The sequence below is a fragment of the Shewanella kaireitica genome (assembly GCF_023284045.1).
In the GTDB taxonomy this organism is placed as follows: domain Bacteria; phylum Pseudomonadota; class Gammaproteobacteria; order Enterobacterales; family Shewanellaceae; genus Shewanella; species Shewanella kaireitica.
The window spans coordinates 115344-163877 of the sequence record NZ_JAKIKQ010000009.1 but is presented as its reverse complement, the minus strand read 5'-3'; the positions used below and the strand labels follow the sequence as shown (position 1 = coordinate 163877).

43 protein-coding genes (1 of these 43 cut by a window edge) are annotated in these 48534 nt (G+C 43.8%); 30 read left to right on the top strand and 13 right to left on the bottom strand.

Annotated features, from left to right (window positions below; all coding sequences use genetic code 11):
* Positions 1–532: 532 nt before the first annotated feature.
* The 8 genes from L2730_RS13075 to L2730_RS13040 all read left to right on the top strand — a co-directional run bounded on the left by L2730_RS13075 (position 533) and on the right by L2730_RS13040 (position 5847).
* Positions 533–1558, top strand: a complete 1026-nt coding sequence (locus L2730_RS13075; protein ID WP_248974990.1) for a hypothetical protein — start codon at positions 533–535, stop codon at positions 1556–1558.
* A gap of 101 nt (positions 1559–1659) precedes the next feature.
* Positions 1660–2250 (top strand): hypothetical protein, encoded by a 591-nt coding sequence (locus L2730_RS13070; RefSeq protein WP_248974989.1) that lies wholly within the window; start codon positions 1660–1662, stop codon positions 2248–2250.
* A gap of 623 nt (positions 2251–2873) precedes the next feature.
* The gene (locus L2730_RS13065; RefSeq protein WP_248974988.1) at positions 2874–3530 is read left to right on the top strand and encodes a Bax inhibitor-1 family protein; all 657 of its coding nucleotides are present in this window, start codon (positions 2874–2876) and stop codon (positions 3528–3530) included.
* Positions 3531–3561: 31 nt separating this feature from the next.
* Positions 3562–4017: a GNAT family N-acetyltransferase gene (locus L2730_RS13060; RefSeq protein WP_248974996.1), complete on the top strand. Its 456-nt coding sequence runs from the start codon at positions 3562–3564 to the stop codon at positions 4015–4017.
* A 235-nt stretch (positions 4018–4252) separates the two neighbouring features.
* Entirely contained in the window at positions 4253–4714 is a 462-nt protein-coding gene (locus tag L2730_RS13055) for a DUF2753 family protein (protein WP_248974987.1), read from the top strand.
* Between the two features lie 108 nt (positions 4715–4822).
* A complete protein-coding gene (locus tag L2730_RS13050; RefSeq protein WP_248974986.1) occupies positions 4823–5035 on the top strand; it encodes a hypothetical protein in 213 nt (70 codons plus the stop codon).
* A gap of 8 nt (positions 5036–5043) precedes the next feature.
* A complete protein-coding gene (gene sodN, locus L2730_RS13045; protein WP_248974985.1) occupies positions 5044–5547 on the top strand; it encodes a superoxide dismutase, Ni in 504 nt (167 codons plus the stop codon).
* A 48-nt stretch (positions 5548–5595) separates the two neighbouring features.
* Positions 5596–5847: a S24/S26 family peptidase gene (locus L2730_RS13040; RefSeq protein WP_248974984.1), complete on the top strand. Its 252-nt coding sequence runs from the start codon at positions 5596–5598 to the stop codon at positions 5845–5847.
* A gap of 54 nt (positions 5848–5901) precedes the next feature.
* Here the strand turns inward: L2730_RS13040 and L2730_RS13035 are convergent, their stop codons facing one another.
* The 6 genes from L2730_RS13035 to betI form a co-directional block, all read right to left on the bottom strand.
* Positions 5902–6390, bottom strand: a complete 489-nt coding sequence (locus L2730_RS13035) for a MarR family winged helix-turn-helix transcriptional regulator (RefSeq protein WP_220739102.1) — start codon at positions 6388–6390, stop codon at positions 5902–5904.
* Positions 6391–6510: 120 nt separating this feature from the next.
* Positions 6511–7215 carry a TorF family putative porin gene (locus L2730_RS13030; RefSeq protein WP_044556495.1) on the bottom strand — a complete coding sequence of 235 codons (705 nt, stop codon included), beginning with the start codon at positions 7213–7215 and terminating at the stop codon, positions 6511–6513.
* A gap of 19 nt (positions 7216–7234) precedes the next feature.
* Complete coding sequence (locus L2730_RS13025) at positions 7235–8452, bottom strand: BCCT family transporter (RefSeq protein WP_248974983.1); 1218 nt, start codon at positions 8450–8452, stop codon at positions 7235–7237.
* A gap of 317 nt (positions 8453–8769) precedes the next feature.
* Complete coding sequence (betA, locus tag L2730_RS13020) at positions 8770–10470, bottom strand: choline dehydrogenase (protein ID WP_248974982.1); 1701 nt, start codon at positions 10468–10470, stop codon at positions 8770–8772.
* Positions 10471–10479: 9 nt separating this feature from the next.
* Positions 10480–11943, bottom strand: a complete 1464-nt coding sequence (gene betB / locus L2730_RS13015) for a betaine-aldehyde dehydrogenase (protein ID WP_248974981.1) — start codon at positions 11941–11943, stop codon at positions 10480–10482.
* Complete coding sequence (gene betI, locus L2730_RS13010) at positions 11934–12539, bottom strand: transcriptional regulator BetI (protein ID WP_020913831.1); 606 nt, start codon at positions 12537–12539, stop codon at positions 11934–11936. Before betI ends, betB begins: the two co-directional genes overlap by 10 nt.
* Positions 12540–13188: 649 nt before the next feature.
* On the opposite strand from betI, the gene L2730_RS13005 reads away from it, so the two are divergent.
* Positions 13189–14163 carry a nucleoside hydrolase gene (locus L2730_RS13005; protein ID WP_248974980.1) on the top strand — a complete coding sequence of 325 codons (975 nt, stop codon included), beginning with the start codon at positions 13189–13191 and terminating at the stop codon, positions 14161–14163.
* A gap of 129 nt (positions 14164–14292) precedes the next feature.
* Here the strand turns inward: L2730_RS13005 and rbsK are convergent, their stop codons facing one another.
* On the bottom strand, positions 14293–15471 hold the full coding sequence (gene rbsK / locus L2730_RS13000; RefSeq protein WP_248974979.1) for a ribokinase: 1179 nt from the start codon (positions 15469–15471) through the stop codon (positions 14293–14295).
* 1135 nt (positions 15472–16606) lie between these two features.
* Between rbsK and L2730_RS12995 the strand changes: the two genes are divergently transcribed.
* A complete protein-coding gene (locus L2730_RS12995; RefSeq protein WP_248974978.1) occupies positions 16607–17575 on the top strand; it encodes a hypothetical protein in 969 nt (322 codons plus the stop codon).
* 769 nt (positions 17576–18344) lie between these two features.
* On the opposite strand, the gene L2730_RS12990 is transcribed toward L2730_RS12995, so the two are convergent.
* The gene (locus L2730_RS12990) at positions 18345–19535 is read right to left on the bottom strand and encodes an AAA family ATPase (protein WP_248974977.1); all 1191 of its coding nucleotides are present in this window, start codon (positions 19533–19535) and stop codon (positions 18345–18347) included.
* Positions 19536–19943: 408 nt separating this feature from the next.
* Here L2730_RS12990 and L2730_RS12985 point away from each other — a divergent pair, with 408 nt between their 5' ends.
* A complete protein-coding gene (locus L2730_RS12985) occupies positions 19944–20657 on the top strand; it encodes an HAD family hydrolase (protein WP_248974976.1) in 714 nt (237 codons plus the stop codon).
* A gap of 172 nt (positions 20658–20829) precedes the next feature.
* On the opposite strand, the gene L2730_RS12980 is transcribed toward L2730_RS12985, so the two are convergent.
* The gene (locus tag L2730_RS12980; RefSeq protein WP_248974975.1) at positions 20830–22242 is read right to left on the bottom strand and encodes an FAD-dependent oxidoreductase; all 1413 of its coding nucleotides are present in this window, start codon (positions 22240–22242) and stop codon (positions 20830–20832) included.
* 6 nt (positions 22243–22248) lie between these two features.
* Entirely contained in the window at positions 22249–26697 is a 4449-nt protein-coding gene (gene gltB, locus L2730_RS12975) for a glutamate synthase large subunit (protein ID WP_248974974.1), read from the bottom strand.
* Positions 26698–27184: 487 nt separating this feature from the next.
* Here gltB and mnmL point away from each other — a divergent pair, with 487 nt between their 5' ends.
* From mnmL to oxyR, 3 genes are all read left to right on the top strand, one after another.
* The gene (mnmL, locus tag L2730_RS12970; protein WP_248974973.1) at positions 27185–28105 is read left to right on the top strand and encodes a tRNA modification radical SAM protein MnmL/YtqA; all 921 of its coding nucleotides are present in this window, start codon (positions 27185–27187) and stop codon (positions 28103–28105) included.
* Positions 28106–28753: 648 nt separating this feature from the next.
* On the top strand, positions 28754–29119 hold the full coding sequence (locus L2730_RS12965; protein ID WP_020913823.1) for an Hpt domain-containing protein: 366 nt from the start codon (positions 28754–28756) through the stop codon (positions 29117–29119).
* Positions 29120–29450: 331 nt separating this feature from the next.
* Complete coding sequence (gene oxyR, locus L2730_RS12960) at positions 29451–30359, top strand: hydrogen peroxide-inducible genes transcriptional activator OxyR (protein WP_248974972.1); 909 nt, start codon at positions 29451–29453, stop codon at positions 30357–30359.
* A 73-nt stretch (positions 30360–30432) separates the two neighbouring features.
* On the opposite strand, the gene L2730_RS12955 is transcribed toward oxyR, so the two are convergent.
* Positions 30433–31509 carry an adenylate/guanylate cyclase domain-containing protein gene (locus L2730_RS12955; RefSeq protein ID WP_020913821.1) on the bottom strand — a complete coding sequence of 359 codons (1077 nt, stop codon included), beginning with the start codon at positions 31507–31509 and terminating at the stop codon, positions 30433–30435.
* A gap of 123 nt (positions 31510–31632) precedes the next feature.
* Positions 31633–32304 carry a DNA mismatch repair endonuclease MutH gene (gene mutH / locus L2730_RS12950; RefSeq protein WP_248974971.1) on the bottom strand — a complete coding sequence of 224 codons (672 nt, stop codon included), beginning with the start codon at positions 32302–32304 and terminating at the stop codon, positions 31633–31635.
* A gap of 691 nt (positions 32305–32995) precedes the next feature.
* Here mutH and rppH point away from each other — a divergent pair.
* The 9 genes from rppH to L2730_RS12905 all read left to right on the top strand — a co-directional run bounded on the left by rppH (position 32996) and on the right by L2730_RS12905 (position 41201).
* Positions 32996–33517, top strand: coding sequence for an RNA pyrophosphohydrolase (gene rppH / locus L2730_RS12945; RefSeq protein WP_248974970.1), 522 nt, complete (start codon positions 32996–32998; stop codon positions 33515–33517).
* A gap of 19 nt (positions 33518–33536) precedes the next feature.
* Positions 33537–35774 carry a phosphoenolpyruvate--protein phosphotransferase gene (gene ptsP, locus L2730_RS12940; protein ID WP_248974969.1) on the top strand — a complete coding sequence of 746 codons (2238 nt, stop codon included), beginning with the start codon at positions 33537–33539 and terminating at the stop codon, positions 35772–35774.
* 100 nt (positions 35775–35874) lie between these two features.
* Positions 35875–36675 (top strand): sulfite exporter TauE/SafE family protein, encoded by an 801-nt coding sequence (locus L2730_RS12935; RefSeq protein WP_248974968.1) that lies wholly within the window; start codon positions 35875–35877, stop codon positions 36673–36675.
* 81 nt (positions 36676–36756) lie between these two features.
* Entirely contained in the window at positions 36757–37608 is an 852-nt protein-coding gene (locus L2730_RS12930; protein WP_248974967.1) for a thymidylate synthase, read from the top strand.
* Positions 37609–37932: 324 nt separating this feature from the next.
* Complete coding sequence (gene nhaA / locus L2730_RS12925; protein ID WP_248974966.1) at positions 37933–39108, top strand: Na+/H+ antiporter NhaA; 1176 nt, start codon at positions 37933–37935, stop codon at positions 39106–39108.
* Positions 39105–39488 carry a hypothetical protein gene (locus L2730_RS12920; RefSeq protein WP_248974965.1) on the top strand — a complete coding sequence of 128 codons (384 nt, stop codon included), beginning with the start codon at positions 39105–39107 and terminating at the stop codon, positions 39486–39488. The genes nhaA and L2730_RS12920 overlap by 4 nt, the downstream gene beginning before the upstream one ends.
* Before the next feature lie 58 nt (positions 39489–39546).
* Positions 39547–40455 (top strand): transcriptional activator NhaR, encoded by a 909-nt coding sequence (nhaR, locus tag L2730_RS12915; protein ID WP_248974964.1) that lies wholly within the window; start codon positions 39547–39549, stop codon positions 40453–40455.
* A gap of 82 nt (positions 40456–40537) precedes the next feature.
* Positions 40538–40789 (top strand): FAD assembly factor SdhE, encoded by a 252-nt coding sequence (locus L2730_RS12910; protein ID WP_428848456.1) that lies wholly within the window; start codon positions 40538–40540, stop codon positions 40787–40789.
* Positions 40770–41201, top strand: a complete 432-nt coding sequence (locus L2730_RS12905) for a protein YgfX (protein WP_248974963.1) — start codon at positions 40770–40772, stop codon at positions 41199–41201. Before L2730_RS12910 ends, L2730_RS12905 begins: the two co-directional genes overlap by 20 nt.
* Before the next feature lie 6 nt (positions 41202–41207).
* Here the strand turns inward: L2730_RS12905 and nadB are convergent, their stop codons facing one another.
* Positions 41208–42818 carry an L-aspartate oxidase gene (gene nadB / locus L2730_RS12900; protein WP_248974962.1) on the bottom strand — a complete coding sequence of 537 codons (1611 nt, stop codon included), beginning with the start codon at positions 42816–42818 and terminating at the stop codon, positions 41208–41210.
* Positions 42819–42851: 33 nt separating this feature from the next.
* Here nadB and L2730_RS12895 point away from each other — a divergent pair, with 33 nt between their 5' ends.
* From L2730_RS12895 to lepB, 7 genes are all read left to right on the top strand, one after another.
* Entirely contained in the window at positions 42852–43100 is a 249-nt protein-coding gene (locus L2730_RS12895) for a hypothetical protein (protein WP_248974961.1), read from the top strand.
* A 150-nt stretch (positions 43101–43250) separates the two neighbouring features.
* A complete protein-coding gene (gene rpoE, locus L2730_RS12890; RefSeq protein WP_012154289.1) occupies positions 43251–43829 on the top strand; it encodes an RNA polymerase sigma factor RpoE in 579 nt (192 codons plus the stop codon).
* 26 nt (positions 43830–43855) lie between these two features.
* The gene (locus L2730_RS12885; protein WP_248974960.1) at positions 43856–44458 is read left to right on the top strand and encodes a sigma-E factor negative regulatory protein; all 603 of its coding nucleotides are present in this window, start codon (positions 43856–43858) and stop codon (positions 44456–44458) included.
* Positions 44459–44470: 12 nt separating this feature from the next.
* Positions 44471–45403, top strand: a complete 933-nt coding sequence (locus tag L2730_RS12880; RefSeq protein WP_248974959.1) for a MucB/RseB C-terminal domain-containing protein — start codon at positions 44471–44473, stop codon at positions 45401–45403.
* Positions 45404–45416: 13 nt separating this feature from the next.
* The gene (locus tag L2730_RS12875; protein WP_248974958.1) at positions 45417–45881 is read left to right on the top strand and encodes a SoxR reducing system RseC family protein; all 465 of its coding nucleotides are present in this window, start codon (positions 45417–45419) and stop codon (positions 45879–45881) included.
* Between the two features lie 132 nt (positions 45882–46013).
* Positions 46014–47804, top strand: coding sequence for a translation elongation factor 4 (gene lepA, locus L2730_RS12870; protein WP_248974957.1), 1791 nt, complete (start codon positions 46014–46016; stop codon positions 47802–47804).
* 137 nt (positions 47805–47941) lie between these two features.
* Positions 47942–48534 carry the 5' portion of a signal peptidase I gene (gene lepB, locus L2730_RS12865; RefSeq protein ID WP_248974956.1) on the top strand. It continues 325 nt past the right edge of the window, so 593 of the gene's 918 nt are visible here — the first part of the coding sequence; its start codon is at positions 47942–47944; the stop codon falls past the right edge of the window.

The window sequence follows — 48534 nt, the reverse complement described above, 5'->3', positions numbered from 1 at the left end:
TGGGACATCCTGTCCCGCGAAAGCTATGCCCACATCCGTGTGGGCATTACGGCTATTTCTTCAACGTATTTCGGCAACTCCGATGGGGAGTTGGTGTGCTCTGCGAGTTTTGTAACTTGGTTTTGCCCCAAAGTTAGCTAACTTTAGGTTAAACGTGGATTACGTATTCTCATGTAGGTTGAAATGAAGCTGGATATTTACACAGGTATAACTAAAAGTGACTAAAAAGATCCATTATCGCGCAAATAAAGATGCCAAAAACTGTCCTGCTAGGCATCGATAATTTTTTAACATTTCACAAAATCTATAAAAATCAGACTCATGGGAAATATAAAAAAGTGATACACGGACCCATTGAACACCCTAGGCTCTCTTTCTCCGCACTCAACAAGGCCGTTTATGTCGCCTGAACTTAGAAATTATCTATTTACAGCAATGCCTTAGCAGTGATAGCTTGTTAAAAATTTAGCGAGTTGCTAAGAACGTTATCGAGCGACTAATGAATAAGCTGTTATGCATAAAGGATTAAGCAATGGAGTCAATTCCACCATACGAAGGAAAGCCTACTGTTTATCTTGATCAAAATGTTTTAGATTTTTTCACTAAACAAGGATTAGGTGAGTTTGGGCAATTACTTATAAAAGATTATCAAGTAGTTTATTCAGATGAAACGCTTAAAGAAATCCGTCGTTCTAAAGGGTTTGAAGAAAGCTTCCTTAAGGTACTTAAAGACCTTAATGCTAACTATTTAAAATTAGTTGTTGAGCAACCTCACTTTACAATTACTGATAAAGCGACAATAAGCGTGCGTGACCCTTTTGATGTTTATAAAGAGTATTGTGAAAATAGTGATGATGGTGTTGACATAGAACATGCAATGCAACAATGGTTGTTCAAATTTTCTGGTGGAAGAAAAGGTGATAGTTTAAATGATATTCATAAAGAACAAATTGCTGCATTCTCAGAGCTAATGGATTCAATAATGGAAAACTCTGACGAGTTACCCGAAGATGCTCAAAGACAATTAAAAATCTACACTAAGGAAATGACTTCTCAGTACAAAGCAACATTAGAAAAAACTGAAAGCATGATGCTTGAGAATATTGACGATGATAAAAATTGGGATGGTATTAAAGATTTCCGTTCACAGGTAGGAATTGGTCCTAAGCAACTTAATAATATCGAACCGCCAAATGTACTTGTCAAAATCTGGGATAAACTAAGAGCACTTCCAACTTATAGTCAAGCAAATATGGATATAGATGACTTGTTTCAGCTAAAGCAGAATCCCATTTACCCAGAGCAGCCATATTTTAAACACCAAAAAGTGACGGGAATTTATAATATGTTAAACACTTTAGGGTATTATCCCGATTCAAAAGTACACAAAGAAAGACGGTTCATTGCAGCAACAAGTGATAATAGTCACGCATCAATAGCATCTTTTTGTAATTTCCTCTTATCCAACGACGAGCATTTTATTAAAAAGGTAAATGCCGCATATGAGTACCTTGAAATACCCACACTAGCGAAACATGTGGAGTTCAATTATGCATAACAAGTCGTTCAAAAAGTACAAAAAACAGTTGGCTTTTGCTCCTTCATCGCTAATTTTAGCCAACTATTTGATTGCCTCTTAACGAGGCGTTAAATTACTCTGTGGATATTTCAATGTTTGTACTCAGGTTCAGTTTAATTACAATTATTATTTTCTTACAAGGCTGTGTTTCCTATCATAATAAAGTGGTAGGTTTAGAAAAATTTTCTAAAGACTCATCGTATATATATGGTGCTTTGTACATAAGAGGGTCTGGAAACAGTAAGCCTTTAGGTGCCGGTATTGAAGTAAAAGATATTAACACTGGAAATGTATTTAATTTTGAGTTTGAGAGTAAATACAACATAATACTTTCTAAGATACCTCCCGGTAATTACTCTATTACGAGAGTTATTTACACAAACAGTTTAGGGAATGAAAAAAAAGAACTTAAATTGAGTAATATGAACTTTACTATGGTTCAAGGACAAATGGCATATTTAGGGGATTTGCTTGTGACCACAGGTAATATTGCAGAAAATCAAAACACATATTTTAGATATGCTTGGCGGTTTGATGGGGTTATCAATAATTACAAAGACGTCACTTCCTACTTAATAAATGAACACCCTAGTTTTACGTCGGCATTAAAAGCTAATTATTTTACTTTATGGCACGAACGACATCACTACCGTAATTTAACAAGCAAATAAATCAGGACAAAAAAACAGTTGGTTTTTGCTCGTGCCTCGCTTATTTTAACCAACTATTTTATTGCCTCTTAATGAGGCGTTATCGTATATCCGCTTGCCATACTTTCCCTAATGAGAGTTATCACTTTAAGAGCTTTAGCACTAACTCCCTTTTGTCCAATAATGAGCTTGGTCGTTGGGCAGATATCTAGTGACTAACAGCCATTACAGGCTCACCCAATACACCCACTCCCCATCGAATAAGCATGAGGAAGAGAACTTCGTTTGGGGCGATGAGGGGTGACTCTTATGAAATCAAGAGTTGGGCGTAAGCGCTTTGCCCTTTAGCTCGACTCTTTGTTGCAAGACTGGGCGAAGCGCCACGACCTTGGCCAAGCGAAGCTTGATATGTGGCATAGCTACGACTTTAGTTGCTAGCAGCAGTCTAACTCTGGATAAAAGGGGAAACGTTGGTCCCACTTTTAGATATTGGTTTGTATTTCGCTAACGAAAAACAATGATTACTCATTTACAACAATTACTTAGTGATGATAGATTTGCGCCCTAAGTAATTGTTAGCAGTGTTTAGCTCTGCTACTCATTACCGTCAAAAACGGTAAAGATTAAATTTATAGGGACATAAAATGGAAGTGAAAGTATTTAACCGGACTGAAACCAACGATAAGATCATCAGTGGTTCTATTTATAACCTTGTTATCGGCCTAACGCTAATTTGGGGCTTTGCCGTAAATTGGTTGATGGTTGTCAATATCCCGGTTGAATCGATAAGTAGCGTTAACCCGATAATTTTCTTTATTGGTTATTTTGCATCATGTTTTTTTGGTATCTATCTTTTCAGTAAATCCGATAGCCCGATTGTGAGTTTCATCGGCTACAACTTTGTGGTGGTACCTTTTGGGTTAATCATTAACTTGGTGGTAAGCCAATATGATCCCAATATTGTAGTAGAAGCCATCAGAGTCACCGGCATGGTAACGTTTGTGATGATGCTTCTAGGGTCTATGTATCCAGCCTTTTTCAACAAAATCGCGGGTGGCCTTACCGTTGCATTGCTGTGTGTTATTGTGGTGGAACTCATTGAAATATTTATTTTTAACACTCATCACGGTATCTTAGATTGGATCGTTGCGATTATCTTTTGTGGCTATATTGGCTACGATTGGGCGCGAGCGAACGCAATTCCAAAAACCTTTGATAATGCAATTGATAGTGCGGCGGCCTTATATATGGATATTATTAACTTGTTCTTACGCATACTGAGAATATTAGGTCGTAAATAGTCTTTAAACGAGAAGGTTACCTATGGTTAATATGCAGATCCGAGTTGGAGAGTTAGATAACAAACAGGTGTTAGCGCTGTTAAGTGAGCACCATCAAGACATGTTGTCGCACTCACCTGTAGAGAGTGTGCATGCTCTTGATATATCGGGTCTAAAAGCCATTGATGTTACCTTTTGGAGCTTGTGGTGCGCTGATCAATTAGTCGGTATTGGTGCACTAAAACAGCTTGATAAATATCATGGCGAAATTAAATCAATGCGCACTAGCGTTCAATTTCTTCGCCAAGGCGTTGCACATAAAATATTGGCGCATCTGATTGCTGAGGCGAGAACTCGAGGTTATCAGCGCTTAAGTCTTGAGACTGGCTCTATGGATGCTTTTAAGCCTGCACAAAAATTATATCAGCAGTTTGGTTTTCAAGAGTGCTTACCTTTTGGCGATTATAAAGTTGATCCCTATAGCTCTTTTATGACCTTAACCTTGTAATCATCTGGCATTGTTCACATCAATGCCTTTCACTTGCTGCTTGTATCCTCTTTTTTAACCACGATTGCGCCCATTTTAATTCCTGCCTACTGCCAGCCTTTACATAAGTAAATTATCAAAGTGCCATTTGAGCATCGCTTTTAATTGTGTTAGATTTTAATGAGAATCATTCGTATTTAAGTTGTGTTGAATGTAACGATGGTAATTTTGCTATCGCTCGGCGGCACTATATCGGATGAATAACCTCGCGCAACTAAATGGTGGTGAAATGGAAAATTGGCAGCAACTCATGAACTCTGGTAATCAGCATTTTAAAGAAGCAGCTTGGCTGGATGCTCAATATTGCTATCAGCAAGCAGTTTCTTTGATTGAGAGTGAATGGTCACATCAGTTAAGTGACCGAGAGTTATTGTTTGCTTGGATAGCAGGTATGCACAATTTGGCTCATCTGTATGAGTCTCAGCAGCAAAGCGAAATGGCATTACACTATTTGAAGCACGCTCATAAACAGGTGCAAACATTATCAGCAGATGAATCTGTCATTGCAGAGGTGCGAAGCTCTGCATTTAATAGCCTTAGTTTAACCATACCGCCACTCCTTGATTTTGCTAAGCGACACCCAATTTGCGATGACTGTGTGTCGGCGCTAGAGCATACCGCTCAGCAACTTGCTGGGCAAAGTAGTGCATTGCATTAGTCATCAAGAACACATCTATTAGGGCATCAACGTGCAAAGACCGTTTGCTAAATAGCTCAATTTGGGTGTCTGAACGTTTCGCGTCAATTTATATATAAAGGATTATCGATGAATAAAAATAACCTAATAGCAGCTATGACAAGCTTGCTGGTCATATTTTCAACCTCTGCTTTGGCCCATCCAGGTCATGATCATAGTGCCGAGTCCTCAAATCTCATTCATTTGCTTTGGGCGGCTCCTGTCGTTGTTGCTGCCGTATTGGCTTACAAATTACTTAGATCGGCTTTGGTAAAAAGATCATCGCTTGATGGCAATAAATAGGAGCTCAAATGTTAGCGAAGTTACTCGACAGAATTGATAGCAAGCTCCCTTTTGAAGCAGTCTCTGCCCACTGTGATATTCCGTGTAAAATCTATGACCCAATCACAGCGCAACTTGCTGTGTTGACGATGATCCGCATGGTCGATCTGCTTAATGAGCTACCTAAAGCAAGCGAAATGTCGGCTGCTCAACTGGCACAGTTTAACCGTTTGGTGGGGGAGAAAGAGCTGCATGGGAAAAAAGTGAAAGCTGAAATTCAAGTTATCTGGGGCGATTATATAAAACAACCGCAACTGGATGCTTTTCCTGAGTTGCATTCGCTCACACATAACATCATGTTGGCAGCGTCTAAAAGCAAACAACACATTGATCGGGCTGCAACGGTGGAACTGCTTACACTGGTTAATCGCTTCGCAGAGATATTCTGGCTTAGCAAAGGGGTAGAGGTTTATTCAGCAAACTGTCCGTATCCACCTGCTGAACGAGTCATTTACCCAAAACTAGCGTCGTAATAGACAGCTATGTTTGGTTTTAGCCTTAATAAAGTCGCTGGAAACAGCATGTTTCCTCGGCTTAAAAGTGGCAATTTTGTACTGCTATCAGAACACTTTGATAAACAGGCATTAAAAGTGGGTGACATTATCAAACTTCTTCACCCTCGATATGGTTACATCGTTAAAACGTTAGTGGGTATTGACCATACAGGTAGGTATTGGTTTAAAGGCGAGAATAAGGATAGCGTAGGCATTAACGAGATTGGGCCGATTAAAGCCTCTCAAATAAAGAGCAAAGTGATACTGGTAGTGGGTTAATAGCTTGCAAGGGCGCTATCAAGCCTTGAAGCATTATGGAAATATGCTGACTGATTAGCCCTTAGCGGCATCATCCGCTTGGATCTGTCCAACCAAAAGTACTGGTGCAGCATCTAGCTCGTTGGCATCCATCATTGAAGCGATACGTTCAACTGACGATAATAGCTGGCTTTGTTCCCACTGCTCTAGATTTTGGTAGCGAGTAATAAAGTGCTCCTGTAACGGCTTTGGCGAATTGCTCAATAGCGCTTTACCTGAGTCACTCAGTGATAAATGTACCTTACGTTTATCAGTCTCACTGCGAGTTCTAACCACCAACTGACGGCTTTCTAATTTATCGACAATCGTGGTTACTGTGGCTGGACTTAAAGACACCTCTTTGGCGATCTCTTTGGCCAATGGCGCATCAAGTTGCTCGATATTTTGCATTACCATTAGCTGCGGCCCGGTGAGGCCAGACTGCTTATTCAACTGCCGAGAATGGATATCAATGGCACGGATCACTCGACGCAATGAGATCAATAATTCTTCGTACTTTTCCATAACTTTCCCATGCTGGTGATACTGACTTAACGGCTATTTAATGCCAAAAATAAAAATACGGCATAACGACAGAGCGTTATACCGTATTTTAGACTGCATGTGCAACTTAGCTAAGCGATCTTAGAAGTTAAAGGTTCTTGCAACAGACAGTACGGCGCGAGTATCGGCAGTGTCGATATCCATGCTGGTGTCTTCAACGGCTAGATTAAAGTCGAAACCTTTCCAGCTCGTCATGTATTCAGCGCGGTAATGGTTATACGCCTTATCGCCATCCCAAGACCATTTAGCTTCATCGGTAGAGGTAGAACGATCAAAGCTAATACGGATATCGTGACCTTCAGCAACAGTAAATGTGTGCGCGGCCATCATGATGTAGTGGCCTGCATCAACACCAAAGTAATCCCAGGTATACCAGAAGTTCAGCTCAGTTTGACCAGCTGATGAAGCGTAACCAAATTTGGTGTAAACCTCTGGGTATTTGTAATCGCTAGAAGCGTCATCACCATGGTAAGTGTAGTAAGCAATACCAGCATCTAGTGAAACACGTTCGCTTAGCTGGTAAAACATACCGCCGTAAAAGTCTAGTTCTAACCAAGTGTCATCGCCAGAGCCGTAATCAACGTTCGATGCCCAAGTTCCAACATACCAGCCAGCATCGGCTGCATAGTCGAGGCTTGCCTGCAGGGCTGGACCGTTGTCTGTTTGGCTCACACCGTTAAAGGTGTAATCAGAAGTTGCGTTAACGGTTGAGCTCACACCTGCAAAGGCAGAGGTAGGTAAAGCCATTAGGCCTACTAGCGCAAGACTTTTAATTGTTGTTTTCATCATTTCCCTTTCTTTCTTATTAGTTAGCTAATTCAATTTTGCTAAAATCAATTTTGTTTTCTTTTGGTGAATGCTCAATCGCAGCCACTTTGTTAAATTTGGTGGCTAAGATATAACCAAAGCACGCCAAAATAAGTGCAATAGCTAATGCGCCAACCCACTGGATCTCAAGGAAGTTAAGCTGGAACAGTAGTGTCAGACCACTCATTAGCACGATATTGCCGACGATATATTTGGTCTTGCCGAAACGTTCGACCGTAAGGTTTAGGTTGTCGGTATATAGGCGGATCAGTGAGTCGAGTGAGTTGACTACAAAGGTAATGCCCACTAACACCATGGCGATGTTGTAGAAGCCAGTGGTGGCTATCTCATTGGCACTGTAGTAGTACAGCACCGTAAACCAAACGGCGATAGGCAGTGATGGGAATACCATCATCGCAATCAATACCTGATAGGTTTTCATGCCGCCGACAAAGCGAGAAGTAAACTGACCAATCATGATGCTCCAAGCAAACCACCAGAAAAGGTAGAACTCGTGGTAATCATTTAATGGCAACACAAATTGGTGGATATTACCGAAGTAGTCCCCGAGCATGGCAAAGGTAGTGACAAACTCGCCCACACCTGAGTCTTTTGATAAGAATGCGCCGGCCCACATCAAGACAATTAAGCCCATGAACAACCAAGTGCTGGCTAAACTCAACTTACGTACGTAGCGAATACTCGTGCTTGAGTAAACTGCAGCGGCAATAATCACAAATACGATGAGATAGAAGCTGCTAACAACCGTTTCGCCATCGCCCATCTCTGGTAGATACCAAGGTAAGTTGGTCAGTAGTAGGTAAGCGGTAAACGCACAAGTACCAATAATCACCACGTTATTGATGAACTTAATCAGTGGGATTTCGAAGAACTTGACTCTTGGCTCTATGACACAGAAATAGAAACAGGTCAGAAAGTAAAACGCCCAGATTAGAAATGCCCAGAAGCCAAACTCAATGGCGAGTGGATTGGTAAAGCCGTATTCAGGGCTCGCCGCGACGTCAGCGTAACCGCCAAACTCCGTCAGTGGGAACATAATCAGTCCCACGTCCAAACCTGAGGTAAACAAAATGGCGATAAAGGTGAAAGTACGCACGGGTGTGACTCCGACACACTTAACATTGCCCCAGCGATAAATCACAAAAGCGATGGCTGCGAACGTAAATAATATCCCTATAGTAAGCCAAGTAGTCATTACAGAACTCCCGACTTATTGTTGTTATAAAACATGGGTTTAAATCCTTGTGTTTATTATTGTTATGCTAACTTGCGCCAAATTTTGGCCGCAAAAATCCCTCAAGCCTTAATTATCGATTTAACGAAAGTTAAGGTTTGATAAATTACAGTTGGCGATTATGGCCATTTAGCCCTACTTAGCTTAGGCTGACCGAGGCCTATACCCAGCTATTTTGAAATGCGCAAATTGATTGCGGATCATCTCCAGTTCGCTGGGGACATCGACTGGCTTAGCGCTTAAATGCTGCGCTAAACCAAGCGACCTATCTTGTGGCGCTATCTCTTTGGTAATTGGTTGCGCTGTTGTTGCTGCCAATTGTTGGCAGTAATCACTGGCGCTGTGCTCGGCGCTAATGGCGTATGACCTAAAATCAAGTCTGCCGCTCGCTCTGCGACCATAATGGTCGGCGAATTCAAATTGCCATTTGGAATGGTTGGGAAAATAGAGGAATCAACCACTCTAAGGCCTTCCATGCCGCGTACTCGGGTCTGTGAATCAACCACTGCCATCGCGTCTTCGCCCATTTTGCATGAGCAAGATGGATGGTAAGCACTCTCAACTGAGCTTCGTACGAAGCTGTCTATCTGCTCATCGGTTTGCACGCTAATACCTGGCTGGATCTCTTCGCCGCGATATTCATCGAGTGCGTTCTGATTGATGATCTCGCGAGTAAGGCGAACACAGGCGCGAAAGCCTTCAATATCATCTTGATGCGACAGGTAATTAAACTGAATACTTGGCGCAACATGCGCATCACTAGAAACCACTTTAATACTGCCGCGGCTTTTAGGTTTGTTATGGCCAATGTGCACCTGAAATCCATGGCCAGCAAAAGCTTCTTTGCCGTCATAACGCATTGCTGCTGGCAGGAAGTGATATTGTAAGTCTGGCCACTCAAGCCCAGCTTTTGAGCGAATAAATCCACAAGACTCAAAGTGATTAGTGGCGCCCAGTCCAGATTTATTCAAGATCCAACGGGTACCGATAAATAACTTATTCAACGGGTCGAGTTTGCCATTAAGCGATATTGGCTTAAGGCACTTAAATTGGAAATAGAACTCTAGGTGATCTTGTAGATTCTCACCCACTCCAGGCAGTTCATGCACTTGCTCAATGCCAGCTTGTTTTAGAGTATCGGCTGCACCAATACCTGATAGCTGTAGAATGTGCGGCGAACCGACAGAGCCTGCCGAGAGGATGACCTCTTTATTGGCGTTGACCTCGATGTGCTTACCTTTGCGCTCAAAGTGTACCCCGACCGCTTTTTTGCTTTCGCCTGCTTTAGTCGAAAATAATACTTTATGCACCAATGCATGGGTGATAACGGTGAGGTTGCTGCGCTTCATCGCAGGGCGCAGATAAGCATTAGAGGTTGACCAGCGTACACCATTTTTAATGGTCATGTGCATGGCGCCAAAACCTTCTTGCTGTGCGCCGTTGTAGTCATCAGTGGCTAAGTAACCAGCGTCAACGCCAGCATCTACAAAGGCTTTATAGAGCGGGTTTTTCATCTCATTGCCGTTATTAACCGCAAGAGGTCCGGCTACGCCGCGGTAATCGTCTTCACCAAATGCCCAGCTTTCTGCTTTTTTGAAGTAGGGCAGGCAATGGGCATAATCCCAACCTTTAGCACCCTCTTGCTGCCACTCATCAAAATCACGCGCATGGCCACGCACATAGACCATGCCGTTAATTGATGAGGAACCGCCCAGTACCTTGCCTCGAGGGCAGTGCATACGGCGGTTATCAAGATGCGGCTCAGCTTCGGTTTCAAACTGCCAGGCATACTTAGCGGTATTCATTGGAATAGACAGTGCCGTTGGCATCTGAATAAAGATGCTCTTGTCGCTACCACCGGTTTCTAGTAGCAGCACTTTGTTGTTGGCATCGGCAGATAAACGGTTGGCGAGTACACAGCCTGCACTACCTGCACCAACAATAATATAGTCGTACTTTTCGTTTGATTTAGAGGTCATGTCAGCGCCTTAAAATGGACTTTCAAGAGGCTGCATACCCACGTATACGGCTTTGATTTGAGTGTAAGCTTTTAGGGTTTCGCTGCCGTTTTCACGGCCAATACCCGACATCTTATAGCCGCCGACAGGCATCTCTGCTGGTGAGGCGCCATAGGCATTTATCCAGCAAATACCTGCTTGCATCTGATGTATCACGCGGTGAGCGCGGGTAATGTCTTGAGTAAACACGCCTGCGGCCAAGCCTAAGCGAGTGTCATTAGCGCGGCGAATGACTTCATCTTCATCATTAAACGGCAGTACCGACATCACTGGGCCGAAGATCTCCTGTTGGCTTAAGGTCATTTCATCATTGCACTGACCAAAAATAGTCGGCGCAACAAAATAGCCGTTAGGGCAGTTATCAGGGCTTAAAGTGTGGCCGCCTGCAAGTAGCTCAGCGCCTTCTTGCTTGCCAATCTCAATGTAACTCATCACCTTATCCAGGTGCGGTTTAGAGATGAGCGCGCCAAAGTTCGTTGCAGGATCCATAGGATCGCCGCAGACAATATTCTCTTTAGTGCGTTTAAGGAGTTTTTCAATAAATTGAGGGTAGATATCTTGCTGCACAAACACTCGTGTGCCATTGGTGCAAATTTCGCCCTGGGTATAGAAGTTACCTAACATCGCCGCTGATACAGCATTGTCGAGATCAGCGTCGTTGAAGACGATTAGCGGTGACTTACCGCCAAGCTCCATAGTGACTTCTTTTAGTGAGCTGGCAGCTGCTGCCATGACTTTTTTGCCTGTGCCGACTTCACCGGTGAACGACACTTTTGCAATCTCTTCATTATGCGTTAGCCAAGCGCCCACGCGGCCATCACCTTGCACTACGTTGAATACACCATCGGGTACGCCAGCTTCGGTAAATATCTCTGCAAGCTTTAATGCACCAAGGGGCGTTTCTTCCGACGGCTTAAAGATCATCACATTACCGCATGCGAGTGCGGGGGCTGATTTCCAGCAGGCGATCTGTAGCGGATAGTTCCAGGCGCCAATCCCGGCACAAATGCCTAAAGGTTCGCGGCGGGTGTAATAAAAATCATCGCCAACCGATTGTTGGTTGCCTTCGATACTCGGCGCAAGCCCAGCAAAGAACTCAATTGAATCGGCACCGGTCACCACATCAACTACTGAGGCTTCTTGCCATGGCTTACCGGTATCTTGTACTTCTATTGCTGCTAGCTCGTCGTTGCGCTCGCGAAGCAGTGCAACCGCTTTAAGTAAAATACGACTGCGCTCAAAGGTGGTCATTGCCGACCATACGGCTAAGCCTGCTTTGGCACTTTCTATTGCTGCTTGTTGGATCTTTTCATCGGCAACTTCAACTAAATAGTTGACCTTGCCTGTTGCTGGGTTAATCACTTCAAAGGTTTCGCCGCTACTGTTTTTGAGCGCTTGTCCATGGATATAGTTTGGATATACAACTAGTGACATCGGGTTTCTCCGTACTGCATGATCACTGCCTCGATAAAGGCCTTACATAAAATTTGTGCCTGTTCGAACTCTTTCTCTGGTGCAGCGCTCAAGGCACTACGCAACCAAAATCCATCAATCATGGCGGCAGTTTGTTTAGCTGCAGTGATGGCGCTGGTATCGGGAAGTAGTTTTTTGAAAGAGAACAGAAGATTGCTATATAGGCGTTGGCTGTTGATATGTTGCAGCCTTGCAAGCCCTGGCTCGTGCATGGCTTGTGACCAAAAGCTTAACCAGGTTTTGGTTGCCGGTCTTGAGCGTTGCAACTCGGTAAAGTTGGCCTCAACAATGGCGTGTAACCTCGCAAGTGGCAGTAACTCTTTATCTGCCGTGCGGCTCAGTAGCGCTTGTTTAAGCTGATCGAGTAGGTATTTTTGTGTTGCTTCAATTAACCCTTGCTTGCCACCAAAGTAATGGCTAATTAACCCTGATGATAACCCTGCCAAACCACTAATCGTATTGATGGTGGTGTTGTGTAACCCATGTTGTTCAACCGAGACTAAAGTGGCGTCGATGAGCTGTTGTTGGCGGACAGTTTTCATTGGCGGGCGCGGCATAAAAGGCAAGATCCTGAATGGCTATTATTGTTAGTATTTTTGTAGTGTAAATTGTTAATTGAACGTTCAATTAATAACAACTCTAATGGTTAGAGCTGTAACTATCAACCTTTATTAAAATTTGCGACTTGAATCACAGATTCGTTTTGTGGATTTATGCTTGGGAGTGTTTGGCTGTAAGTGGCTGATTAACATAGGACTAAATCAGCGAATGATAAGTGTTCAATCCTAGCTGTTTTGCAAAAAATAAAATTTGAACAAAAATTAGTTTCAACCGTAATCTTTAGTATTCGATAGCTCTTGGGGGTTGTTATTTGAATGACGATGCTTTTGTTTTCAGGGGAGGCGATTAGCCCATAATCAGCTCATTGACGCTAAGGGGATTGCTGCATTATGCCTACTAAGTAAAAGTAGTTTTAAAGCACAAGTTTGATATACGAACCGAGTTGTTCTCTTTTTTGTAGAAGTTATTGGTTTTATCACACTCCTTGTTTAACACTGTCCGTATATTAGGGGGTTGTTAAGCTGCTAAGCTTTTTACGTATTCACTTTTAACTCATTTGATATTGATGTTTATGTCACAGGGCGCTTAATGTGCAACAGCGCAACCGCTGGGTATCGATATCACAAAAACAGGATGATAGATTCAATGGCTAAAAAAATAATATTAGACACAGATCCAGGGATTGATGATGTCATGGCGATCCTGTTCGCTGAGGCGCACCCTGAGATAGAGCTCAAAGCGATAACCACTATTTACGGTAACGTGACCATTGCGGGCGCGACGCATAACGCTCTGTACCTAAAACAAAAGTACGGCCTTGAGGCCGATGTAGCAGAAGGCGCTAGCAAACCCATTGTTAGACCGCCGGTTGGGCCAACAGTAGCGGTACATGGCGAAAGTGGTTTTGGTAATGTGCAGGTACCTGCTGATGTCGCGGGCAAGGCCGATAGTCGCCCAGCTTACCAATATATCATTGACGCGGTAACAGCCGAACCAAACGAGATCACGTTAGTGGCTATTGGACCTTTGACGAATTTAGCGTTGGCGCTGCAAGCTGAGCCTAATATTGTGAATTTGGTTAAGGAAGTGGTGATTATGGGCGGCGCATTTGGGGTTAATGATCACCGCGGTAATGTGACCCCATATGCAGAGGCTAATATCCATGACGATCCTCATGCTGCTGATATTGTATTTGGCGCAGCTTGGCCTGTAGTGATTATTGGGCTTGATGTTACTGAGCAAAGCTTCTTTACGGCAGACTATTTAGACAAGCTGCGTGATGATGCCGCTGAAGTCGGTCAGTTTATTTGGGACGTTAGTCGCTTCTATCTTAAGTTTTACAAAGAGAAAGTGGGCTTAAATGCTTGTCATGTACACGACCCATCAGCGATTGCTTATGTGATTAAGCCAGAGCTGTTCACCCTCAGAGAGGGGCCGGTACGCGTGGTGACTGAAGGACCTGCTGAAGGGATGACCATTCAGAAATTCGATGGCCGTCAATACATGCATGATGAGTGGCAAACTCAAACACCACAGCGTATTGGCGTTGCAGTGAATGATACCGAGCTGCTGGAAATTTACCGCCAAACCATTATTGATTACGGCCAAAAGCAGCAGTGATTATCGGGCTTGAAAGCTGAGGACGGTTTTTAGGCTGAGCGCATAGCTAAAAAAGCCTAGTGTTTAACACTAGGCTTTTTTGTGACTTACAGACTTATGCTAGCAGGAAAACGGTTAAACCTCGGGCTATTAAAGTCTTGCAGCGACTAAGCTCGCATCTGGCATATTCGCTGCGCCTTCACGCTCTACAGCCAATGAGGCATAGGCGTTGGCAAATCTTGCCGCATCCAATAGGCTGTCGCCTTTTACTATTTGCGCAACCAGCGCGCCGTTAAAGGCATCCCCCGCACCCGTGGTATCAGTCACCACGCATTTTATGGCGGCAACTTCGCTGAAACGGCCGTTTTCATACAAAAGTACACCTTGAGCGCCGCGGGTAATAACCACTTTGTTTCCCCCCATTTCACTGATTTTTATCGCGGCTTGTTTAGCGCTATTAAGATCGGTCACTTCGATGCCTGTCATCAAAGACGCTTCAGTTTCATTTGGGGTCACCATATCCACATACTCCAATAAACTTGGAGTCTCGCTATGGTAGGGCGCTGGGTTAAGCACCACATTTACGCCATGGGCGTGCGCTATCTGCATCGCCTGTTTAACCGCATCGATATTGTTCTCAAGTTGAGTCAGCAGCAGATCAGCCCCCACAATGTGTTGCTCCGCTTGTATGATCTCTTGCTGGCTAATTTCAGTATTGGCACCAGAGTGCACTGCAATCATGTTTTCACCGGTTTGCTGACAGACATAGATGAGGGCATTGCCAGTCGGGCTGCTGTCTGATTCGGCGATAATAGTGTTATTGATCCCCGTTGTTGCCAGATGCTCTTTTGCGAAGTGGCTAAATTGGTCTTTACCGATTTTGGTCATAAAGGTGACATTGGCGCCAGCCTTTGCTGCTGCATAAGCTTGGTTTGCCCCTTTACCGCCAGCACCAATATTATTGCTCAGCGCATGTAACGTTTCACCGGGCTGGGGAAAACGCTCCAATGTAGAGACGATATCGACATTAAAAGAGCCGAGTATAAACACCTTGTTATTCATTTCATTACCTCTACGTTTACTAGGAGTCTGCGCGGATGGACTCGATAAACTGGCATTGCTGGTTAACTGTGATAATAGGTTATCCAGACAATATTTATCGGCATCGAACTCCGCTGAGATCTGTACACCACCATGAGTCCTTATCACCTGTCGCTCGTTTTGCAGTAACACCAGATCGCAACGAATGGTCTTGGGCGTGACTTGCAGTAACTTGGCAAGTTGGGCATTGGATAAGGTTTTGTGTTCACTGAGCAGTTTTAAGATCACTGTCAGTCTTTCATTTCGGCTGAGTTTGTTCATAGGGTTGAATATACGCGTAGCGGTTTAAAGAGGTTGTGATTAAGCTAAAAGCTTAGCATGGGAAGTGAACCAAATGGTTTGTTTTTTGGTAAGGGGGGAGTTTTTCTATGGTGTGGATGCGGCCTTGCGGCCGAAAAGTCGTGGCGCTTCGCCCACACCAGAGTCAAGGGGGAAAGCGCTTGTCCCCCTTGACAATCCCTCAGCGCCCCAGACGAAGTTTTCTTCCTCGCACTTATTCAAAATAGCCTAACGCTTCCGATGGGACATCTGATGTAAATGGATTTGCGAATGCCGTGATGGCATGGATGCCAAAGAACGGCCTGTCCTGCGAAAACTATGCCCACATCCGTGTGGGCATTACGGCTATTTCTTCAACGTATTTCGGCAACTCCGATGGGGAGTTGGTGTGCTCTGCGAGTTTTGTAACTTGGTTTGCCCAAATCCAAGTTACGTTCATGAAGCTTTGCTTCCATTTTAAGTAAAAGAAAAGTCGTGGCGCTTCGCCCACACCCGAGCCAAGGGGCAAAGCGCTTGCGCCCCTTGACAATCCCTCAGCGCCCCAGACGAAGTTGTCTCCCTCACACTTATTCAAAATAGCCTAACGCTTCCGATGGGACATCCTGTCCCGCGAAAGCTATGCCCACATCCGTGTGGGCATTACGGCTATTTCTTCAACGTATTTCGGCAACTCCGATGGGGAGTTGGTGTGCTCTGCGAGTTTTTGAAACTAATTTTTGCCCCATAATCATTTTTACTGATAAAAATGGTAAGTAGCACAATTAGAGCTTTGGACTTACAAAAGCTAATGTGGGACGCAAGATACAAGACCTGCCCCCGAGTTATCATATAGGCCGGAGCCTAGAGACTTTTCTTCCTGCGTGAACATTGCACTTTATGCAATGATAGAGGTTCTTTGTTTCACTCAGGCAAAGAAACAGAGAATCAGTTCTTTCTATGTTATAACTCATTGTTGATACACTAGTTTACTGTTAGTCTTGAGTGATTAAAGTACTGGCGACCTGATCTTATTAAGACCGTTCTTATTCGGAATTCAGCCTAATATACTGTTATACATTTTTGAGGCATAATACTTGGAGGTAATATGAGTAAAGCTGGTGATGATTTAGAAAAAATTGTGGCAATAATCGAAAGCTCATTATCTCCTGACTCAGAAATTGAACAAAATGTGTTTCTGCCAGTTTTGAACTCTCCTTCTGCTCGAACTAGGCAATGTGACGTGGTCATTAGGAGCGGACTTAAAGCAAGGCAAACTGTTACATTAGTTGAAGTTCAAGATCGGACATCAAAGGTTAGTATTGGAACGTTTTGCGACTGGTTAGAAAAATTAAAAGAGGTGGGAGCTAACCACCTGATCTGTATTTCTCGGTTAGATTTCCCTGAAAGTGTTAAAGAAAAGGCGTCATTTGAAGGTAATAGAGTGCTTTTGATTAATATCAATAAGCTTTTACCAGAATCAATTCCCCTTGATTTAGTTACATTTCAGTTTTCATATACAAATGTATCAGTAAAAAATGTTGGCAATATTCAGTGTTGCGTTCGACCTGGTAGCTTTATCGGTAAGGCTTCTCCACCGAATTTAGGTCAGCTAGGTGATAAAGTATGGTCTAAAAACAAAGAAGATCGAGTCTCAATATTAGATGTTATTGAGCCAATTCTGAAGGAATTTCATAAAGAGAGCTTTGGTGTTATTCGAAACTCGACAACACTGTCGTTTGAAAAGGATAATCGATTAAAGTTGTACTTCCCAATCGATGGTGATTTTATTGAAGTTGGGTTGGCTATGGAATTAGATTATATCTATGATTCATTTTTTAGCCCATTATCCGTCTCTAGTTATGAACAAGTGGACTCAGGGGCACTTGCTTGGGTATTCGAAATAGAGAAAGATACTAGCCAAGGTATTGTCAAACTTAAAATCCCAGTAGTACCGACATCTTGTGGAAGTTATCGTTTATTGGACTTTATATATGATTCAGAGTTTGATTCAAAGCTTGAACTTGTTGAGTTAAGTAATATCAATACAAAATGTATAACAAACAATTTAAGCTGACAGCCAACGCGTGGCATTTTCAGTTCCAAATGGTTGAGTGTAATCGGCACGTTACTTTGAGTTCAGTTTTGCGTTGGTCTGCAACTTAATTGGGCGTTAAGGATATGTGGGGGCAGGGTAAACTTTAATTGGCTATCCATACATTTACTTATCCCATTCCGGTTTTTAGACCCTTTGCACTAACGCATTTCTGTCCAAAAATAAGCTATCGACTACTTCCTAGCGACTCGTCCGACTTGGGCTGTGCAAGCTTCTAAATCATGGATGATTTAGTAGAGCCTATAGGGATATATTCACGACTTGTAGAAGCTCAATGCAGCTGAATTACATTGGGCTTAACTTAAGGCTCAAATGCTAAATGGTTGCGCTTTTCTAACCGAGTGTAGATACGGCTGAGGCCTTCGAAAACAGGACGTTTTCGTTGAGCCCACAAGGATGTGTTCACGGCGAGCCTCTGCAGTATCTGCACATGCGCCGACCGCAGGTCATTGGAACCACCTTTGTCAGAAGATAACTCACTTTCATCCAAAAGCGAGTTAACGACTACCATGGGCTTGCTAGGTATTCATCTGGGTTGAGCTATGCAACCTGCTAAATCATGGATGATTTAGTAGAGCCTATAGGGATATATTTACGGCGACTTGCAAAAGCTCAAGGCAGCTGAATTGCGCTTGGTTTGCTATATATCCCCTTAACCTCGGTACTGTATCTGCACATACGCCGACCAAAGCTCATTGGAACCACTGATGTCCTATCTTATCAAAGCTGATCAGCCTAATAGGCCTAGAGGCTTACAGCACACACCATATCTTAAGCTGGCTCTACGATGCAGTTCATACACTTCACAACCTAACATTGGCTCAGTTCTGTTGAGCACTGCGCCAAAACGCTCCTGGTAGTCTTCATTGATTTGTTTGGCACTTATTAGCGGAACTTCAATACTGACATCTACACGGCCTTTACGGATCAAAGCAGGATCGAGACTCTCAAGATGGTTAGTGGTCATGACAACAAGACAGTCTTCAAGAGGAATGACGCCGTCTAGTGCGTTAAGTACGCCAGCTAAGGTTAGCGGTGGGTTATCTACGTTACTTTCTGCAGCGCGTGATACCGTAGCCTTTACACAATCACAGTCTTCGATTAATAACATAGCTCCAGGCGGTATCTTTCTAATCGCCTTATGAACAGTGACATCGTTTACAGTAGAAAGATTAAGTATGTATAGATCGCGATCATACTCAACGGCTAAGGCTCTCGCTATACCCGTCTTACCTGTACCTGTTTGCCCATGTAACAGCAGGGTTAGCTTACTGATAACCGATTTACCTCTACTGGCAAAGTCACCAACTTCACGTTGTAACTCCTGCTTAAAGCCGCCATCTAGCACGAGTTCTTTAAAACCCGATGACCTTAATGTGCCATAGCGACACCACTCAGCTTCCTCGAAAATATTAACTTTCGGCGCAGTAGATATGTCTCCACGAGCACCTTCTAAAAAGCTATATAGTTTATCTTTCGACCACCAAGGTACAGCTACCGTAATAGTATCGTACGCCTTAGTGCTGGCTACCTTAGACCGAGTAGCCAGCATGAAGCAACCGTCGTATTTAAACACATGCATGCCGTAACCAATGGACTTAACACTGATAAGACCGTCGTAGCTCGCACTATAGTCAAAATAGACAGCTTCAGAGATAGATCGTGAAAACAGCGGAACGGTAGTGTTACTTATCAGAAAGGACAGCTTATTAAATATCTCTGTGCGCGCTTGCTGGCTGTCGTCGATAGTCAGCCGAATGAACAGCAGGCTGCTGACCCAGCCTAATATTTTCGAGGGGATATCTTTTAATATATAGGCCACAAGTCCTGTTAACGTTAATGTCAGTACTCCGACAATTACAGCTGTCAACAAAGGATCACCGTTGGTGAGTGTCGTTATTTGCAGTAATAACTCGTTCATTTGGTTACTTCTCTTATAAATGCCTAATGGACGTCTTAGAGAGTACTACCAACATAATTGAGGATACTAGCAAGGTATCCTCAGTATGTGCGCTATAGCACGTGGTTAAAACGTGAACTGTGTGGCGCAGAGAGATTTGTGAGCTCAGAGGTACTGATAGCGAGCTTCTGCAGCATCTGCGCATGGATGGTTCATTCAAATCCATATGATCACTATATTCGAACATCCAACCTGGTTGAAGTTACTGAAATATAAAGAAATCAGACTTTAAGTCATCGCTATCGATAACTCATATTGCTAACGGTATTGCATGCTCAATGTTAACTAGGCTAAAAAGTAGCGGTTTATCTGTATGCAAAATACCTTGCGAACGGTATGATTTGCGCTGTTTTCTTTAGCTGTGGGGTAATGATGAAGCTTGATGCGATACTTTGGGATTATGACGGCACCTTGGTGAATTCAGTGCCTAAGAATATTGATATTACTAAAGCTATTTTATCGGTTGTTGCACCGCATTTAACTGGCGACAATCTCCCTCCTTACTTACGTGATGAAGATGCCTATCATGTAGCCAACCACGGCGCGAAAAACTGGCAAGAGTTGTATGTTGATTACTACGGACTCACCCATGATGAAATGATTGTGGCTGGTGGCATGTGGGCTGAGCATCAAGAAAAAAACCAAACAGAAGTGATGCTGTTTGATGGTATCAAGTCTGTAGTGCAGCAGTTTTCTAAGCTACCTCATGGGATCTGTTCGCAAAATTCACAAAACAATATTCGCCGGGTGCTGCAGAACCATGAGATAGACAACCCATTTAAGGCTATTGTCGGTTATGACGATGTGTCAAATGGCAACCAGAAACCTCATCCTTTTGGTGGCATAAAGTGTGTCGAGTCAATGCTCGATAGTGCTGATGGACAACTATTGATGTATATCGGCGATCACGAAGCTGACACCCAATTTGCTCGTAACCTGCAAGCTGCCTTGGGTGAAGACACTCAGGTAATAGCAGTTGCTGCGGGTTACAGTCGCTCTGAGCCAAGCCGTTGGCAGACACAACCCGACTACATTGCGCACCAAGTAGAAGACTTAATGGATATTATTGGTAAGTACGCATAGCTGTATCCTAGATTTTAAAAGGCATAACTGCAGCTAAGCTAATCTGTTATTTGCTTGGGCTTTTAACAAAAAAAAGCGCTCCATTCGGAGCGCCAATCACAAACAACTTTTTAGTTGATTAAGGGCGTATTGACTCTGCCATTAACCACTTGTTAGTTATTACCAATGGCTATCATTCGTCCTCTAGGTAATTAAGGATCCCCATGGCGGCGTCACGGCCTTCGGCAATGGCGGTGACCACAAGATCTGATCCGCGAACCATATCGCCGCCGGCAAACACTTTAGGGTTGCTGGTCTGAAATGGGTTGTCAGCCACTTTTGGCGCTTTGACTAATCCCCAATCATTGAGCTCAATGTTGTAATCGCCTAGCCATTTTGCTGGGCTTGGCTGGAAACCAAAGGCGATAATAATCGCGTCGGCGTCCAATACTTGCTCGCTACCAGCAATAGGCTGTGGACGGCGACGACCGCTATCATCGGCGTCACCTAACTCGGTTTCGATGCACTCGATACCAACGACTTTGCCGTCAACCGTTTTGATCTCACTGGGTTGGCGGTTAAAGAGAAACTCAACCCCCTCTTCACGGGCATTTTGCACTTCGCGGCGTGAACCGGGCATGTTCTCTTCGTCACGGCGATATGCACAAGTGACTTGAGTGGCACCTTGACGTACGGCGGTGCGAACACAATCCATGGCGGTATCACCACCACCGAGAACCACGACACGCTTTCCTTCAAGGCTTAGGTATGGATTATCAACACATTCGGTGCCCATCACATTGTGGGTATTACCGATAAGGTAGGGCAGCGCTTGATGTACACCGGTCGCATCTTCGCCGACGAGGTTGGCTTTCATCGCGGTGTAGGTGCCCATGCCTAAAAAGACTGCGTCGTAGTTTTCTATTAGTTCTTTAAAGTCGACATCTTTGCCAACGGTAACCCCAAGCTTAAACTCTATCCCCATGCCCTCAAGCACGTTGCGGCGAATTTGCATCACCTCTTTGTCGAGCTTAAATGACGGAATACCGTAAGTAAGTAGGCCACCAATCTGCACGTTCTTGTCATATACAACGGCTTGTACTCCGTTGCGAGCCAAGATATCGGCGCAGCCAAGACCTGCAGGTCCTGCGCCAATAATTGCCACTCGCTCTTTACGGGCGGTGACTTTTGACATATCCGGTCGCCAGCCTTGTGAAATAGCGGTATCGGTGATGTACTTTTCGACGTTACCAATAGTCACCGCACCAAACTCTTCGTTAAGGGTACAAGCCCCTTCACAGAGTCTGTCTTGTGGGCAAACTCGGCCACAGATCTCAGGCAGAGTATTGGTCTCGTGGACAAGGTCCGCCGCTTCCATAATACGTCCCTGTTTGGCCAGTTGCAGCCAGTTAGGGATGTAGTTATGCAGTGGGCACTTCCACTCACAATATGGGTTACCGCAGTCTAAACAGCGGTCTGCTTGCTCTTTTACCTGTGGTTGGGCAAAGGGCTGGTAAATTTCTATAAACTGCGTTGCACGCTGTTTGGCTGCGTGTTTAGTTGGGTCTTTGCGCCCAACTTCAATAAACTGGAAATCATTGCTCATTATTCATTACCCCGCTCTGACTGCTAGTGCAGGTTCTGGTTGCGCTAACTTTAATAGGTCGTCAACTGCAACATTCTTAGGCTTCACCAAAATGAAGCAATCTAGCCAGTTTTCGAAATCATTTAAGATCATCTTGGCATGTTCGCTGTTGGTCTCTTTAACATGCTGCTCAATCAATTCACGCAGGTGTTGCTGTTGAATTGGCGATTGTACTTTGTGAGTGTCGACCATCTCGGTGTTAACGCGGCGGTTAAAGTGACCAAATTGGTCGAAGATATAGGCAAATCCGCCCGTCATACCTGCGCCGAAGTTAACCCCTGTTTGGCCAAGTACCACTACGATGCCGCCTGTCATGTATTCACAGCCGTTATCACCTAGGCCTTCTACGACAGCAATTGCGCCGGAGTTACGCACAGCGAAACGCTCGCCTGCTTGACCTGATGCAAACAACTTACCGCCAGATGCACCGTACAAACAGGTGTTACCCAAAATGGTTGAACGTTCGGTTTTGAAGGGGCTGCCCAGTGGCGGATAAACTGAAATCTTACCGCCTGACATGCCTTTACCGACGTAATCATTGGCATCACCGCAGAGCATCAGCTCAAGACCAGGAGCGTTCCACACGCCGAAGCTTTGACCTGCACTGCCATTAAACTTAAGCGTAATTGGCGCTTTGGCACCGTCTCGTCCCACATGAGTGGCAATAAATCCTGAAAGGCTGGCACCTACAGAGCGGTCGGTATTGTTAATATTGAAGATTTCACAAATGGGCACGCCTGCTAATACCGCTTCTTTACAGTCTTCAACTAGGCGTTGATTAAGTTGGCCTTGATCTGATGGCGGATTAGTCTCGCGCCAAGTGACTGCTGAGGTAGCAGGTACTTCAGGTTTATACAAAATTGGCGCTAAATCGAGTGCTTGCTGTTTAGCGGTTTCGCCATCAATGGCGCTTAACCAGTCGCTGCGGCCAACAAGTTGCTCAAATTCGGTAACACCGAGATCTGCCATGTACTCGCGGATCTCTTGTGCGACAAACTCGAAGTAAGTCATTACTCGCTCTGGTAGACCGTGGTAGTGCTCATTACGCAGCTGTTTATTCTGGGTCGCGACACCTGTAGCACAGTTGTTTAGATGACAGATACGCAGGTATTTACAGCCAAGTGCAATCATCGGCACGGTACCAAAACCAAAGCTCTCTGCACCAAGTAGCGCAGCTTTAATCACATCTTTACCGGTTTTTAAACCGCCATCGACTTGCAGGCGGATTTTATGGCGCAGACCATTGGCAACCAGAGATTGGTGTACTTCAGCTAAACCTAACTCCCAAGGGCTACCGGCATATTTAACCGAGGTGATTGGGCTTGCACCTGTACCGCCGTCATAGCCTGAAATGGTGATCATATCGGCGTAAGCCTTAGCAACACCTGTAGCAATGGTACCGACGCCAGGCTCTGATACCAGCTTGACTGAAACTAGCGCCTTCGGGTTAATCTGTTTTAAGTCGAAAATTAGCTGTGCTAAATCTTCGATAGAGTAGATATCATGGTGCGGCGGCGGTGAAATAAGCGTGACACCTGGGCGAGCGTTACGCAGCGCGGCTATCTCAACGCTAACTTTATCGCCTGGAAGTTGTCCACCTTCACCGGGTTTCGCACCTTGCGCCACTTTAATTTGCAGCACTTCGGCATTGACCAAGTAGTGCGCGGTGACGCCAAAGCGACCAGAGGCTATCTGCTTAATCGCTGAGTTACCTTCGCTGTTAAAGCGGCGTGGATCTTCTCCGCCTTCACCTGAGTTTGAACGGCCGCCTAGACGGTTCATGGCAACAGCGAGTGCTTCGTGCGCTTCAGGGCTTAATGCACCAATACTCATGGCGGCACTATCAAAGCGAGTGTAAAGGGTTTTAGCAGCTTCAACGTCTTTAACGTCGATTGCAGATAAGTCACCTTCGACCTTAATTAAATCACGCAGGGTCGCAATAGGGCGGTCATCAACCAACTCGGTAAAGCGTTTGTAGTTTACATAGTCTTGGTCGCGCAGGCTGGCTTGCAAGGTGTTAACCACATCAGGGTTAAAGCAATGGTATTCGCCGCCTTCAACATACTTAAGTAGCCCGCCTTGTGAAAGCTGTTGATGCGCTCTAAAGGCATTCTTATGTAACAACTGTTGGTCTTTCTCAATAAGCTCAAAATTAGCCCCCTGAATGCGACTAATCACGCCGTTAAAGCAAAGGTCAACCACTTCATCAGCTAAACCTACAGCTTCAAACTGCTGGCTACAACGGTAAGATGCCACGGTACTAATACCCATCTTAGACATGATCTTACGCAGACCTTTGTCGATACCTTGACGGAAGTTAAGCATCAAGTCTCGAGTGTTCTCTACGCCGTTGCGTTGGGCAAGATCTGAAATGCACTCATACACCAAGTAGGGGTAGATGGCGGTCGCGCCAAAGCCGAGTAGTACCGCAAAATGGTGCGGATCTCTGGCTGATGCCGTTTCTACAATAATGTTGGTGTCGCAGCGCAGGCTTTTAGTGACCAAAATCTGTTGTACTGCGCCTACTGCCATTGCCGCTGGGATAACCTGTTTAGATTTGGCGGTAGCTCGGTCTGACAGGATCAGCAGCGTTGTACCTGTTCGAGCTAGACGCTCTGCTTCGTCACAAATACGCTTAATAGCGGCTTCAAGCCCCTCTGCTAAGTCGTAGTTTAGATCGACAGTATTAGCGCGATAGTAGGTGCTATCCAATGCCATTAGCTGATTAAAATCGCTAAAGAGTAGCACTGGTGAGTTGAACATTACGCGGTAGGCATGACCGGTTGTTTCGTTAAATAGGTTTTGCTCGCGACCGGCACAAGTCGTTAATGACATCACGTGTTTTTCACGCAATGGGTCAATAGGCGGGTTGGTGACTTGAGCAAACTTTTGGCGGAAGTAGTCATAGATGGTGCGTGACTTTTTAGACAGCACAGCCATTGGTGTATCGTCGCCCATGGAGCCAGTTGCTTCTTCCCCTTTTTGCGCCAGTACCCAAATGACCTGTTCTAACTCTTCACGTGAATAGCCAAAATGCTTCTGGTACTGCAGCAGTTGATCATCGTTAAACTCACGTTTGCCTTGATCGTTAGGACCGAAGTCTTCCGCTGGTTTTAATATCTTGCTGTTTTTAGCCATCCACTCTTTGTATGGGTGGCGGCGTTTTAGATCGTTATCGATTTCAAACGATGAGTATAGCTGACCGTTTAAGGTATCAAGTACCAGTAGTTCACCGGGGCCGACGCGACCTTTTTCTATCACTTCATCGGGAGCGTAGTCCCAAATGCCGACTTCAGAGGCGAGGGTTAAAATGCGATCTTTAGTGATCACATATCGCGATGGGCGCAGACCGTTACGGTCAACGGCACAAGCAGCGTGACGACCATTGGTCATTACGATGCCTGCAGGGCCATCCCAAGGTTCCATGTGCATCGAGTTGAAGTCGTAAAACGCTTTAAGCTCTGGATCCATCTCTGGATTACTTTGCCATGCTGGTGGAATAAGCAAACGCATGGCTCGGTAAAGATCCATACCGCCAGCGAGCAGCATCTCTAACATATTGTCGAGTGATGATGAGTCAGAGCCTGTTTCATTAACGAACGGCGCCGCTTGTTGCAAGTCAGGTAACAGCGGTGCATGAAACTTATAAGCACGGGCTTTAGCCCATTGGCGGTTACCAGTAATGGTGTTGATCTCACCATTATGGGCTAAATATCTAAACGGTTGTGCCAGTGGCCACTTAGGCGAAGTGTTAGTTGAGAAGCGCTGATGGAATAAGCAGATAGCACTTTGCAAACGAATATCTGCCAAGTCGCTATAAAAAGCGGGCAGGTCAGCAGGCATCATTAAGCCTTTATAGACGATAACTTGGCCTGAGAGGCTAGCAATATAGAAATCTTTATCGTGGTGAAGTTGCTGCTCTACTCGGCGTCTTGCCATATATAGGCGGCGTTCAAGGTCTTTTTCGCGCCAGCCAATAGGCGCATTAATCAATACTTGCACTATTTGAGGTTGGCTCGCTTTGCCAATAGGACCGAGTACGTCGGTATTGACGGGCACATCACGCCAGCCAGCGACACTTAAGGTCTCTTTTTGTAACTCTTGCTCTAGCAGGTGCTTAGTCTGTGCCGCTAGCTCTTCATCTTGGCTAAGAAAAAGCATGCCTACAGCAAAGCGACGGCTTAGGTGCCAGTCATTTTCAGCTGCAATCGCTTTAAAAAATTCAGTAGGTAGTTGCATTAATAATCCGCAACCATCACCTGTGCGTCCATCTGCGGCAATACCACCACGGTGCTTCATGCGGTCCAATCCGTGAATCGCGGTACGTACTATACGGTGACTCGCTTCACCGTCCATTTGAGCAATAAGCCCAAACCCACAATTGTCCCGTTCAAAACTTGGATGATATAAGCTCATTGGTATACTCCTAACCTCAACTGACTACAACACGGGAGATAACGCAAAAATATTCTATAGATATTCACCCGAATCAATCAAATTAACCTTAAGTTTGCTAAAGGTCAAACCAATTTATTGCATAACATTTAAGCATTGTTAGTTAATTCATACGCTTGTATGACTGGGTTTACCTTTACGTAAACTGTAAAATGTTGCCTATAACCTTATGAATAAAAAGAATTTTAAATTTACCTCTTGAAGCTGTTTACTAATTTGTAACAACTGGGGCGATTATTGTCGATTTGAAGAAAGTGATTTTTATTGCAAATACAGTGAAATGATAGTCACTTTCATTCTTGACTATTTATGCAGAAGCGACTGTTACTTATGAAATAATGTTTACCAGATAAAGATAACAGCGAAATTACCGTTATTTGAGCTAGCGCTAATAAATGATTTAAAGAAATGAATAGAATGGCGCAAATTCTTTGGTGGGTGATTAGCTTTGGGCTTGGATAGTTACGTTAAGACGTTTGGCAGTGTGTGTAAGCAGCAGTATGGGGAGCGGATCCGCAAGCTGACGATAGATGCAAAGTTTACCTGCCCAAACCGAGATGGCACCTTGGGCAAAGGTGGCTGCACTTATTGTAACGTTGCGTCTTTTAGCCACGAGCACAAAACTGAGCTGTCCATTCAAGCGCAGTTAAGCCAAGGCCGTGAGCGATTATCAACTAAACCGTCTAAATACATTGCTTATTTTCAGGCATACACCAGTACTTATGATGAGTACTTAGTATTAAAACAGAAGTATGATGAAGCGATTCAAGATACCGATATCGTTGGTTTGTGTGTTGGGACTCGGCCTGATTGTGTTCCTGATGAAGTGATTGAACTGTTGGCACAATATCAACAGCAGGGGCTGGATGTATGGCTTGAGCTTGGATTGCAGACAGCTAATAATAAGACGTTAAAGAAAATCAATCGTGGCCATGATTTTGAAGTCTACGCTGATACTGTAAAGCGTGCTCGCGATCGTGGCATTAAGGTCTGTACCCATCTGATATTGGGGTTACCGGGTGAGGGACACGCTGATTACTTAGTAACACTTAATAAAGTACTTGATGCTGGTGTTGACGGGTTGAAGCTACACCCTTTACATATTGTAGAGGGTAGCACTATGGCAAAAGCATGGCGTAACAACAAGATGGACTTATTAGCGATAGAAGATTACGCCTTTAGTGTTGGTGAGCTAATACGTCACACCCCTGAGGATATTATTTTTCATCGGGTCACCGCCTATGCGAAAAAGCCGATGTTATTGGCACCTGATTGGTGTGCTTTTCGTTGGGATGGTTTAGTCGCTATTGTTGATGATTTAGCTGCAAAAGGCGGTCAAGGCCACTATTTGAAAACGAACCTTACTTAATAGCAATGCCATTAAGGATATGCTCAGTTAGAGCATTCTGAGGGCTTTCAATTCAAAGCGCATTGTGGAAGAAATGATTATTCCCTTTTGAGACAATGCAATGTAGTAGTGAAAGTTGTGAGACGTTCACAACGTGCGGCTGATATTTAAGGCATAGGGAAATCACTAATACAGCGGATGTGGCATTCGATATACGGCTAAATGGTCTATTTTGTTCCATACAAAATAAGACATTCCGGCTCTCCTTGGCAGTCAGATTTAGGAGGAACGAGGCCAAGGATGGTCGAAGGTAGAATAATGCAAGAGCAATTATCGAGAGCGGAGCAGGATGCCAGAGCCGAGAATAACTACTAGCGATAAGACACTGACTTGTCTAAAGTGATTTTAACTTTGGCTGAATTGTGCATCTTCAAGTGGAGCGGGTATAAGTGGCGTAAGCAACTTGTGATGCAGTTGGAACTGCACTAGCAAAAATCTCGACATATCGCACAGAGTGATGTTTTTTGATTAATAAAAAGTTAATATAAGGTTAAATTGGCAATGAATTTAACTACATATGACACTAGTTGTTGCACCTAGTATTTTAGCGGGTATTATGTGGTAAAATCGTCTTTTTATTACACGGCAATCATTTTGAGAGGTGCCTAAATGGCAACAGCTGAATTAGAATCAATTTTGGATCTTAATACACTGGAGCAGTACTGCAGTGCAATTGGCGCAGGTACGCTACTTAAAAGTGTCGTATTGTTTGAACAGTTAATGCCTGAATATGTTGGTAACTTAGTCAATGCATATGAAGCAAACGATAAGGATACTCTTTGCAGTGAAGCTCATAAGTTTAAGGGTGCTGCAGGATCAGTAGGTCTAAAGCGCATCCAACAGTTTGCGCAACTCCTTCAACATGGCGAAGAAGCTGCTTGGGCTGATGAGCATTCTACTTGGTTAAATGAAATTGTTAACTATGGCTCTAGCGATCTGCAAGAGTTAAAGCAGTATCTTGAATCAAAAGCATAAGCTCTGATTTAAATTGAGAATTTAAATATTGGAATGGCGTTGTTTAGTTCACTAAACAGCGCCATTTTTTTACTTATCTACTTATCTACTTATCTACTTATCTACTTATCTACTTATCTACTTATCTACTTATCTACTTATCTACTTATCTACTTAGCTACTTAGCTACTTAGCTATATATCGATGTTCCCAATAAATAGGTAGCCAATACTTTATTGCGACTGTTTGCGGCGGCTCACACTCTGCTAGATATTTTCAAGGATGCTTTAAGGAATCTATGGTAAGGTTAAATTGAACTATTCGATAAATAATGTCATTGGTAATCTGCTTTATGAAACATCTCCCTAGTTTAAAAAACCTGTTTTATTTGGTTAATTTACATCAAGAACAAAATTTTAATCGCGCTGCAAAAATTTGCCATGTAAGCCAATCAACGCTGTCTAGTGGTATTCAAAACCTCGAAGAACAATTAGGCCATCAGTTGATCGAACGCGACCACAAATCCTTTATCTTTACCGCTATTGGTGAAGAAGTGGTGTTACGTTCACGCAAGTTACTTACTGATGTGGATGATTTGGTGGAGCTTGTGAAGCACCAAGGTGAGCCAATGACTGGCGAAATCCGTTTGGGGTGTATTCCAACTATCGCGCCTTTTCTTCTCAGTCGAGTGGTTCAGCATTGCAAAGAGGTTTATCCAAATCTCACCCTGTTCTTGAAAGAGGACACCACCGATAGGTTGGTGGATGCGCTTGGTAAGGGTGAGTTAGATCTGTTGTTACTTGCCTTGCCTGTAGATACTAGCGGTTACCACAGTATGAAAGTGGGCATCGACCCATTCAAAATGGTTGTGCATGAAGATCTCAGTGATGCGATTCATGAACCGATTGATTATCAAGATCTGCCTGATGAAAGTATCTTTTTACTGCAGGCTGAGCACTGTATTACTGGTCATGCTATCAGTGCTTGTCAGTTAGGGGAAAGTACCAAGATTAATCCGTTTGCAGCAACAAGTTTACATACCTTAGTACAGATGGTGAATTGCAAATTGGGAACCACATTCTTGCCACAAATGGCGATAGATGCCGGGATCTTAAACAATACAGAACTAACGACTATGGCGCCTCCAGGCGATACGCCGTATAGAGACATCGGCCTTGTTTGGCGTCAGACCTCGAGCCGTATTCTGACATTTAGAACACTAGGCTTAGAGATCCAAAAGCTGCTTGAGCAGGAAGAGTAACAGATTAAAATGTTAGTTAATAAAGAGGCCGATACAAAGTATCGGCCTCTTTATTTGTAAGTATTTAAAAGCTTTATGAAGGCGCTTTAGGGGTAACGCCAAACACTTCGATTGAGTGCTGCTTACCTTTTAGTTTGATAGGTCCAAGGTTATTGAGGTTATAGCGCGTATCGGCAAAATCGAGTCGAGACTTTAAAGAGCCTGAGATCAGCATCCTTTGCCCGAGTGGATTACATTGATCTTGCAGCCTTGCTAAGGTATTGAGTACATCGCTAAAGAAGCTGATCTCTTGCTTTTGAACGCCTACAACCGCTGCGACGACTTGACCACAATGAGCTGCCGCCTTAAATTTAGGCACAAAACCATACTGCTCTTCAAAATACAGTCGTTGCCAACTTAGCTGCTGTGAGAATTCGTGATAGATATTAAAACAGCGATCTTGTTTGATGCCATCTTTTAATGGCCAATGTATGAGTACTGCATCACCCATATAGCGATAGATCTCAGCTTCGTTGTTGGTCACGGTATCAGCTAATAAACTAAAACTATCTTGGATCAATCGGCTGAACCGATAATCACCTAAAGACTCTGCGTGAGTGGTGGAGGCTACCATATCAAGGTAGAGAAATAAGCGCTGCTCATAGCGTGGTTTATGATACTTACCAAGACCAATATTAAATAGAACCCTTGGGCCGACGAGTAGAGCCATTTGTTCAATAAACGCCAAGCCTACCCTAACAACAACAAGATACGCGATTAAGGCTTGGAATGCAGGGCTGTACAAAATATGCGCAGTCAGCATTTGCCTTAGGGTTGTCATGTGGTTTTCAATGGCCCACATATTTAGGTATTGCGTGATATACGCGAGCGTCGTTGCACCAAGTAAAAGAAATAGCCCTTTAAATATGACTGAAAATACATAGGGCAGGCGGTTAATCGCACTGAAGTCGGCAATGAGGTTAGACATCCAATGCAGGCTGCCAAAAATAATCCCCATATAAATTGAAAGCGTCGCTAAATCAGCGGAACCAATGGCCCACTGTGGAAGTTCTGGAGTCTGCGCGTATCTGAAAAATACGAATGCCGCCATGGCTACAGTCCAAGCGAAAATAGCGAAGGCTAACTTCTTCGCTTGTATACGTGCTCTCACGGTTTTAGGGGTATCCAACTACTACTTTTTTACGATGGGCTAGTTTATAGAAAATCACCTTACTATATCCAGTAGTATTTGTGATCTAAGTCAAATGAATGCGAGTTTTGGAGCGAAATTTACTCAAAGTAGCCCAGAAAGGATCTTTTGGGTAAATTGAGTCTTCAAATAAAAACCGCGTGGGTTAGTTTGAGACTGTACGCCATTGTGATCAATACTCTGGGTGAGCACTTGACTGTTGGCCGCTTTAGGTCGTAACTGCAACACTTCACCATGACGAGCAGTAATGCTTTCGACTTTGCCGATAGCAATTAGCTCCATGATCTCTTCCCAGTCTTGCTTCAATAATGCAGTCTCTTCAAGAGAAGGGCTCCATAAAACGGGAGAGCCAATTTGGCGCTCACTCAATGGGATCTCTCTAGCACCCTGTACGGGGATCCAAAGTACTTGCTGCAATTTGTGGCAAACAACACTATTTTCCCAGGTTAAACCGAGAATGTTAGTGAGTGGAGCGACGGTTACATAGGTCGTTTCGAGCACTTTTCCGACTTGGTTGACTGGTATTGTTTTTAACTCTACGCCTAAATGAATAAAGTCAGGTTCAGGTTTTGAACCCGCAAGGGCGCCAAGTTCGAGTTCTATTAATTGTCCAACCCAACCTTTATGACGTTTTAGATCCTTTGGGGTCTCTACTTGATGGTAATTTGCCAATTGTCCGAGTGTTAGCCCTGCCATGGCTTCAGCACGAGACATGAGCTCTTCGAGAGTATCTGGAGGTAGTGTTGATTTTTTCATGGTGCAGATTTTACTTAAGTTTTACCGCTTGGTAAATGCGGTTAAAATTTAACCGTCAATTTCAGTTTGATAGTTATAGCGCTTAGGGTTGCTGTAACGCAATGAAAATAAAAGGTAAAATCTTTTTACCTTTTACAGCTTCATGCAAGTTGTTCAACTTACACCTGTAGTTTCCCTATTTTTCCAACATAGTTATCCACAGATTTACTGGATAACTTCTATTTTTCTCACGACTACTGTAATGAATGTGATCTGTCAATGCTATTTGATGGCGATTATTTGCTTTTTTTTGGCTCTATATACTTGCACTTGTGAATAACATCATTATCAAACCTTGTAAGTTTTACAATTTAAATCGGCTGGTCAAATTGTGTGCGATCGTAATTGCTGGCTAATTTTTTACTAACTAAGAGGTTTTTATCTTATTGTATTTTATGGCTTATTTGTTCAGTTTTAATCTGTAGTTTGAATTTATTATTGAGACTCATATTGGCGATTTAGAGAGTTTTATTGAGTTTCCAACAGAGATATCCACAGATTCTGTGGATATGATCGCGTTTATAATTATGTGCCTGTTGATAAAGTTTGGTTTTTCTTTGATTTATCCAACGCATATGCGAAACAGAGATTTGCTGCGGCGCAAGCTTTATGAAACAATCAATTCATTAATATTTAATAGTTTGGAGTCCATGTGATTGATAGTGACGGCTTTCGCGCAAATGTGGGCATCATTATCTGTAATCGCTCTGGGCAGGTTATGTGGGCTAGAAGATTTGGCCAACATTCCTGGCAATTTCCTCAAGGTGGCGTTGACGAAGGTGAGTCAGCGGAAGAAGCCATGTATCGTGAGTTATACGAAGAAGTAGGATTAAGGCCAGAACACGTGCAAATCCTCGCATCAACACGGTCTTGGCTACGATATAGGTTACCAAAGCGATTGATCAGACAAGATAGTAAACCCGTTTGTATTGGGCAAAAACAGAAATGGTTTTTGTTGCAGCTAAAAAGTAGTGAGAACGCCATTGATCTCAACGCGTGTGGTCATCCTGAGTTTGATGATTGGCGTTGGGTCAGCTATTGGTATCCAGTGAGACAGGTGGTTTCATTTAAACGAGATGTCTACCGTAAAGTAATGAAAGAGTTTGCGCCGACAACGTTGCCTTTACAGGTAAAAGAGTCACACCATAAGAGAAGAGGAATGCGCAGAAATTAGTTAAGAGAGGTTTGCGTTAGTGCTAAAAACACTCAGGGACATCACACAAGTTGTTGCTTCAGCGAGCGATCTTGAATACGCATTGGAGCAACTGGTCACGCAAACAAAACAAGCTATGTCGACAGAGTGTTGCTCTGTCTACGTTTTAGAAGAGCAGCAACTTATCCTATCGGCGACTGATGGATTAGAGCCTAGCGCTGTTAATCGAGTTAAATTACCACTGACTCAAGGGTTGGTAGGCTTAGTTGCCCAGCGCGAAGAAGCCGTCAACCTTGCTGATGCATCATCTCACCCCCGCTTTAAGTTAATCCCTGAAGTGTCTGAAGAAGCCTATAATGCGTTTCTCGCCGTACCTATTGTTTATCAAAAGACAGTGATTGGTGTCATCGTTGTACAGCAAACCCGCGCTCGACAATTCAGTGAAGGCGAGGAAGCTTTTTTAATGACCTTGGCTGCACAGCTCGCCATGGCAATTAAAGGCCTTAAGCGTCGGGGACTTGTTAATCACGGTGCGCTACAGCCTCTTTATTACGAAGGTAAATCTGCCTCTAAAGGCATCGCAATCGCCGAAGCATTATTGCTTGGTGGGCAGCTTTCTTTCGAGTTGGAAGAGTGCAAGGGCGTTAATCTTGCTCAGGAAGAGGTTCGTCTTAAGTTAGCTATGAACCGTTGTAAGGATGCCCTTGGCAGTTTATCTCAGCGCTTTGATAGAGAGAAAGATGAAGAGGCGGCCTCTATCTTTACCGCGCTATTACTGTTGCTTGAAAAAGCCAGCTTAGCTGGCGAATATATTAAGGAAGTGCGTTTAGGTTGGAGTGCTGAAACCGCAGTATGTAGAGTATCTAAACGTTATATCGCTCATTTTAATGATATGGAAGATCTCTATTTAAAAGAGCGTGCGAGTGATATAAAAGATGTTGGTTTGCGTGTCCTTAGGCAGCTCATTGAGCCTGAAAAGATCTTCTTAGAGCCTGAAACGCCTGTTATTTTGATTGTACGAGAAGCCAGCACCGCCTTACTTGCTGAGTTTCCGAGGCAAAAGCTTGCTGGAATTGTGACTGAGCTTGGTGGGGTAAACTCCCATGCTGCTATTTTGGCGCGGGCATTAGGTGTTCCTGCAATTATTGGGGTTAACGGTATTCTTAATGCCAACCTTGATAAGCGTCAGGTGGTTATTAACGCTAATCGAGGCCAGCTATTAGTCGAACCTTCATCGACTATTTTATCTGAATATAGAAGCCTAATCGCCGCAGAAAAAGCCTTGCAACGCCGTTATGCTGCCGAGTTATCGTTGTCTACGGTGACTCTCGATAGTCATCGAGTCTATCTGTATATCAATAGTGGCTTAATCAGTAGTATCGACTCTGATACTGGTTGCGACTCAGATGGTATTGGATTGTACCGCACAGAGATCCTGTTTATGCTAAAACAGTGTTTTCCTGGAGAGGCTGAGCAATTAGAGGTTTATCGCAAGGTATTGAATGCAGCGAAAGGTAAACCAGTGGTCATGCGAACATTAGATGTTGGCGGTGACAAACCCCTCGATTATTTTCCTATTGTCGAAGATAACCCTTTTCTTGGTTGGCGCGGAATACGATTGAGTCTAGATCACCCTGAGCTTTTTTTAGTGCAGTTAAGGGCGATGCTACAAGCGGCTAGTGATAGCGACCAGTTGCATGTTTTATTACCTATGGTCAGTAATCTAGAAGAGATTGATCTTGCGCTGGTATACTTTGAACAAGCTCACCAAGAGCTCACTGCCGAACTTGGAAGATCAATTCTAATGCCTAAAGTGGGCATCATGTTAGAAGTTCCTGTACTGCTATATCAATTAGATGAAGTTGCTAAGCGGGTCGACTTTGTCTCAGTGGGGTCAAATGACCTTACTCAGTATCTGCTGGCTGTTGATCGCAATAATCCGAGTGTGAATGCCCTTTTTGATAGCTTTCACCCTGGAGTGCTAAGGGCGCTTAAGTTCGCTGTTGAGCGTTGTGATGCGAATCAGTTACCTATCAGTGTGTGTGGTGAATTCGCTGGTGAACCTGCGGGGGCGTTGTTACTCGTGGCCATGGGCTATAACCAGCTCAGTATGAACCAAGCGAGTCTATCGCGAATTAACTATCTGCTAAGGCGAGTGTCTAAGAAAGAGCTAAGTGTGTTGTTAGACGATGTACTTAAGTTGACGTCTGGTGAAGAGGTAAAAGCTTTTGTGGCCGAATATTGCCAAGAGCGTGGCCTAATGGCGCTGCTTAACTAATTTGTTAGTTGCTAATTTGCGATAAGCCAATTAGCTGTTTTCTAACGTTGTCGATTGCTTTAAGCTTTGGGCATTAACAGACAAAATTAAGGGTGTTGGCGTGGAAACTTGGCTGGTAGTATTTAGCATATGTTTGGCGCTCGGTGCTGTTATTGGCTTTATGGCAGGGTTATTAGGCATTGGCGGTGGACTCATTGCGGTGCCCGCGCTATTACATATCTTGCCTAGTGTTGGTATTCCGGCAGAGCATCTACCTCATGTAGCCATTGCAACGTCACTCGCCGCGATTATTCTTACCTCTTTATCTTCTGCACGTGCTCATAACAAACGTGAAAACATTCCGTGGGAGCTTTTTAGATCCATGTTGCCGGGTTTTGTTCTAGGGGCTATCTGTTCCGGATTTATCTCTGAGCTAATTGAAGCCAGCTTTTTACAACAGATTTTTGCAATATTTGTTATCTTAATGGCCATTCAAATGGCTTTCCCATTTCGTCCTAACAGCAATCGCTCAATGCCTAGCACCGTGAGTCTATTTTTTGCGGCTGTCATCATTGCTATTGTTGCGGGCTTGATGGGTATTGGCGGTGGTGTGTTGCTTATCCCATTTCTGACTTGGTGTGGATTACAGATGCGCTATGCGATTGGTTTCTCATCAGCGACAGGTTTGCTGATCGCGTTATTTGGTAGTATTGGATATACGTTAGCTGGTTGGAATGTTGCCACGTTACCTGAAGGAACCATCGGCTTTATTTACTTACCTGCATTGGTGGGAATAGCTACCACATCGATACTTATTGCGCCGTTAGGTGCCAAGGCCGCGACGAATTGGCCTACGGTTAAGTTGAAAAAAATATTTGCAGTGTTCCTCGCCTTTGTTGGTTTGAAGCTGGTATTAACTTAAGGCTGCAACAATAGAGTCATTTTTATCATCCTTAAACTGACATTTATACGGTTTAAGATTTAATTTTTATAGGTAATAGTAATGAAACAGTATTTAGAGCTTTGTCAAAGGATCATTGATGAAGGCACATGGGTTGAGAATAGTCGTACCGGTAAACGCTGCTTGACTGTGATTAATGCTGACTTGGTTTACCACGTAGATAAAAATGAGTTCCCGCTGATCACGACCCGGAAAAGCTTCTGGAAAGCGGCGATTGCTGAGATGCTTGGCTATATTCGCGGTTACGATAATGCTGCCGATTTTCGTAAAATCGGTGCCAAGACATGGGATGCTAATGCTAATGATAACCAAGCTTGGCTCAATAACCCGCATCGTAAGGGGGCTGATGATATGGGGCGGGTTTATGGTGTACAGGGCCGTGGTTGGAGTAAGCCTGACGGTGGGTCGGTTGACCAATTACGTAAAATTGTTGATAACCTTTCTAAAGGGATTGATGACAGAGGTGAGATCTTAAGCTTTTATAATCCAGGTGAGTTTCATATGGGGTGCCTAAGACCTTGTATGCATACTCATAATTTTTCGTTGTTGGGCGATACTTTACATCTGACAAGTTTCCAGCGCTCTTGTGATGTGCCATTAGGTCTTAATTTTAATCAAGTGCAGGTTTTTACCTTGCTAGCATTAATCGCGCAGATAACTGGGCACAAAGCAGGAACTGCTTATCATAAAATCGTAAATGCCCATATTTACGAAGATCAGCTAGAGCTGATGCAAAGCGTGCAATTAAAACGCAGCCCATTTCCATCGCCTCAGTTGTCTATTAATCCAGACATCAAGTCATTAGAAGACTTAGAAACTTGGGTGACAATGGATGACTTTGAAGTGACAGGATATGAACACCATGAAGGGATCCGCTACCCGTTCTCTGTCTAGTTAATTCCGTTAGTGACTCGCTTTGGTCGAGATATTCGAAGCGAGTCAGCTTTAAAAATTGAATAATTACTCATCTATTTTAATTGCTCTTTTAGCGAGTATAGTCAGCCAGTTCAAATGCTGACCAAAAAACAGACATTAACCAACGATTAAACCAAGATTTTGTCCTCATTTTTATTTATGCACTTTTTCGATTGATATTTAGTCATCTCAAGCCCATACTGGAAACCTCGGATATTCCGATGTTTAACACTGATGCAAACGATTATTCAGGTTGAGAGTAATCGGCTACACTCGTTACATTGAGATTTTATGGAGCGTAATATGGAACGGGCAATTAGGAATTTTCTAAGCCAAGAATCTGCAGGCGGCATTCTATTGATGATTGCTGTTGTGCTAGCAATGATTTTAGCAAACTCACCTTTATCAGGAATGTATCAAGGTTTTCTTGAGACAGAGATGCAGGTGCGTGTTGGTAGTTTAGATATAGATAAAACATTGATCCATTGGATTAATGATGGACTGATGGCGCTGTTCTTCATGCTTATTGGTCTAGAGGTTAAACGAGAGCTTTTAGAAGGAGCATTATCGAGCAGAGCTCAAGCCTCTTTACCAACTTTTGCTGCGATTGGCGGTATGGTGTTCCCAGCTGCAGTCTACTTGTTGTTTAACTATTCCGATCCGATAACCCAAGTGGGCTGGGCTATTCCTGCTGCTACTGATATTGCATTTGCTTTAGGGATTATGGCATTACTGGGTAGCCGTGTGCCGGTTGCGCTAAAAGTCTTCTTATTAGCGCTAGCTATTATTGATGATTTGGGTGTCGTGGTTATTATCGCGCTATTTTATAGTACTGATTTATCTACGGTTAGCTTGGTGGTTGCCGCTGCGGCTATTGTCGGTTTGATAGGGCTGAACCGCAAAGGTGTTACTGCGCTCGGGCCTTATGGCGTGCTAGGTCTAATCTTATGGATTGCCGTACTTAAGTCTGGTGTTCATGCAACGTTAGCAGGTGTGATTATTGCCTTCTGTATACCGCTACGTGCTAAAGATGGTTCATCGCCCTCTGAGAGCTTAGAGCATAGCTTGCATCCTTGGAGCACATTTATCATCTTACCTATTTTTGCCTTTGCAAACGCAGGTGTTGATTTGAGCGGTATGAGTCTAAGTTCATTGTTATCGCCAGTGCCGTTAGGGATCGCTTTAGGACTATTAGTAGGTAAGCCTTTAGGTATTATGTTGTTTAGCTTTCTTGCGGTAAAGCTTAAGCTTGCTGTATTACCTGATGGTGTGGGTTGGAAGCAGATTATTCCTGTCTCTGTGATGTGTGGTATTGGTTTCACCATGTCTATGTTTATTTCATCACTTGCGTTTCTTGGCGAAGGCGCAATGTATGGTGACTATGCCCGACTCGGGATCTTATTGGGCTCGATAGCATCAGCGGTCATTGGTTACTTCTGGTTGTCTAAAGTATTGCCTGAAAAAGGAGAGAAAGCATGAGAATTGCACTAATAGCATTGGTACTTGGATTAGGTTTCTCTACAAGCGCTTCGGCTTCACAGATTGAAGCATGTAACTTAGATACGAATGATGCACACTGTCAGAACTATCTAGAAGGTGTTGTTGATGGAGCTCTTATGTATAAAGGTGCTGCCGTTGGCGAGCGTTTAGAGTCGAATGATTATGAGTCTCGAGCGTTGAAATATCGAGGTGGCAAGCGCTTCCAAGAAGCCAATCGTACCTTCTGTCAGAACCGAATCCCTAACCGTGATGCACTGGTATCTGGCTTGGCGGAGGCGTTTAAAGTCGGCAAAATCGAAACCACTGATGACCTTACTACCGCGATGTTCAGTCTAATGGATTGTCAGCGTCTGAAGTAATTTTCTTAAGGGCTAGCACTGATGCTAGCCCTTTTAATATCAACAACGGCACTTTTAGATGGCAAACCTTAATTATAATCATCTCTATTACTTTTGGATGATCCAAAAAAAAGGCTCAGTGGCTAAAGCGGCTGAAGCGTTATGCTTAACGCCACAAACCGTGACCGGCCAAATTCGAGTGCTGGAAGGTAGTTTAAAGGGAAGTTTATTCAAGCGTGTCGGCCGTTCTCTTGAGCCTACAGAGCTGGGCGAATTAGTATTTCGTTATGCAGACAAGATGTTTAGTCTAAGCTATGAAATGCTTGATCTGCTTAACTACCAAAAAGATGAAAATATTCTGTTTGAGGTGGGGATTGCTGCAGCACTTTCAAAGGCACTCACCAGCCGTGTGTTATTGTCCGTAGTACCGAGTGATGGTTCGATGCATTTGGCATGTTATGAGGCAACTCATGAAAGCTTAATGGAGCGCCTTCGTGGGCATAAGTTAGACATGATTTTGTCTGACTGTGCTGGTGAAAGCCTGAAGTATCCCGAGATCTTGTCTAAACAATTGGGAGAGAGTGGTATTGCTTTCTTCTCGTCAGAAACTTACTCAAAGCCGTTTCCTGATTGCTTAGAGCAAGGAAAGTTATTGATCCCCAGTCGAGGGACGTCATTGGGGCAACAGTTGGTGCGTTGGTTTGACGAGAAAAACCTTAATATCAGTATTCTTGGTGAGTTTGATGATGCGGCAATGATGAAGTCATTTGGTTTTTTTAAGCAGGGGATATTTGTTGCACCGTCTATTTATAAGCAAGATATCTTAGATCGTGGAATGATGTTGCTTGGAGAAACGACCGAGGTAAAAGAGGTTTATCATGTGATGTTTGCTGAACGAATGATCCAACACCCGGCGGTGAAGCGTTTATTGAATACCGACTTTTCTGAGCTTTTCGCGGGTAATGACGTAAAAGTTAAGCAGCTATAATCACATGTTTTGGAAGTAAAGCTCATTTGGGTATACACTAGCGCCACTGTAAAAGATTGGAGTAATAAACTTGTCGGAATCAATGCCAGAACCCATGAAAATAGCAAGAGTACGATGGGCTTGTCGCCGAGGCATGTTGGAGCTTGATGTATTGTTTCAGCCTTTTGTTGAAAAACATTATGAAGCGATGTCGAATGAGGACAAAAGCGTTTTTGTTAAGCTGCTTGAATGTGAAGATCCGGAATTGTTTGCTTGGTTTATGGGGCATGAAGTCTGTAAAAATCCTGAGTTTGCAGAGATGATAATAAGAGTTCGTGGCCGCCCAGCCGCATAGCTTTAGCCTTTATAGCTCTTTCGGTCAACGGCTTTCGTTGACCGTTGTTGCTGCAATCTGTTTAACTTCCTTTTTGATTTGGCCTTACTCCGAATCGTTAGTTTACCTCGTTAGCAAAGCAGTCACATTTTCCTTATGTTGTTGTTTTTTCATTTGGCAGTTTTGGCTGCTTCGATACTGGTCTTGTCAGTTCATACTCTTTGCAGATGGTAGTGTACGGTTAAATCAGCAGCGCTTTGTGATCAAAGGAAAACCGATAGTGACACCTTTTGCGGTGGTTTTTGATATTCACTGTGGCCGTGAGAGAAAAAGACTGGTGGTTTGGGCAGATATGTTAAACGACACAAATTATCGGCATCTGTGTCGTCTATTGTTGTTAGCTTATCGAAATAGGCTTAACTCAAACAGCTAAAACCAATTATTGAGGTTGTAATATTGTTGGCTTCGGTGATGCTTCTTTCTCTGGGTGATCAATGTTGTAATGCAGCCCGCGACTCTCTTTACGCTCCATAGCACAACGAATAATGAGCTCTGCGACTTGCACCAGGTTACGTAGCTCTAGCAGGTTATTACTGACTCTAAAGTTACTGTAATACTCTTGGATCTCTTGCTGTAACATCACGCAGCGCCTTAGCGCACGCTCTAAACGTTTATCAGAACGAACAATACCCACATAATCCCACATAAACAGGCGTAATTCGTGCCAGTTATGGGCGATTACCACCTCTTCATCTGAGTTTGAAACTTGGCTTTCATCCCACGCAGGCAATGTTCCTGGCATTGGGATTTTACCTAGCTGGCTTTCAATATCTTCTGCCGCAGCTCTGGCAAATACTAAACACTCCAGTAGTGAGTTACTGGCCAAACGGTTAGCACCGTGAAGTCCGGTGTATGCGACCTCACCAATAGCGTACAAACCATTGAGGTCGGTCTGTCCATGCAGGTCCGTCATGACTCCGCCACAGGTATAGTGAGCAGCAGGCACGACTGGGATTGGATCGGTGGTGATATCAATACCGAACTCTAAACAGCGTTTATGAATGGTAGGAAAATGCTTAATGATAAAATCTGCAGGTTTGTGAGTGATATCTAAATAGACACAGTCAGAACCTAAGCGTTTCATCTCATAATCAATTGCTCGAGCGACGATATCTCGAGGTGCCAGTTCTGCTCTGTCATCAAACTCTGGCATAAAACGACTGCCATCAGGGCGACGTAAAAATGCGCCTTCGCCTCTGAGTGCTTCGGTCAGCAAAAAATTACGCGCATCAGCATGATATAAGCAGGTTGGGTGGAATTGATTAAACTCCATATTGGCAACTCGGCAGCCTGAACGCCACGCCATGGCGATGCCATCGCCTGAGGCAACATCTGGATTGGATGTGTACTGGTAAACTTTTGAGCTACCTCCGGTTGCTAATGCTACAAAGCGTGCTTTTACTGTTTCGACTTGCTCTAAATCTCGATTCCAAACATAGGCACCTTGTACACGGTTGCCTGGTCTGTCTAACTTACGAGTCGTAATCAGGTCGATAGCATTGTAACGTTCTAGCACTTGGATATTTGGGTGGCGGCTGGCTCGCTCTTGTAGGGTTACTTGTACCTCTTTACCCGTTGCATCAGCTGCATGCAAAATTCTTCGATGGCTATGGCCACCTTCACGTGTTAAGTGATAAGGCGCCTCTTCAACGCTGCCATCAGCGGTTTCTTCTTTGTCGAAAGCAACGCCACAATCGATCAGCCATTGCATCGAGGCACGCGCATTTTCAGCCGTAAACTTGACTACAGGCTCGTCACAAAGCCCAGCTCCAGCGACTAATGTATCGGCAACATGGGACTCAATGGTGTCCTCTTCGTCGAAAACTGAGGCTATACCACCCTGAGCGTAATAGGTTGAACCCTCACTTAAAGGACCTTTGGAAAGTAAAATAACTTTCGATTTTTCAGCGAGATGCAGTGCAAGGGTTAGCCCCGCAGCACCACTGCCAATAACCAAAATATCAGATTGGTGTTCAACTACTTGTTTCATCAGGTATCATAGAGTCATCTGGGAATTCGGACTATGTTAAACCAAGATGCTGTTTATGGATACTTATCAAGTTGGCATATTGCTTGTTGGATCTATTTTCGCTTTAAATATTGTGCAGAGTTATTGGTAAACGCTGCAGTCCCTAAGCCTGCTTTTATTGTTAAATACAAAGTGATAAAACAGGAAGATTCAGAGATTTTTTGTGCTGATCAATTCAACGAGCAAAAAATTAGCGCAGATGAACAGCGTTTTGGTGTGTTATATAAGTATGTTTTCAGGTGATCAGCTTTTTAAAGTTTGTTCCCCAAAAAAAAAGAAAATGACATATTTGCACATTTTTATAGAACTTTTTTGAAACTCGCTAGTCTACATAAGTGAATATGATTCGAGCGGCTGAGAAATCAGTATTAGATTTAGGAGTAGTCGGCTCGGATGAGTGGACAAATAAGTGATCAACAGTTAGTTGAGCGCGTACAGCGTGGTGATAAGAACGCTTTTAACCTTTTAGTGCAAAAATATCAAAACAAGGTCGCGAATCTGATATCGCGTTATGTGCGAAATCAGGCCGACGTTGCAGATGTGTCGCAAGAAGCTTTTATAAAAGCATATCGAGCGTTACCGAACTTTAGGGGCGAAAGTGCGTTTTACACATGGTTGTATCGCATTGCAGTTAATACTGCAAAGAATCATCTGGTCGCACAAGGGCGTAGAGCGCCCGCGAATGATGTCGATGCTGAAGAAGCTGAATACTATGATGGCAGCGATGCGTTAAAGGAGTTTGCATCTCCGGAACGACTCGTATTGTCAGAAGAGATTCAAAAGGTCGTTTTTGACACTTTAGACACATTGCCAGAAGAATTGAAGATGGCAATCTCACTAAGAGAACTTGATGGTATGAGTTACGAAGAGATTGCTAATGTCATGGATTGCCCCGTAGGTACTGTGAGATCACGGATCTTCAGAGCGCGTGAGGCGATTGATAAAAAGCTTAAGCCGTTGCTAGAACGCTAGCACCCTTGAACAAAGATAGGTGAACAATGGATAAATTAGGTCAGGAATGGGTATCTGCTGCTGTCGATGGTGAACTCGACGAGCAAACGTTAGCTGAATTAGCAGCTGATGCAGATTCACATGAGCAGTGGCGTGATTATCATATGATTGGTGATGCGATGCGTGGCGAACTGCCACAAGCAGTATCTATTGATCTGAGTGCTAGTATCATGGCTGCGATTGATGAAGAGCCTGCTATTATTGCTCCTAAGCAAACTGCTGTTAAAGCGGCCACAAAGCCTACTTCAAGTAAAGTTGTGCCACTATTTAAGCAATTTGGGCAGTATGCTATTGCAGCGACCGTTGCTATGGTTGCAGTGGTTGGTGTGCAAAATTATAACCAAGAGACATTACTAGACAACTCTCCTTTACCTGTTTTGAACACTAGACCTCTGATTGGTAGTGCATCACCGGTAAGCTTGCAGACTGGCGCAGTACAGCAAAATCAAAGCTATACTAATGAACAAGTCGTTGATCAGCGTCGTCGTATTAACTCCTACATTCAAGATCATATGTTACAACAAAGATTGAATAATGGTGCGGTTATAGAGGACAATAGAGAGGTAGATACGATACCTGTCAATCAGTAACAAGGAGTTAGCTTGCGTCTAATCCTACTGGCTATTCTAGCCATGAGTTTTCCCGCGATGGCGCGGGAAGATATGCCCGCCAAAGCTTGGCTTGAAAATATGAGCCAAGCACTGCGCGAACAAGAATTCAAAATATCCCTAATACAAATTCAAGCCGATCATATTCGTCCTTTGGTTTATATTCATGGCAAGGTACAAGATCAAGAGGTGGCATTTTTAGAGCACCTTAATGGGCCGCCTAAGAATGCTGTTCGAGTTGGTAATACGGTGACCTTCATTGAGCATGATCAACCAGCTTATAGTGTTCACGCAAAACGTATTCAAGGAGTTATTCCAGCCGCCTTCGCTGATGATATCTCTAATCTAGAAGCTGGATACCAGTTTGTATTAGGTGGTAGAAGCAGAATTGCAGGACGACCAGGACAATTGGTACGCATCATACCTAACGATGATAATCGATATGGTTATCAAGTTTGGCTTGATATGGATACCTTTTTGCCGCTCCGATTCGACATGATTAATAACGATAAGCAGCTATTAGAGCAGCTTATGGTCGTCGAATTATTAGTTTTAGAAGAGGTGCCTTCTATACTGATAGAGGCGCACAAGCAGGAGTGGCCAGCAGTAATGGCGCAATCTGAACGTGCTGCAGGTGAAGATTGGAAGTTTGGTTGGTTACCGAAAGGCTTTAAAGTGCTGGTAAAAGATCAACATCGATTAATCGGTAGTAAAGAAGCTGTAGAATACATTGCGATTAGCGATGGCCTTGCGAGTATATCTGTTTATGTCGCTAAAGCAGGTGATTCGCCGCTTCCAGATGAATTGGTTACCCGTAATGGGTTATCGCTTGCTACAGAGCGTGTTGGTAATGCAGAGGTTGTTGCTGTAGGTAAAGTGCCTGCTGAAACGTTAAGTCGCATAGCTCAAAGTATTATGTTGCAGTAAAAGGTTTATTACCATGATGGAAGAGGTTGCCAAAGTTGTTGCTAACAGCAACTCTGGTTGGGTTGTTGTAGAAGTTGAGATGAAGAGTGCTTGTAATCACTGCGACAGCAGTGATTCATGCGGTACCTCAGCTGTTGCAAAAGCCTTTTCACCAAAGGTTCAGCGTTTTTCTATCCAAACTGAACGTGCTTTTGCAACCGGAGAGCGCTTAAAGCTCGGTCTTCCTGAAAGCGTTATTCTAAAAGCCGCTATGTTGGTATATATCCTGCCTCTAGCTGGGTTTTTCGTCGGTGCTTATAGTGGTAATTTGCTAGCAGCAAATATAGGCGTGAATCAAGATTTGTTGGCTATTGCCTTTGCATTAGTTGGCGGTGTTGGTTTTTGGGCCTTAGGAAAGAAATTTGCGAAGGCGCTAGAGGAAAAGGCACAACCAATCATCATAAAATCTCTTGGTAAGCCTATCGATATAGCTCAGTAACCGTAGATACTTGGCCTCTAGCGTAACTTTCCAATTCAAAAGCATGATAAAAATTGGTATTAAAGCCGCAATCGGGTACAATTCTGCACCTTAAAAATTCTTTTCAACTTCGAGTTAAGTCATCCCAGCATAATGAAGCATATTAGAAACTTTTCAATTATTGCCCATATTGACCACGGCAAATCAACACTCTCAGATCGCCTTATTCATGAATGCGGTGGCTTAACTGATCGCGAAATGGCCGCACAGGTTCTCGACTCAATGGACATTGAGCGTGAGCGCGGTATTACGATTAAAGCGCAAAGTGTTACTTTGGACTATAAAGCTAATGATGGTGAGACTTACCAACTTAACTTTATTGATACGCCTGGCCATGTCGATTTCTCCTATGAGGTATCACGTTCTTTAGCTGCTTGTGAAGGCGCGCTATTGGTGGTTGACGCGGGCCAAGGTGTCGAAGCGCAAACTCTAGCCAACTGTTACACGGCACTTGAGATGGATATGGACGTTGTTCCAGTTCTGAACAAGATCGATCTCCCTCAGGCAGATCCCGACCGTGTAGCAGAAGAGATTGAAGATATTGTCGGTATTGAAGCGGCTGATGCTGTACGTTGCTCAGCTAAAACCGGTGTCGGCATTAAAGATGTGCTGGAAGTGATTGTTGAGCAGATCCCGCCACCAGAAGGTGACGAAGAAGGCCCACTGCAGGCGCTAATTATTGATTCCTGGTTTGATAGTTACTTAGGCGTTGTATCTTTAGTACGTATTAAAAATGGCGTATTTAAGAAGGGCGACAAGTTTAAAGTTATGTCTACAGGTCAGACTCATACCGCTGATCGTGTCGGTATCTTTACCCCGAAACAAACTGATACTCCAGAGTTAAAAACTGGCGAAGTGGGTTTTGTTATCGCGGGTATTAAAGAGATCCACGGCGCACCAGTCGGTGATACGTTGACTCATGCAAAGCATGGTGCACTTGAGCCACTACCTGGTTTTAAGAAAGTTAAACCACAGGTATACGCGGGTCTATTCCCTATTTCTACTGATGACTATGAAAGCTTTCGTGATGCGCTTAACAAGCTAAGCTTGAATGATGCTTCATTGTTTTTCGAGCCTGAAACCTCATCAGCACTCGGTTTTGGTTTCCGTATTGGTTTCTTGGGTCTACTCCACATGGAGATTATTCAAGAGCGTCTAGAGCGTGAATACAACCTAGAGCTTATTACTACAGCACCTACCGTAGTGTATGAGATCGTCCAGACCAATGGCGAGACTATTTATGTCGATAACCCATCGGATCTACCTGCGATTAATAATATCGAAGAGATGCGTGAGCCAATTGTAGAGACTAATATTTTGGTACCTAAAGAGTATTTGGGTAACGTCATTACTCTGTGTGTTGAAAAGCGTGGTGTACAAACTAACTTGGTTTATCACGGTAACCAAGTTGCACTTACTTACGAATTGCCAATGGCAGAAGTGGTGATGGACTTCTTTGATCGTCTAAAATCAACCAGTCGTGGTTATGCATCGCTTGAGTATAACTTTGTCCGCTTTGAACCTGCAGACATGGTGCGCCTCGATATTCTTATTAACGGTGACAGGGTCGATGCGTTAGCGATGATTATTCATAAAGGGTTGATCCGTTCTAAGGGTCTAGCATTAGTGAATAAGATGAAAGAGCTCATCCCTCGTCAGATGTTTGATATTGCAGTTCAGGCAGCAGTAGGTAGCCAGATTATTGCGCGTTCTTCGATTAAGGCGATGCGTAAAGACGTAACGGCTAAGTGTTACGGCGGTGACGTATCACGTAAGAAGAAGTTACTGCAGAAGCAAAAAGACGGTAAGAAACGCATGAAGCAAGTGGGTAACGTAGAAGTTCCACAAGAAGCGTTTTTAGCAGTGTTGAAGCTTAACGATTAAGTTAGTTCGTTAAGATTTGTTAATATATCGCTAGACTTTGCGCCGCAGTTTGCGGCGCTTTCATTACTGGCGTATAACCATAGGGACATCGACACGTTAGTCGTAACCCAATTATGTTTGGCAGGAGTTAATTAATAATGGCAGCCTATTTTTCGCTAATTTTAGTTTTGGTCACCTTAGGCAGTGGCCTTGTTTGGATGGCAGATGCGCTAGTATTCGCCCCTAAGCGTCGTGAGAAGTTGGCAATGGCTCAAGCGGCTGAAGCTGAGTTAAGCGAAGAGAATGCAGAAGTGATACTGCGTGAGTCGGCGTTTGTTGAAACGTCAAAGTCCATCTTTCCTGTTATCGCATTCGTGCTTATTTTACGCTCTTTTATTTATGAGCCTTTTCAGATCCCATCAGGCTCAATGATGCCGACACTGCTCGTTGGTGACTTTATTCTGGTTGAAAAGTTTAGCTACGGGATTAAAGATCCTGTTTGGCGCACAACGTTAAAAGAAACGGGCAAGCCTGAGCGTGGTGATGTGGCTGTCTTTAAATACCCAGAAAACCCACAGATTGATTATATTAAGCGTATTGTAGGCTTGCCGGGCGACCGTATTGTTTACCGCAATAAACAGCTTTATATCCAAGCTGCTTGCGCGGAAGGGCAAAGTCCTTGTCCAGAACTAAAAGCCGTAGAACGTGTCTCTGTTAACCGTGGCGAATTTTCCCAAGACGGTACGCCATT

Excerpts from the sequence above, each read along its gene's own strand:
- L2730_RS13035 (WP_220739102.1), bottom strand. The coding sequence starts at position 6,390 with ATGGAAAAGTACGAAGAATTATTGATCTCATTGCGTCGAGTGATCCGT.
- L2730_RS12980 (WP_248974975.1), bottom strand. The coding sequence starts at position 22,242 with ATGAGCAATGATTTCCAGTTTATTGAAGTTGGGCGCAAAGACCCAACT.
- oxyR (WP_248974972.1), top strand. The coding sequence starts at position 29,451 with ATGAAACATCTCCCTAGTTTAAAAAACCTGTTTTATTTGGTTAATTTA.
- mutH (WP_248974971.1), bottom strand. The coding sequence starts at position 32,304 with ATGAAAAAATCAACACTACCTCCAGATACTCTCGAAGAGCTCATGTCT.
- L2730_RS12920 (WP_248974965.1), top strand. The coding sequence starts at position 39,105 with ATGAGAATTGCACTAATAGCATTGGTACTTGGATTAGGTTTCTCTACA.
- L2730_RS13060 (WP_248974996.1), top strand. The coding sequence starts at position 3,562 with ATGCAGATCCGAGTTGGAGAGTTAGATAACAAACAGGTGTTAGCGCTG.
- L2730_RS13040 (WP_248974984.1), top strand. The coding sequence starts at position 5,596 with ATGTTTCCTCGGCTTAAAAGTGGCAATTTTGTACTGCTATCAGAACAC.
- L2730_RS12990 (WP_248974977.1), bottom strand. The coding sequence starts at position 19,535 with ATGAACGAGTTATTACTGCAAATAACGACACTCACCAACGGTGATCCT.
- L2730_RS13055 (WP_248974987.1), top strand. The coding sequence starts at position 4,253 with ATGAATAACCTCGCGCAACTAAATGGTGGTGAAATGGAAAATTGGCAG.
- lepA (WP_248974957.1), top strand. The coding sequence starts at position 46,014 with ATGAAGCATATTAGAAACTTTTCAATTATTGCCCATATTGACCACGGC.
- nadB (WP_248974962.1), bottom strand. The coding sequence starts at position 42,818 with ATGAAACAAGTAGTTGAACACCAATCTGATATTTTGGTTATTGGCAGT.
- L2730_RS12885 (WP_248974960.1), top strand. The coding sequence starts at position 43,856 with ATGGATAAATTAGGTCAGGAATGGGTATCTGCTGCTGTCGATGGTGAA.
- L2730_RS13030 (WP_044556495.1), bottom strand. The coding sequence starts at position 7,215 with ATGAAAACAACAATTAAAAGTCTTGCGCTAGTAGGCCTAATGGCTTTA.
- L2730_RS12985 (WP_248974976.1), top strand. The coding sequence starts at position 19,944 with ATGATGAAGCTTGATGCGATACTTTGGGATTATGACGGCACCTTGGTG.
- L2730_RS12995 (WP_248974978.1), top strand. The coding sequence starts at position 16,607 with ATGAGTAAAGCTGGTGATGATTTAGAAAAAATTGTGGCAATAATCGAA.
- sodN (WP_248974985.1), top strand. The coding sequence starts at position 5,044 with ATGTTAGCGAAGTTACTCGACAGAATTGATAGCAAGCTCCCTTTTGAA.
- betB (WP_248974981.1), bottom strand. The coding sequence starts at position 11,943 with ATGTCACTAGTTGTATATCCAAACTATATCCATGGACAAGCGCTCAAA.
- rpoE (WP_012154289.1), top strand. The coding sequence starts at position 43,251 with ATGAGTGGACAAATAAGTGATCAACAGTTAGTTGAGCGCGTACAGCGT.
- L2730_RS12875 (WP_248974958.1), top strand. The coding sequence starts at position 45,417 with ATGATGGAAGAGGTTGCCAAAGTTGTTGCTAACAGCAACTCTGGTTGG.
- L2730_RS12930 (WP_248974967.1), top strand. The coding sequence starts at position 36,757 with ATGAAACAGTATTTAGAGCTTTGTCAAAGGATCATTGATGAAGGCACA.
- nhaR (WP_248974964.1), top strand. The coding sequence starts at position 39,547 with ATGGCAAACCTTAATTATAATCATCTCTATTACTTTTGGATGATCCAA.
- L2730_RS12965 (WP_020913823.1), top strand. The coding sequence starts at position 28,754 with ATGGCAACAGCTGAATTAGAATCAATTTTGGATCTTAATACACTGGAG.
- L2730_RS13005 (WP_248974980.1), top strand. The coding sequence starts at position 13,189 with ATGGCTAAAAAAATAATATTAGACACAGATCCAGGGATTGATGATGTC.
- nhaA (WP_248974966.1), top strand. The coding sequence starts at position 37,933 with ATGGAACGGGCAATTAGGAATTTTCTAAGCCAAGAATCTGCAGGCGGC.
- betA (WP_248974982.1), bottom strand. The coding sequence starts at position 10,470 with ATGACCTCTAAATCAAACGAAAAGTACGACTATATTATTGTTGGTGCA.
- betI (WP_020913831.1), bottom strand. The coding sequence starts at position 12,539 with ATGCCGCGCCCGCCAATGAAAACTGTCCGCCAACAACAGCTCATCGAC.
- L2730_RS13075 (WP_248974990.1), top strand. The coding sequence starts at position 533 with ATGGAGTCAATTCCACCATACGAAGGAAAGCCTACTGTTTATCTTGAT.
- L2730_RS13050 (WP_248974986.1), top strand. The coding sequence starts at position 4,823 with ATGAATAAAAATAACCTAATAGCAGCTATGACAAGCTTGCTGGTCATA.
- L2730_RS13065 (WP_248974988.1), top strand. The coding sequence starts at position 2,874 with ATGGAAGTGAAAGTATTTAACCGGACTGAAACCAACGATAAGATCATC.
- L2730_RS12895 (WP_248974961.1), top strand. The coding sequence starts at position 42,852 with ATGTTAAACCAAGATGCTGTTTATGGATACTTATCAAGTTGGCATATT.
- L2730_RS13025 (WP_248974983.1), bottom strand. The coding sequence starts at position 8,452 with ATGACTACTTGGCTTACTATAGGGATATTATTTACGTTCGCAGCCATC.
- L2730_RS12910 (WP_428848456.1), top strand. The coding sequence starts at position 40,538 with ATGCCAGAACCCATGAAAATAGCAAGAGTACGATGGGCTTGTCGCCGA.
- gltB (WP_248974974.1), bottom strand. The coding sequence starts at position 26,697 with ATGAGCTTATATCATCCAAGTTTTGAACGGGACAATTGTGGGTTTGGG.